Below are 56,576 nucleotides of genomic sequence, written 5' to 3'. Positions count from 1 at the left end.
GGCCCACGATGGCCCGGTGTTGGTGGATGTGGTGACCGCGACTCAGGAACTGGTGATGCCGCCGAGCATCAAGCTGGAACAGGCCAAGGGGTTCAGCCTGTACATGCTCAAGGCGGTGATGAGCGGGCGTGGCGATGAGGTTATCGAACTGGCACGCACCAACTGGTTGCGATAACCCCATTGTGGGAGCGGGCTTGCTCGCGAAGGCGGTGTATCAGCCGATGATGTCTCTGCTGAACCACCGCCTTCGCGAGCAAGCCCGCTCCCACATTTGAGCGCATTGCCAAATCAATCCTTCTGTTTTTCTACCCACTTACCGTAGGCATCGATGAATGCCTGCAGGAACGGCTTGGTCTTTTCCGACACCTTCCCCGCCTCATCGAACACACTGCCTGCCCCGCCCAGATAGGCTTCCGGCTGTTGCATGCACCACACATCCAGGAACACCAGGGACTGGCGCAAATGGTGGTTGGCGCCAAAACCGCCAATGGCACCCGGCGACACGCTGATGATCGCCCCGGGCTTGCCACTCCAGGCGCTTTGCCCGTATGGGCGCGAGCCCACGTCAATGGCATTTTTCAAGGCCGCCGGCACGGAGCGGTTGTATTCGGGGGTGACGAACAGCACCGCGTCGGATGAACTCACTTGTTTGCGGAAAGTACTGTAGGCTGCGGGCGGTGTTGCACCGTCGATGTCCTCGTTGTAGAGCGGCAAGTCGCCGATTTCAACAATGTTCAACTTGAGATTGGCAGGGGCCAGTTCGGCCAGGGCCAGGGCGACCTTGCGGTTGATCGACTCTTTTCTCAAGCTGCCCACCAGGACGGCAATCGTGTAGACCTTGCTCATTGAGGTTTCCCGACTTCTGAATAAAGGAGCTTGTAGTTATAGAGGCTTCGCGGCGCGTTCACCAGAGGGTTGTGCGGATTCCCTCGACGTTTTCCTTGCAAGCACTTGCGTAGGAAGCGTCTGAAAATATCAGCGAATAGTATTTTTTTCTTATAGGTAAACTACCCCGCTCCCTGACGGTCTACAGAACCGCAAATCGAGTGTTTATCTCCAGAGGTTCTAAACAGATGGCTGCAGTACTTGTTGGACAGTTTCATGCCAGAGACGCGGAAGGCCGCGTGTATTCGGTGCATGAGTTTCAGGAATCCAACCCGGCGCAAGGCGACCTGGCCGGATCGACGCCCACCACGACCTACAAGCTGGCCATTGGCGACCGTGTAGAAAAGCTGGAAGGTGATGAATTCAAACTGATCCAGTCGGGCACCATTCTCGTGCGCGAGTCCGAAACCACTCTGGCATCGTAAGCGCTTGCCTTGTTCACCTGCTCAGTCCTGGGGGCTGGGCTGGGGACGTTCATGGGCGGCGGATCTGCGTCACCTCTATGCCCTGCTCGTCTTGCTTGAGCGTCACCAGCACTTGGCCGTGCTCCCCTTGCACGGTAAACATCGAGCGCTTGTAACCTGCTGCGTTGTACGCGGGGTAAGCCTCCACCTCCCTGATCAGGCTGATCCCCACGACTGCGCCCACCTGCTCGCCCACCTGTTGCTGGGAGCGAATAAAGGCTTCCAGTGCGAGATTGTCCGGCGTCGGTTCATCCTGATGATTGAAGAAGTAAGCCGCCAGGCCTCCCACGGTCACCAGGACCACGAGTTGCTTGGCCGTTACCCCGAAGAAAGTCGAGGGTAGAGGCATATGAGACCAGACCTGTTTTTTATTTTAAGTACCGGCAAACCGGCAGGGGTCGTTGCTGATCAGACCCGCCATTCTAATGGGGTCCTGGCTGAGCGCCATAGGCCGGGACGACCCCGGCAGTCTTTTTTGCGCACGAAGGCCTGCGCCATTGAATCCCCTGCGCACTGCACATAGACTCCGGCCATGCGTTTACGTCATATCGAAGTGATTCAGGCCATCTTGCAGACCGGCCACCTCGGCACCGCCGCCGAGTGGTTGCAACTCCCCGTGGGCGATGTAGACGCCACCCTCAAGGATGCCGAGCAGCAACTGGGCTTCATGCTGTTCGCCAGCGTGCGCGGGCGCTTGCAGGCCACGCGGGAAACCCTGGAGTTGCAGGCACAAATCACAACTCTGTATGAAGCCCTGGAGCCGTTGCAACGCCTTGCCAGCCGCTTGAAACACCATCATGCTCCGCCCCTGCGCGCCCTCTGCACGCCGCCGTTGGCCAACCAACTGTTGCCGCAGAGCATTGCCGCGCTGCGTCGACGCTTCCAGGACATGCCGTGCAACCTGTCGAGCCGGCCAGTTGGCGAGATCATCAACAGCCTGCTGCTACATGAAGCCGATGTCGGCCTGAGCCTGCATGACCCAGAACACCCCCATATCCAGAGCACGGTGCTGGCCCAAGGCAAATTGCAGTTGCTGGCCCCCCATGGCTGGCTCAAGCCCAAGCAAAAGTACATTGCGCTGCAGGAGTTGGCCGGCCAATCGTTGATCGGCCTTGAAGGCCATGATCCGCTCAGCCGTTTGCTGGACGCCAAGCTGCATGCCCTGCGGCCGGTGCCCGTGGTGCAGACGCGCGTACAAACCTACCCGATGATGCGCGGCCTGGTGGAAGCCGGAGAGGGCCTGGCGATTGTCGACCCGTTCACCGCCTTGGGTGCACGCGAGTCCGGGCTTGATGCGTGCCCGGTGTCACCACCGATAGTGGTCAGCCTGTATGCGCTGACCTTGAAAGACGCTGCGGCCTCCCCTGCATTGAATGCGCTGCTGGAGATCGTCATCCAGAAAGCCGAAAGCCTGCTTGGTAACGACACCAAGCCCCTGTAGGAGGTCAGACCGCCTCCACTTGCGCCTTGAACAACCGATACCAGAAAATCGCGACCTCGCGGGTTTGCGGGTCAATCCCGCGATAACGCAGTTGATCGATGCCGCCCATTACATAGCCACAACGCTCATACAGGCGACAGGCGCCGAGGTTGTTGTTCTGGGTCTCAAGCATCATGCCCGGAAGGTTCTTCTTGCGAGCCCAGAACTGCGCCACGTCCAACAACGACTTGGCCACGCCATGTCGACGCGCCGGTAACGCCACAGCCAACTCGTCAACATGGGCGAAACCGTTCCAGTTGGTGCTGACCACGATATGCCCCACTGCGCGGTCATCCAGGTACGCCATGAAGATCGAGCTGTCGGCGGCATCACGAAAACTGGCGAATTCTTCCGGGTCGATGCCATAGCACTTGCGGTACGGCAGCACTTTTTCCACCGGCCATTGGTCGACGCGCTGGCCCATTTGCGGCACCCCATAGGCGCTGACTTCAAAGCTGAAATCGTTGCCCCACACATAGGCGTCAAAACCTTCGTCGGCGACTCGCACACTGAGCCCTGGATACTTCGGGTTCATCACAGCTTGCATAAACTTCCTTAACCCTTGATGCAATCGACGGTGTAACGACGGCCACTGCCGTCATCTTCGTGTTGCAGCCCATGCACATCCGCGACAAAACCGGGGAAACTGCTATCGAACGTGCGGGCAAATGCCAGGTAATCGATGATTGAACGGGTTGACTCGGTGAAGCGTTCGCCGGGCATGATCAGCGGTATGCCCGGCGGGTATGGCACCAGCATCACGGCGGCGATGCGTCCGGCCAAGGCATCGATGCAGACCGCCTCCACCTCGCCCCTGACCAGTTGGTCGTAGGCATCGGCGGGTTTCATCGCGATTTGCGGCAATACCGTATACATACGTTTGAGGTGCCTGGCCGTGGCATTACTACGGTAACAGCTGTGCAACTGGTCGCAAAGGTCGCGCAGCCCCAGGCCTTGATAACGCGCCGGGCCTTGGGCATACACCGACGGCAAGCAACTGGCCAGGCTGACATTGGCATCGTAGCTACGCTTGAACTCCAGCAACTCAGTGAGCAAGGTGCTCCATTTGCCTTTGGTAATGCCCATGGAAAACAGCACGAGGAACGAATACAGCCCAGTCTTCTCCACTACCAGACCGCGCTCCCAGAGGAACTTGCTGACCACTGCGGCGGGAATCCCGCAATCGCTCAAGGCCCCTCCGGCGTTGAGGCCAGGCATCACCAGCGTGACTTTGATCGGGTCCAGCAATACGTAGTCTTCGACCACGTCGCCAAAGCCATGCCATTCATCCCCAGGGTGCAACAGCCAATCCGCCGTGGCGACCCGGTCGATGCCCGCGACCGAGGGTGGCTGCCAGATGGAGAACCACCAGTCTTGGGCCGCGATATGCTGGCGCAAGTTGGCCAGGGCACGGCGAAAACTCAAGGCCTCGTCGAACATTTCCTGAAGCAGCGAGCGTCCGGCCGGGCCCTCCATCATTGCCGAGGCCACATCCAGCGACGCGATGATGCTGTATTGCGGCGAGGTGGAGATATGCATCATGAAGGCTTCATTGAAGCGGTCACGGTCCAGTTGCCGTGCGCCGCCGTCCTGCACGTGGATCATCGACGCCTGGCTGAATGCCGCCAGCAACTTATGCGTACTGTGGGTGGTGAACACCAAGGGGCTGTCCGGCGTGCGCGAGGTGCCCATGCCATAGCGCCCGGCGAAGAACTCGTGAAAGGCAGCATAGGCATACCAGGCCTCATCAAAGTGCAGCACCTCGACACTGTTGCCCAGTTGCTGCTTGATCAGTTCGGCGTTGTAACACAGGCCGTCATAGGTGGAGTTGGTCACCACCGCCAATTTCACTTTCGGTGGTCGCCCACGGGTCAAGGGGCTGGCGTCGATCTTGGCGCGGATCGACTCAGGGCTGAATTCGCTCAGGGGGATCGGGCCGATGATCCCCAGCTCGTTGCGCTCCGGGCACAGGTACAGCGGGATCGCGCCGGTCATGATGATCGAATGCAACACCGACTTGTGGCAATTGCGGTCCACCAGCACCAGGTCATCGCGCCCCACCATGGAATGCCAGACGATCTTGTTGGCGGTGGACGTGCCGTTGATCACAAAGAACGTATGGTCGGCGCCAAAGTTGCGCGCGGCGCGGGCCTCGGCTTCGGCCAAAGGCCCGGTGTGATCGAGCAGCGAGCCCAGTTCGGGCACCGACACCGACAAGTCAGAGCGCAGGGTGTTTTCCCCAAAGAACTGATGAAAGGCCTGCCCCACCGGGCTTTTGCGATAGGCCACGCCACCGCCATGACCGGGGGTGTGCCAGGAATAATTGGAGTCGGCGGTGTGTTGCACCAGCGCCTTGAAGAACGGCGGCAACAGGCCATCCAGGTAAGTGCGTGCGGCGCGGGCGACCTGGCGCGCCAGAAACGGCACGGTGTCTTCGAACAGATATAGGATGCCGCGCAGTTGGTTGAGCTCGCTCATGGCATCGGCGGGTGCGTTTTCTAGCGTGACTTGCTCGCCCAGCGCAAAGATCGGCAGGTTGGGTGCGCGCAGGCGCGCCAAGCGAATCAACTCCACCATGTTCTGCAACAGATGGGTGTTTTCCCCAGCGCCTTCGGCGGCGATCAGCATGCAGGCCAGGCCGTGATGGGTAGCGGCCACTAGCCGCCCCTCGGCGTAGTCCACCGCAGAAAAAATACTGAAGCCCTCCTGTTCCAACTCCCTGGCGATGCCTCGAACCCGGTCACCGGCAACGGTGTCGGCCTTGATGTCACGGTGCACGATCAGAACGGGGAACTTCAGGTCCTTGTACATGAGCACTCTTACTCCGGAGGCTTTGCACAAAGGGTAGAAGCTGGAAGCAGATGTGGCGAATGAAGATTTCACAGGTGGTCGAGAGGTATCTACATAAGTCGCGAGGGAGCTTGCTCCCGTGACGGCCCGCCTGCCGGGCCATACCTGCCTCACACCCGCGATCAAACTGTGGGAGCTGGCTTGCCTGCGAATGCGGCCTGCCAGCCGACACTTATCTACCTGAGGCTCCGCAATCCAAATGTGGGTGGGCTGGGCCGGCATTCCGGCTTTTCCAAAGTGACCCGCTGTCAGAGCGCAACGCTAAGTGGCCGTTACCGCAGGAATGGAGATGTACCCAATCCAACCGTGTTGACTGTCAGGCCGCATTCGCGAGCAAGCCCGCTCCCACAATTTGATCGCGGGGCGTCAGGTCGATAGGCGTTGGCTGGCAGGCCGCTATCGCAGGCAAGCCAGCTCCCCCAGTTTGATCGCGCAGCGTCAGGTAGATAGGCGTTGGCTGGCAGGCCGTCACGGGAGCAAGCTCCCTCGCCACAGATGCAACTGTGTAAGTACCCATGGCTGAAAGCCTGCTCCTACATGAGCGGTTATTGCTGAGTGAGTTGAGTCCACAACGCCGGCGCACCGGCTGCCTTGGCAATCGCCTCCAGCCTTGCCGCATGCTCGGCCAGGTCCTGCTCGCTGGCACGGATGATCGGCGTCGGCTTGCGATCAGCTGGCAAGCGGCGGATTTCCGAAGGGCGGTTGCCCGAGCCTTCCGCCGAACCGCTGCCATCGGACGCATTACCGGCCAGGGACAGGCTGGTCTGCCCGCCGGTCATGGTCAGGTAAACGTCGGCCAGGATCTCGGAGTCGAGCAAGGCGCCGTGGAGTTCACGGCCGGAGTTGTCGACGCCATAGCGCTTGCACAAGGCATCGAGGCTGTTGCGTTGTCCCGGGTGGCGCTCGCGGGCCATCATCAAGGTATCGAGGATCGTGCAGTGTTGGGAGATGTCCGCACGGTCGGTCTGCCCCATCAGGGCAAATTCGTTATTGATGAAGCCGATGTCGAACGCCGCGTTATGGATGATCAACTGGGCGCCATTGATGAATTCGAAGAACTCATCGGCCACTTCGGCGAAGCGCGGCTTGCCCTTGAGGAATTCGTCGGTGATGCCGTGGACGCCAATCGCGCCCTCATCACTGTCGCGGTCCGGTTGCAGGTAGACGTGGAAGTGGCGGCCGGTCAGGCGGCGCCCCATCAGTTCGACACAGCCGATTTCGATGATCCGGTGACCATCGGTCACCGGCATGCCGGTGGTTTCGGTATCGAGTACAACAGATCGGATGGCCATCAGGGTTCAGCTCTCAACGGTTCGGTACAGTTCAAGGGGCGGGATATTAGCACGCTCTGTAAACGAAGCGCCCATGGCACCCAACCACCGGTGGACACCCAACAGTTATTTACAAGATTTCGCAAACTTGCTGCGGATTGCTACGCCCCTCATCGCTAACCTGCGCGCCTCCTCCAGATACGGAATTCCCTGACTCATGTTCAACCTGAAATGGCTGTTCATCCCCTGCCTGCTCAGCGCTGCCGGTGCGCAAGCCACCAGTTTCGTGATGACCACTGACGCCTTGGTGAGCCTGTCGATGAGTGCCACGGGCGGCACCAGCAGCAGCTTCAAGGACGACAAGATTGTGCTGGCAGCCAAGGCCGATGCCGCCTCGTTTGTCGCAAGCGAAGGTGCAATACGCGGTGCCCAACTAGAGTCAGCCTTGCGGCATATTCGCCAGACGAGAGTGGACCTGCGATACACGGACGAACAACTCGCCCGTGCGATCCTGGCTCTGTAAGCGACAACAATCACGGGATGTTTGTGATCAGGCCAACGTCTGCCTGCCTGAAGCTCAATGCCGTGCGGGTAGATTCGCCACACGCGATGGCGGCGGTGAAGCAGCGGCTCGAGCGGCCGCTGCGGTGTCGCTGACTCAGCTCTGCTTGTAGCCGCGCACTTCATCCACGCCACGGTTGGCCAACTGGTCGGCGCGCTCGTTGCCAGGGTGGCCAATGTGCCCGCGCACCCATTTCCAGGTGATGTCGTGACGGTTGCACTGTTCATCGAGCAATTGCCACAGGTCGGCGTTCTTGACCGGCTCCTTGGCCGCTGTCTTCCAGCCACGTTTTTTCCAGTTGACCATCCACTCGTTGATGCCCTTCATCACGTACTGCGAGTCGGTCACCAGGAGTACGTTGCAGCGTCGCTTGAGTTCTTCGAGGCCGCGAATCGCGCCCATCAGTTCCATGCGGTTATTGGTGGTATTGGCTTCGCCGCCCCACAGTTCCTTCTCCACGCCCTTGCACACCAGCAAGGCGCCCCAGCCGCCCGGGCCGGGGTTGCCCTTGCAGGCGCCATCGGTGAAGAGTTCTACGCTATCGGTCATCGGTTATTCGGCCTGAAATCAAAAAGAGGTTTTACGGTTCGCGTTGTTCGCGGTTGACCTTGGCCAACGGCATTGGCACGAGCTTGCCGATCGGCTCGCGGCGCACTTGTTGCACCGGTCGCAGCCCGACCACGATCTTGCGTGCAACCAGCAAATAAAAGCCGCCACCCGACAGCTGCCAGGCCCCTGCGCGGCGTTCCCAACCGGCCAGGCGGCCCTGCCACTTGGCCGTCGCAAGCGGCGGACGATAGCACCCGAAGCGGCGTTTCTCCAGCGCGAAGCCCAGCAGGTTGAGCCAGTCGCCCACCCGTGATGGCGCGATGCAACGCGCCTGACGCAGTCCGTCATGGGCGAACACACGGCGCAGGCCCCAACTGCTCCAGGGGTTGATGCCGACAATCAGTAAATGGCCACCAGGGCGCACGCTGCTCGCCGCTTCGCGCAACAAACCGTGGGGCGACAGGCAGAAATCCAGGCCATGCTGCAACACCACCACATCGGCGGCGTGTTCGCTCAACGGCCAGGCCTGTTCCTCGCAGACGATTTCCACACCTGGCAATGGCGCGCCCAGGCGTACATTGCGTTGCACCTGCGGTGCCGAGGGCGGCGTGTCGGCCGACGGCCCGTAATGCACCAGGTAGCCCCCAAAGAACCGGCCCAGCTCGTCTTCGAGCATGCGCCGCTCTTCTTCCAGCAAAAACTGCCCAATCGGCCCGGACAACCATTCGCGGGCGGCGCTGATCAGGGCCAGCCACTCAGGATCGGCCTGGGCGAACGCTTTATCAGTCATTGCATTCTCCAACTCGCCTAGACGTTCTAAGATGCACCAATGTGTTCAGCTTGGCGAATCGAAGAATGATACAGATCAGTGCCCTACCCGCCTTCACCGACAACTACATCTGGTTGTTACAAGACCCCACGACCCGGCGCTGCGCCGTGGTCGACCCCGGCGATGCCGCGCCAGTACTGGCCTGGCTCAAGCAGAATGCCGAGTGGCGCCTCAGCGACATTCTGGTCACCCATCATCACCATGATCATGTGGGCGGTGTGGAGCAACTGAAAACTGTCACCGGCGCCACGGTCTACGGCCCGGCCAACGAAAAGATCCCGGCGCGGGATGTGGCCTTGCAGGATAACGACCGTATCAGCGTGCTGGGCTGGGACTTCGACGTGTACGCCGTGCCTGGCCACACCCTCGGCCACATCGCCTTTTACCACCAGGGCGTATTGCTGTGTGGCGATACCTTGTTCGCCGCGGGTTGCGGTCGCCTGTTCGAAGGCACACCCGAACAGATGTACAACTCTCTGGAACGCCTGGCCGCCCTGCCCGCCGATACGCAGGTGTACTGCACCCACGAATACACGCAAAGTAACTTGAAATTTGCCCAGGCCGTGGAACCGCACAACGCCGACATCGCCGAACGGGTGGAAAATGTCGCCCAACTTCGCGCCCGTGGCCAGATGACGCTGCCATCCAACCTGGCCCTGGAAAAACGTACTAACCCTTTTCTGCGCACCGCTGAAACATCCGTTAAACAAAAAGCGGACGAACGGAACGGCCGCGACAACCGCTCTGGGGCCGAGGTGTTTGCTAGCTTGAGGGCTTGGAAAGATAAGTTCTAACCAGATGCAATCTGATACGTAATTTCTGAATGGTTGACCGGAACCAAAGCGCTTTCTAGAATCGCCCGACATTTTTGCCCGGAACTTACTTCCAGCCAATGTCGTCATCTATTCGTAAATCCATTTCTTCAGACGCATTGACCCGCCTGGCTCAAGCCGTGGCGGTGGCCGTTTCCGCGACTCTGGCGGGCTGCCAATCGACCAATTACGCTGCACAATCCACCGTGCAACCCAAACCGAATCTTGCTGCCAAGATCAAGCAAAAACCTATTTGGCTATCAGAGAAGCCCAGCCCCGAAGTACCCCAGGACGTCTGGGAACGCATGCGTCGGGGCTTTCAATTGCAGGACGGTGTCGGCGTCAACCCGCGCATCGAGCAACAGCGCCTGTGGTTCGCCAGTAACCCCTCCTTTCTGGAGAATGCCGGCGAACGCGGCAGCCTCTACATTCATTACATCGTCGAACGCCTTGAAGAACGCAACATGCCCCTGGAGCTGGCGCTGCTGCCAGTGATTGAAAGTGCCTACAACCCAATGGCCTATTCGCGCAGCGATGCGGTGGGCTTGTGGCAGTTCATTCCCTCCACCGGGCGCTACTTCAACCTGCGCCAGACCCGCGCCTACGATGGCCGCCGCGACATCACCGCCTCCACCACCGCCGCCCTGGACTATCTGACGCGTCTGCATGACATGTTCAACGGCGACTGGCTGCTGGCCCTGGCGGCCTATAACGCCGGCGAAGGCACGGTCAGCCGGGCAATCGAGCGCAACGAAAAGCTCGGCCTGCCCACTGACTACTGGAACCTGCCCCTGCCTCAGGAAACCAAGGACTATGTGCCCAAATTCCTGGCCTTGTCCCAGGTGGTACTGGCGCCCGAGGCCTATGGCGTCAACCTGAACCCGATTGCCAACACACCGTACTTCGAAGTAGTTGAAGTCAAGCAAAGCATGGACCTGTCACGGGTTGCCGCGCTGGCCGAGATCGACGAAGACGAACTGTTCCAGCTCAACCCGGCCTTGAAACAACGCACCACTCTGGATGGCCCCCAGCATCTGCTGGTACCAACCTCCAAGGCCCAACTGCTGACCAGCACCCTTTCGACGATGAAGCCGGAAGAATTGCTGAGCATGCGCCCCAAGAAGCCGGTGTTCGACGAAGTCGAGACCAAGGCGGTTGCCGGGCGTACCCGCAGCTACAAGGTACGCAGTGGCGATAACCTCACGCTGATCGCCAAGGCCAACAAGGTTGACGTGCATGACCTGCAGCGCTGGAACAAGCTCAACGGCCAGGCGCTCAAGGTCGGCCAGACCCTGGTGATGCAGGACACGCGTAAAGTCGCGGCGAAAAAACCGGTGCAGTACAAGGTCAAGAAAGGTGACTCGCTGTACATGGTGGCCAAGCGTTTCAATGTCGAGATGCAACATCTCAAGCGTTGGAACCCGCGCACCGGCCAGGCATTGAAGCCAGGGCAGATGCTGGTGGTTTCCGGGCCGCGCTAAGGCCTCAGGCATTCTGGGGAACCCCTGTGGGAGCGGGCTTGCTCGCGAATGCAGTGTGTCAGTCAACAGAGATGTTGATGTGCCACCCTATTCGCGAGCAAGCCCGCTCCCACATGGGCCTACAGCCAATTTCAAGATGCTTTTTCCAACCGGAACAAGCTGTTACTGTACCGATCATAAAGCCCAAGCCGCCTGGATCGGATCTCTGACTTGAAGCGTCCCCTCCTTCTACTAATAAGCCTGGCCTTGAGCTTTGCGGCGAACGCGACGATCACCGAGAGCCACGGTTATGCGCAGTTCGGCACACTCAAGTACCCGGCCAAATTCACCCATTACGATTGGGTAAACCCTGCAGCGCCCAAAGGCGGGACGCTGCGGGTGATGGCATTTGGCACCTTCGATACGCTCAACCCCTACACCTTCAAGGGTTCAAGCCCGGTTTCCACCGCCAACTTCCTGCAGTACGGCGTCAACGAGCTCAATGAACCCTTGATGGTGGGCACCGGGCAATACGCGCCGTCGGGCGATGAACCCACCTCCAGTTATGGCCTGATTGCCCAGTCGGTGGAATACAGCGAGGACCGCAGTTGGGTGGTGTTCAACCTGCGCCCCGAAGCACGCTTTCACGACGGCAAGCCGATCACCGCCGATGACGTGGCGTTCTCCTATCGCACCCTACTGACCGAAGGTCACCCGCAGTACCGCACCAATCTGCAAGAAGTGGCACGGGTCGATATCCTCAACCCTCACCGTATCCGCTTTGTGTTCAAGCGCGCCGGCAACCCCTTGCTGATCCTGCGCCTGGGCGAGTTGCCGGTGCTGCCCCAGCACTATTGGAAAAACCGTGATTTCAAGGCCACCACCTTCGAGCCGCCCCTGGGCAGTGGGCCTTATCGCATCACCAAGGTTGCGCCTGGGCGGCAACTGGTGTTTGAACGGGTCAAGGATTACTGGGGCAAAGACCTGCCGGTCAACCAGGGTTTCTATAACTACGACAAGGTTGAAGTGGAATTCTATCGCGACAGCGACGTGGCCTTTGAAGCCTTCAAGGCCGGTGAATTCGATATTTATATCGAGCATCAGGCCAAGAACTGGGCCACCGGTTACAACTTCCCGGCGGTCAACCGCGGCGATGTGATCAAGGCGCAGATCGCCCATCAGATCCCCACCCAGAGCCAGGGCCTGTTCATGAATACCCGGCGACCGGCGTTCAGCCAGGCCAAGGTGCGTGAAGCCCTGGGGTTGATGTTCGATTTTGAATGGACCAACCGCACGCTGTTCAGCAGCGCCTACAAGCGTTCAGTGAGCTATTACCCCAACAGTGAATTCTCGGCCACCGGTCTGCCCGTGGGCCATGAGTGGTTGATGCTCTCGCCCTACCGCGACCAACTGCCGGCCGCGCTGTTTACCCAACCGTTCAGCCTGCCGCACACCGATGGCCGTGGCATTCCCCGCGAAACCCTGCGCCAGGCCCTGGCCCTGCTCAGCGAGGCCGGCTGGAAACTGTCGGGGCAGCGCCTGCTGGACAAGGGCGGGCAACCGCTGCGCCTGGAAATCCTGTTGGTCAACCCGAACCTTGAGCGCATCCTGCAACCTTATGTCGAAAATCTGACCCGCATCGGCATCGACGCCCGCTTGCGCACCGTTGACCGCGCACAGTACAAACAGCGCCTCGATCAATTCGATTTCGACATGATTCTGATGACTCTCAACCAGACCTTGAGCCCCGGTCTTGAGCAGTGGCAGTACTTCCACTCCAGCCAGGCCGCAATCAAGGGCAGCAAGAATTACGCCGGTATCGCCAACCCGGTGGTCGACCACCTGCTGGACCAACTGCTGGCGGCGCAGACCCGCGACGAACAACTGGCTGCCGGCCGCGCCCTGGACCGGGTGCTGCTGTGGCAGCACTACAGCATTCCCAACTGGTACCTCAACTATCATCGCCTGGCGTACCGCAACCGGTTCGCCTTCGTCACCACGCCGCCCTACAGCCTGGGCCTGAGCGCGTGGTGGCTGAAAGCTTCGGAGAAAGCCCAATGATGTCCTTGCGTACTACCCTGCTCGCCAGCCTGTTGCTGTGCACCGCGGCGCACGCCGCGCCGCAACATGCGCTGACCCTCTACAACGAGCCCCCCAAGTACCCCGCCGACTTCAAGCATTTTGACTACGTAAACCCCGACGCACCCAAGGGCGGGACCTTCCGCGAATCGGCCATGGGCGGCTTCGACAGCCTCAACCCCTATATCAGCAAGGGCGTGCCGGCAGACAACCTGCCGCTGATCTACGACACCTTGGCCATGCAAAGCCTGGACGAACCCATCACCGAATACGGCCTGGTGGCTGGCAAAATCGAAAAAGCCCCGGACAACAGCTGGGTGCGCTTCTACCTGCGCCCCGAAGCGCGCTTCCATGATGGCCACCCGATCCGCGCTGAAGACGTGGTGTTCACCTTCCAGACCCTGATCAAGGAAGGCAACCCGCTGTACCGCAACTACTACGCCGACGTCGATGAAGTCGTGGCTGAAGACCCGTTGCGCGTGCTGTTCAAGTTCAAGCGCACCAACAACCGCGAATTGCCGCTGATCCTGGGGCAGTTGCCAGTGCTGCCTAAACACTGGTGGGCGACCCGGGATTTTTCCAAGGGCAATCTGGAAGTCCCCTTGGGCAGCGGGCCTTACCAAGTGGCGGAGGTCAAGCCAGGCCGTATGATTCGCTACGAGCGGGTCAAGGATTATTGGGCCAAGGACCTGCCGGTCAATAAGGGCTTCTACAACTTCGATACCCGCATCACCGATTACTACCGCGACAGCACCGTCTCCCTGGAAGCCTTGAAGGCCGGGCAGTTCGACTACTGGCTGGAGTTCAGCGCCAAGAACTGGGCCAATGCCTACAACATTCCGGCGGTGAAAGAGGGCCGCTTGATCAAGGAAGAAATCCCCAACGGCAACCCCACCGGCATGCAGGGCTTCGTGTTCAACATGCGCAAGCCGATGTTCCAGGACGTGCGGGTGCGCAAGGCCATCAGCCTGTTGCTGGATTTCGAATGGAGCAACAAACAGCTGTTCAACGGTGCCTACACCCGTACCCGCAGCTATTTCGAAAACTCGGAAATGGCCGCCACCGGCCTACCCGGTCCGGACGAGCTGGCGATTCTCGAGCCGCTGCGCGACAAGATCCCTGGCGAAGTCTTCACCCAGGCATTCGAACCGTCCCACACCGACGGCAGCGGCATGATTCGCACCCAACAGCGCGAGGCCTACCAACTGCTGCAAGAAGCGGGCTGGAAGATCGTTGACGACAAAATGGTCGACAATACCGGCAAACCGGTGACCATCGAGTTCCTGCTGGCCCAGACCGAGTTCGAGCGCATCCTGCTGCCGTTCAAGCGCAACCTGGCGGACCTGGGCATCGACCTGGTGATTCGTCGGGTGGACGTCTCGCAGTTCGTCAACCGCCTGCGCTCCCGCGACTTCGACATGCTGGTGGGCAGCTTCCCGCAATCCACCTCGCCGGGTAACGAGCAGCGCGAGTTCTGGAAATCCTCCAGCGCCGACAAGCCCGGCAGCCGCAACTACATGGGCCTCAAGGACCCCGCCGTCGACCAGTTGGTGGAAGAGTTGATTGACGCCGGTTCGCGGCAAAGCCTGATCGCCCACGCCAGGGCGCTGGATCGCGTGCTGCAGTTCGGCTACTACGTGATTCCCAACTGGCACATCAAGACCTTCCGCGTGGCGTACTGGGACCACCTGGGCCACCCCAAGATCTCGCCACGCTACGACGTCGGCACCGCGACCTGGTGGAGCAAACCAGACGTCACCCCTGCCGTCCCCCTGGACACACGCGCCGATGCGGCGAGCGGAGGCGATTGAATGCTGGCCTATATTGTTCGCCGCCTGTTGCTGATCATCCCCACGCTGTTCGGGATCTTGCTGATCAACTTTGTCATCATCCAGGCCGCTCCCGGCGGCCCGGTGGAGCAAATGATCGCCAAACTCGAAGGCTTCGACGGCGCCACCAGCCGCATTGCTGGCGGCGGCGCCGAAGTCGCGGTGGCCGGTTCCAGCTACCGTGGCGCCCAGGGCCTGGACCCGGCGCTGATCAAGGAAATCGAAAAGATGTACGGCTTCGACAAGTCGGCGCCGGAACGCTTGTGGATCATGGTCAAGAACTATGCCCAGCTGGACTTCGGTGACAGCTTTTTCCGGGACGCCAAGGTCATCGACCTGATCAAGGAAAAGATGCCGGTGTCCATTTCCCTGGGGTTATGGAGCACCCTGATCATGTACCTGGTGTCCATCCCCCTGGGGATCGCCAAGGCCACGCGCCACGGCAGCCATTTCGATGTGTGGACCAGCTCGGCGATCATCGTCGGCTACGCGATACCGGCGTTCCTGTTTGCGATTCTGCTGATCGTGGTGTTTGCCGGTGGCAGTTATTTCGACTGGTTCCCCTTGCGCGGGCTCACCTCCAACAACTTCGAGGAGTTGAGCTGGGGCGCCAAGATCCTCGATTACTTCTGGCACCTGGCGCTGCCCGTCACTGCCCTGGTGATCGGCAACTTCGCGACCATGACCCTGCTGACCAAGAACAGCTTTCTCGACGAAATCAACAAGCAGTACGTGGTCACCGCCAAAGCCAAGGGCCTGACCAATCGCCGGGTGCTGTATGGCCACGTGTTCCGCAACGCCATGCTGCTGGTGATCGCCGGTTTCCCTTCGGCCTTCATTGGCATCTTCTTTACCGGCTCGTTGTTGGTGGAGGTGATCTTCTCCCTCGACGGCCTGGGCCTGATGAGCTTTGAAGCGGCGATCAACCGTGACTACCCAGTGGTGTTCGGCACGCTGTTTATCTTCACCCTGCTGGGGCTGATCGTGAAACTGATCGGCGACCTCACCTACACCCTGGTCGATCCGCGAATCGACTTTGCCAGCCGGGAGCATTGAGATGAACCTGTCCCCCCTCAATCGCCGCCGGTTCGAGCGGTTCAAGGCCAACAAGCGTGGCTGGTGGTCGCTGTGGCTGTTTCTGGTGCTGTTCGTGCTGAGCCTGGGCGCCGAGTTGATCGCCAACGACAAGCCCCTGGCGGTGCACTTCGACGGCGGCTGGTACTTCCCGGCGCTCAAGCGCTACCCGGAGACTACCTTCGGCGGTGAATTCCCGCTGGAAGCCAACTACAAGAGCCCGTATATCCAGGAACTGCTCAAGGCCAAGGACGCCTGGACCTTGTGGGCGCCGATTCCGTTCAGCTACCAGAGCATCAATTACGACCTGAAAGTCCCGGCCCCGGCGCCGCCGTCCTCGGTCAACCTGCTGGGCACCGATGACCAGGGGCGCGATGTGCTCGCGCGGGTGATCTACGGCTTTCGCGTGTCGGTGCTCTTCGCCCTGACCCTGACCATACTCAGCTCGATCATCGGCGTGATTGCCGGCGCCTTGCAGGGCTTTTATGGCGGTTGGGTCGACCTGGCCGGGCAACGTTTCCTGGAGATCTGGTCCGGCTTGCCGGTGCTCTACCTGCTGATCATCCTGGCCAGCTTCGTGCAACCCAACTTCTGGTGGCTGCTGGGGATCATGCTGCTGTTTTCCTGGATGAGCCTGGTGGATGTGGTGCGCGCCGAGTTCCTGCGCGGGCGCAACCTGGAGTACGTGCGCGCGGCGCGGGCGCTGGGCATGCAGAACGGCGCGATCATGTTTCGTCACATCCTGCCCAATGCGATGGTCTCGACCATGACCTTCCTGCCCTTCATCCTCACCGGCGCCATTGGCACCCTCACCGCCCTGGACTTTCTCGGCTTCGGGCTGCCGGCAGGTTCGCCGTCGCTGGGTGAGCTGGTGGCCCAAGGCAAGTCCAACCTGCAAGCGCCGTGGCTGGGCATGAGTGCCTTTGCGGTGCTGGCGATCATGTTGAGCCTGCTGGTGTTTATCGGCGAGTCCGCTCGCGATGCGTTCGACCCGAGGAAATGAGATGAATCCGGACAATCTGATCGAAATCCGCGACCTCAGTGTCGAATTCGTCACCGGCGAGCATCACCACCGGGTGGTCAACCACGTCAGCTTCGACATCAAGCGCGGCGAAACCCTGGCGCTGGTGGGTGAAAGCGGTTCGGGCAAATCGGTCACCGCCCATTCGATCCTGCGCCTGCTGCCCTACCCGTTGGCCAGGCATCCGTCGGGCACTATCGAGTATTCAGGGCAAGACCTGCTGACGCTTAAAGAGAAGACCCTGCGGCATATACGCGGCAATCGGATTGCGATGATCTTCCAGGAGCCGATGACCTCGTTGAACCCGCTGCACTCCATCGAAAAACAGATCAACGAGGTGCTCGGCCTGCACAAGGGCCTGACCGGCAAGGTCGCCACCCAGCGCACGTTGGAATTGCTGGAGCTGGTGGGTATCCCCGAACCGCACAAACGCCTCAAGGCCCTGCCCCATGAGCTGTCCGGCGGCCAGCGCCAGCGGGTGATGATCGCCATGGCCCTGGCCAACGAGCCGGAGTTGTTGATTGCCGACGAGCCGACCACGGCGCTGGATGTCACCGTGCAGTTGAAGATCCTGGAATTGCTCAAGGAGCTGCAGGCGCGGCTGGGCATGGCGCTGCTGCTGATCAGCCACGACCTCAACCTGGTACGGCGCATCGCCCATCGTGTGTGTGTGATGCAGCAAGGTTGCATCGTTGAACAGGCCGATTGCGAGACACTGTTCCAGTCGCCCCAGCATCCCTACACCCAGGAATTGCTCGCGGCGGAGCCCAGTGGTGGGCCAGCCAACAATGATGTCGGCCCTCCGCTGCTGGAAGTGGACGACCTGAAAGTCTGGTTTCCGATCAAGAAAGGCTTTTTGCGCAATACCGTCGATTACGTCAAGGCTGTGGACGGCATCAACTTCAGCCTGCCCCAGGGCCAAACCCTGGGCATCGTTGGCGAAAGTGGCTCGGGCAAGTCCACCTTGGGCCTGGCAATTTTGCGCCTGATCGGCAGCCAGGGCGGGATTCGCTTCGAAGGCCAGCAACTGGACCGCCTCAGCCAACAGCAGGTGCGCCCGTTGCGCCGGGAAATGCAGGTGGTGTTCCAGGACCCGTTCGGCAGCCTGAGCCCGCGCATGTGCGTCAGCGAGATCGTTGGCGAAGGCCTGCGTATCCACAAGATGGGCACGCCCGCCGAACAGGAAGCGGCAATTATCGCAGCGCTCAAGGAAGTGGGCCTGGACCCCGAATCCCGGCATCGCTACCCCCATGAATTTTCCGGCGGCCAGCGCCAACGCATCGCTATCGCCCGAGCGCTGGTGCTCAAGCCGCGCCTGATCCTGCTGGACGAACCCACCTCGGCCCTGGACCGCACGGTACAGCGCCAGGTGGTAGAGTTGCTGCGCGGTTTGCAGGCCAAGTACAACCTGACCTACCTGTTTATCAGCCATGACCTGGCAGTGGTGAAGGCGCTGAGTCACCAGTTGATGGTGGTCAAGCAAGGCCAGGTGGTGGAGCAAGGCGATGCCCAGGCTATTTTTGCTGACCCGCAACATGCCTATACCCGGCAGTTGCTCAAGGCGGCTTTCTTGGTGCCGGCCTGACGGCACGCGGGTGCAAATGCAGGAGAAATAACGCCATGTCGCTCAGCCCAATCGCCCGTCCCGCAGACACGCCGCGCTTCTGGCGCGACGAACGCCTGCCGTTCATCGAAGCGCGCACCATCGCCGACGGGCGCAAGGTCACCTACACCCGGCACGCCCATGAGCATTTTTCCATCGGTGCGATCACCACCGGCTGCAGCTATTACCACTACGGCGCGCGCACCTTCGAAATCAGCGCCGGCACCGTGGTGCTGATGAACCCAGGCGATGTGCATGCGTGCAACCCCATCCATGACCAGCCCTGGTCCTACCACATGCTGTACCTGGACACGCCCTGGCTGACCGACCTGCAATACCAGCTGGGGTTCAGTACCGACCAGGGCTACCGGCCATTCGACACGCCCCATACCCGCGACACCACGCTGTACCACGGCTTGCTCGACCTGTACCGCACGCTAGTGGATGAACAGGCCGAACTGCTACAAAAACAGAGCACGCTGGTGAGTTACTTCACCGAGGTGCAACAGCGTCTGAACCCTTCGTTGGCACCGGTACGCGAGGTCAACCACAAACTCGAACGCGCCGCCGACTACATCCGCGCTTACTGCACTCAGGCCTTGAAACTCGAAGACATCTGCCAGGCGGCCGATCTGTCGCCGTCTTACCTGATCCGCGCGTTCAAGCAGTATTACGGCTTGACGCCCCACGCCTTCATGGTCAACCGACGCATCCAGTTTGCCCGCAGCCAACTGCGCAATGGCGCACTGATTGCCGACGTCGCCCTGGCCGCGGGCTTTGCCGACCAGGCGCACTTCCAGCGCACCTTCAAACAACACTTCGCGGCCACACCGGGGCAATACCGCGAGAACCTCAAGCCATCAGCAAATAACCCACACTGGCCACCAGCAACGCGGCCATTGAGCGGTTGAACAGCCGTACACCTTTGGGGTTGTTCAAGTAGCGGCGTAAAAACGTCCCCGCATACACCCAGCACGCCACCGACAGGTAGCAGATCACCAGGTAAAGCGCGGCAAACAACCACACCTGCGCCGCATCGCCATCAGCCACAAACAACCCCATGCCTGCCACACACGCCAGCCAGGCTTTCGGGTTGAGCCACTGCATGATCGCGCCATACAGCATCGACGGCGCGGTGTCGGTACCGTCAGCGTCCAGCCGACCATCGTCCACGGCGAGTTTCCACGCCATGTACAACAGGAACGCAACTGCGCCCCAGCGGATCAATTGGATCAGTATCGGCCAGCGCACCAGCACTTCATGCAGCCCCAGGCCGATCAGTATCAACAACAAGGTGAAACCTACGGCGGCGCCCAACACATGTTTCTGGCTGGCGACAAAACCGAAACGCGCGCCGGCACTTAAAGCAACCACATTGACGGGGCCGGGCGTGATGGACGTGGCCAGGGCAAAAGCGGCCATGGAGAGGATCAAGCTCATTACAGTTCCTTGTGTGATGCCAACGATGTTGAGATCACGGTAACGCGCCGGGCGATGAGCGTATTGAACAAAATGCCCCTGGGCGCTTCAGAAACGAACGCTGATCTGATGGATGCCCCCACGATCAAACTATGGGAGCTGGCTTCCACATTGGTCATGCATCGCCCAAAGGATCTACGCCTGGCACCGGTCCCCAGTGGGAGCGGGCTTGCCCGCGAAGGCGGCGTGTCAGCCACTGCATCTTTAACTGAACCACCGCTTTCGCAGGCAAGCCAGCTCCCACATTTGGATCGTGGGGCGTCACGGGAGCAAGCGCCCTCGCCACAGGTACAGCGCGTGGCCACTTGGAGGGGATGACACCGCCTCACCCTTGGTATCCTGCCACTCCAACCCACAGGGACCCGTGCGCATGCAAATCAACCCAGCCTTTATCCTTCACCAGACCGAGCACTGGCAGCTCAACCACCACCTGACCTCGAAGCTGCCCGGTTACTTGATGCTGGGCGCCAGGGCGCCGATTGACGCCCTCCCCGACATGCCTGAAGCCGCACTGGCCGAACTGGGCGGCCTGCTCGCCAATATCCAGCGGGTGATGCAAACCCAGCTCCAGCCAAAATGGCTGTATATCAGCCGTTACGGCCATATGCCGGGCTTACCGCTGCATTTTCATTGCATCCCCGTCTATGACTGGGTAGAGCAAGCGTTCTGGCGGGACGAACGCTATCGCTCGCTGAACGCTTTCGGGACGCCCCCCCTCGAACCCATGACCGATGGCGCTGAACTGACCCTGTTCGTATGGCGCGAGTTTGGCGAGAGTCTCACCCCGCCGCCGATTCAAGGGCCAGGGATAGAGCCTGTGATCGAGCAATTGCGCGCTGCATTCAAACGGGACTCATAACCCGCAACCGCTTCACCATCGGTACACACGCCAGCACCAACCCGGACGGCGAGCGGTACACCGCCTGCTCATCGCCCACATACCCGCACGCTCTATAAAAACTCACCGCGTTCAGTGTCGCATCCAGCACAACCTGTTCAATCGCCCGCTGCTGCGCCATACGCTCCAAGTGAGCAAGCATCACTTTGCCAAACCCTCGCCCGCTGAATAGGGGCAATACAAACAAGGCTCCGATTTCATGGCTGGCAAGATCCAGCATGCCAGTGACGACTGGTTTGCCATTGAACCATCCCATGTAGAACTGTTTTTCCATCAGCGCGCCGTAGCCATCACTGGCGCGACCTCGGGTCCAGAGCGCCATTTGTTCAGCGCTATAGGCGCCAATGCATTGGCCGCGAATGGCCTCGCGACGAATCTCAAACGCACGCTCGGCGTCGTCCGGCGTGGCACGTTTCATCTCCAGCATCGCAAGCTCCTTCCGTGACCTCAAACTGCCATTAGCCCATTTGTGCTAATCGACCCTACCTCACGGCAGCGCTATATTCCGCGGCACTTCCAACGTTCTCACCCACACCGCGCATTCCGTGCGCGCGGGTTCGTTGCGCGTTGGAAAAACCAAAACAACCCCAAGGAAGAAGCACCATGAAACTCTACTCCCCTGTCACTCGCTTTGCCCTGCTGGGCGCCTTGATCATCGGCGTCGCCGGTTGCAGCAATATCAAGCCCACCGAAGATCATCTCAAGAAGCTGTCGGAAACCAATCTGGGCGAGCCGGTAAAACGTATCTCCAATGTGCGCAGCGACTCCATGACCACCTACTACGTCGCTAACACAGCCTCCGGCGAGTACAACTGCTCCGTACCCAGTGGTGCCAGCGGCGGCGCGTTCGCGATTGCCAGCTTCGGCCTGATGAAGCCCGCGGCCTACTGCATGCCCAAGGGCGCCAAAGGCAATGGGTTGACGCCGTTCATGCAGTAATATTTTCCTGGCTGAGCGCTCGCAGAGTGCCGCGCAGTTCCGCAGGGCGTACCGGTTTGGACAAAATAGCGATCTGACGATCATGCAACGCGGCCTGGATTTTCTCCACGTCGTGCCCGGTAAGGATCAGCGCTGGCACCGCCCAGCCGCGTTGCTGGCGTAACTGGTCGATGCATTCGATGCCGGTGGCGTGGTTGCCCAGGTCATAGTCGGCAACGATGATGTCGCAGTCACTGACCAAACCCTGCCCCGTGGACTCGGCCTGCACTTGGCACCCCCAGCGCTCCAGCAGAGCCTGGGTGGCGAGCAGCACGTTGTAGTCATCTTCCACCAGGCACACCTTAAGGCCGGTGAGCAGCCCGGCTTGGCGTGCATCGTCGCGCAAGGCCGGTTGACGCGGCGCGGTGGCCAAGGCTAGGCCATGCAGGCTTACTGAGGTGCCATGGCCGACCCGCGAACGCAGGCTCACCTGCAACCCCATCAATTGCCCCAGGCGCTTGACGATGGACAGCCCAAGGCCCACACCTTCGACGTCCTTGTCACGCAGTTGGCGCACGCGATAAAACTCTTCGAAGACCTTTGACAGATGCTCCTTGGCAATCCCCCGCCCCTGGTCGTGCACCTGCACCACCACGCCGTCATCACGCATGCGCACGCCAATCAGCACCGGTCGTTGCGCCCCGTACTTGAAGCAATTGGAGAGCAGGTTCTGCACCATGGTCGCCAGCATGGCCGGATCAACCAGCACCCAGTGGGCACAGGGGCGCAGGCGCAGCTCCACGCCCGCCCAGCGAGCAGCCTCGGCGTTCTGGCGCACGAGGTCGGCAAGGAAGTCGCCCAGGTGGATCACTTGGTATTTGGGCAACAGGCGCCCGTTGTCGAGGGTGTAGAGGTCGAGAATCGAGCGGAACAATTGCGAGACGTTAAGCAGCGAGCGGTCGATATTGTCCACCAAGCGCTGCTCGTCCTCGCCCAAACGGGCTTCGCGCAGGCAGGCGGTAAACAGGCCAATGGAGTGGATCGGCTGGCGCAGGTCATGGCTGGCCTGGGCGAGAAAACGGGATTTTTCCAGGTTGGCGGCGATCGCCTGCTCGGAGGCCTTGCGCGTGCGCTCCAACAGGATATGGGCATACACCGGGATCACCGTGCTGGTGATCATCAGCATCAGCACCATGAATGGTTGTGCCTGCCACAGCGGCGTGAGTTGGTACACGATCAACAGCGCCAGCAACGCCAGCCCCGTCGCAATTGCCAGGTAGCGCGAACCGTAGCGCATGCCGTTGCCCAGGTTCACCCAGACCATCACCGCATACAGCGGCAATGCCGCCTCACCGCCTACCACCAGGCCGAACGAAGTGCCCGTGTAGTCGTGGATCATGCCAAAGATCCGCCGCGCCGGATAATGCCCGGGCCAGCGTGCGATCACTTGGCGAAGCACGATGGACGCCAGCAGGAACAGCAAGATATACAGGATCACCGGCAGATAGGTGTCCAGCGACTGCCCAGGCAAAAAGCCCAGCACGCCGATGTAAACGATAGCGATGCTGGCCACCACGATGCGCAGGTTAGCCTGATCGAGTTCGGAGTTAGTCTCGGGGCTCATCGTCATATCCTTGACCTATCATCTGAAGGAGCGAGCTTGCTCGCGAAAAACGTCAACGATAACGCGTTTGACCTGGGAGTACGCGGTGCCTGTGCGTGCTTCACGAGCAAGCTCGCTCCTATACCGGCGGTAAATAAATTAGCATGCCTCGACACAACCTTGCCCCAGGAAGGAGCTCGCCATGACCGGCCGAATCATCATCGCCGACGACCACCCCATGTTTCGCGAAGGCATGACGCGCACCGTGCAGCGCCTGCTGCCGGGCGCGGTGGTGCAGGAGGCCGGCGACCTGGCCACGGTGAATGCGTTGCTGTGCGAAGCGGGCGAGGTCGATACCTTGATCCTCGATTTGCGCTTTCCCGGCCTGACCTGCATCAGCCAACTGGCCGAACTGCGCCAGCAACTGAAACGCACCACCTTGGTCCTGGTGTCGATGGTCGATGACCCCGCGCTGATCGAACAGGTCATGGCCTTGGGCGCCGACGGTTTTATCGGCAAGAACATCGCCCCGGACGAGATCGGCCAGGCCCTGCTGGCGATCCGCGAAGGCGAAGTGCTGGTCAAATTCGCCCCTTCAGGCCTGCTGCCCCTCGACACCCACACCCTCACCACCCGCCAGCAGGAAGTGCTGCGCCTGATTGCCCAGGGCAAGACCAACAAGGAAATTGCCAAGGCCCTGAATATCTCGCCGTTTACCGTACGTATCCATGTGTCGTCATTGTTGCGCAGCCTGAATGTCCCCTCGCGCGCTGCAGCTGCGGTGAAGTATTCCGGCGAGTTCTAGGCGATTGCACGGCTCAACGCTGCGCGGGAATACGAATACCGCCCCCACGGCATTGGCTTTTCACACTGCGCGGGCAACCGGCAAAGGCCAGGTCCTTGGTCAGGCACACCCGTACCTCCGACAACACCTTTCCCTTGCAGATCACCGCCATCCCGTGGTTACCCATACGCGGGTTGCTCGCGCGAAACAGCGCCTCGATCTCACTGGCCGGCAATGACGGCGGCGTATTAAACGGTTGCAACTGCTGCGGGATGGCGACCGCACCGAGCGCTACATCAGTCTTCTCCAGATATTCCAACGGTTCGAGCCCACTGCAGGTGCCATGCGTGGTCCACTCATGCTTGAGCAGCGCGCGGGTGGGAAACAGCGCAGCGCCCTTGTCCATTTCTACCTCGCTCAAGCGCGTCTGCGGCGTACAGGACGCCGGCCACCCTCCCCGCGCGTATTGCGGCCACAAACCGTGCAGCACAAAGCCGTAGCCCTTACCCGAGCATTGCTCGTTGCCTGGGTGCGTCAGGCAAAACGTGGGTGACCACGATAACGACAGCACATAGAAATCAAACTCGCCCGACTGCCCTTGGCTGCGTGGCGCCGCCGTTGTCGCGGTGGCGATCAGCAGCCACACCACCATCCAGTATTTCATCCCGGTATTCCTTTAAAAGAGTGAAGCCTTACGCTATTGCCACGACTAGGGATGCTGGGAATAACGGTGTAACACCTTGTCCAGGATGATATCGGTCTTCAGCGCTTCGATGGCCAGCGACGGATGCTCGGCCTCGCCACGAATATGCGCGTTCATGTTCAGGACATGGTGCCATTGAATATGGGTGTGACACGGCACCTCTAACACCTCGGTGGTCTCGCCTTCAAGACGCAGCGGCTGGTCGTCGAACACCGAAAATTGAATACGGCCGCGACTGCCGATCAGTTCGACCCGGTCTTCGCGGCGGTCCGCCACAAAATTCCAGCAGCCCATGCCCAATGCACCGCTGGCAAATGTCCAGCAGGCCGTCACTGCGTCTTCTGCCGCGTAGCGTCCTGCCTGTCGTGCGGAAAAGCCTGAGACCTCGACGATGTCCCCGGCCAGGTACTGGAACAGGTCGAACCCATGGCTGGCCAGGTCGGCAAAGTAGCCGCCACCGGCAATGGCCGGGTCGGTGCGCCAATTGCTGGCGTCGGTGTCTGTAACGGCAGCGGGTTTGCACAAGGTCCAGGTCAGGTGACGCAACTCACCGATACGGCCTTCCTGCAGCCAGGTGCGCACTTGCTGAAAGCGTGGCAATGAACGCCGGTAGTAGGAGACAAACAGATGCAGCCCGGCGCGCTCGAATGTGCGCTGCATCAACGCGCTCTGTTCAGCATTCAGCGACATCGGCTTTTCGACGCAGCAATGCTTGCCCGCCGCCGCCACCCTCAAGGCGTATTCAAGATGGCTGTCGGGTGGCGTTGCGATGTAGACCGCATCCACCTCGGGGTCGTCGATCAAGGCCTGGGCTTCGGTATAACAACGGGCAATACCATGGCGCGCCGCGTAATCGCGCACCGCCTCGGCACGCCGCCCCATCACGGCGACCAAGGCCGAACCTGGCGCTTTATAGAAAGCCGGTCCACTCTTCAATTCAGTGACACTGCCACAGCCGATCATGCCCCAGCGTATGGTCTTCATCTAATGTCCTCGGTCGTATTCGTCAATCGGGCAGTATCCACATACCGGTCCTGGCGCGCCATAACCACTTAGCATGACAATTGCATTACACTTTTATGACACTCATTCGGCGCGGGGGCACATACGATGAAAATTAGGGCAACCGTCATTTGCGAACATGAGGGGCATATCCTCTTCGTGCGCAAGGCCAGATCAAAATGGGCATTGCCCGGCGGGAAAGTCGAAGCGCACGAGCGCCCTGTCGGCGCGGCGGAACGCGAACTGGAAGAAGAAACCGGGTTAAACGTGGACGGCTTGCTGTACCTGCAAGAGCTCAAGGCCCGCGACACCGTCCACCATGTGTTTGAGGCCTCGGTGGTCAATATCGACGAGGCACGGCCGTGCAATGAGATTGTCGATTGCCAGTGGTATGCCTACAGCGCCTTGGACGAGCTGGACACCACAGACGCCACCCGCCACATCGTCAAATCCTTCCTGCGGCGCCTCTGACGCCCTGGACAGCCGCTAACCCACCGCCGCGAACCCGCGGCGCCCGGCCTTTATCTCGGCACGCAACTCACCAATCAGGTTGGCGATGGCACGGATGCTGTCCAGGCCCTCGGGCGATACGCGGGTCAGCAGCAAGTCGACACGACCGGACGCAGGCTCGAACACGCTGATGCGCAGTGAGCCGTCGCTGTTAAGGCAGCACTCACACGCAAGCGGCAGGAAGCCTGAAGCCATGATGCGGTTGAATTCGGTGATGGAAATCATGATCAGCCCCCCGTCCCTGGGTTCTACCCGATTGAGGCGATGCAAGCAGCATAGATAAGGTTTTGCCGGCCACCGGACATTTAATGCAACAGTGTTAACCAGCCCTCACTTTGTCGGGCGTAACCGGCCATGAACGACAGGCCGAGATTAAATCGCGGGCAAAAAAAATCCCAAGTAGCTGATGGAAACTTGGGATTTAAAAATGCATAAACCGTGGGAGGTGAACGCCCGGCTATAGTAGCGATTGTAAAAACATGTAACAAGATTATTTTAATCCTTTCGTCGGATTGAAAGCGTCGTAAGTCATTCAATAACCACATATTTTTTAAGGTGGAAGGCGGCAGTCGTGCTACTTTTTGGTGCAAGTAACGGGCATAAACCCACGTATAAAAAAGGGTTATTAATCCGGTGCCGTACTTTTAAGTAATTGTTCACTTAATTGCTTGCACGTTTCTTGAAGGGCCTCACGACTCGAAGCGGTGGCGCCCACCACAGCCTCCAAGTGACGACACAGCGCCAAACGTTCAGCGGCTTCTTCACGTTGGCGGTCGACCTTGGCGTTGAGCTGAACAAAATAGAACCCCAGTAACACGGCGACAACCAGCACGCCCGCCGCGAAGTAGCGCAAGCTGTTGGACGATGAAGGCGCTGGGGCATTCATGGCCTTATGGCGCCCTGCTCTTTTCATAACGCACATCATCTCCATCGACCGGGCCCACGACAGACCAGCCCAGGCGCTGATAGAACCCATTGGCCCGGATCTCATCACGCCCATCAGTCACCAGGTACGCCGTGTCGTGGCGCTCAAACAGGGCCGCCTCGGCCACCGCCATCAGTTGACGGCCCAGGCCAAGCTTCTCGTGGGATGGCAGCACGAACATCGCGAACACTTCACCTTCATCCAGGTCGACCATGGAAAACCCCGCCGCCTGGCCGTCCACTTCCGCGATCCAGCCACAAGGTGCTGCGCGCAACGTGTCGCTCAATACCTGCAGGGTAATCCCCAGGCCAGCCATCTGTTCAAGGCTCAGGTGGTTTTGCACCACCGAGGTGCGAATCGCGGCCAGCGTGTCGACGTCATCAGGCGTCGCCGTTCGAATCAGCACTTGCATACCGGCCTCCATAGAAGAAGTGCGCAATTGTATGCAAATACTCACACGGGGTTTGTCGTGGATTTGTAAAGGCCCTACGGCTGGTGCGGGGCTACGAATTACTTGCGCGCCACCTTGTAGCGCAGGCAATCCTGGTAAAAGCTTTGACGAATTGCCTCGGGCTTGAGCCGTGAGCGACTGTCATAGGTCTGCTCGGTGATGCCCATGGCCATCATGCGCATCCACGATTTGCTGAACTTGAGGGTCTGGATCTTCTGCCGGGCCGCGTACAGCGAAACGCCGGATAACTTGAGTTCCTGGGCCCTGGCGGCCGTGCCTGCGCCCCAACTGCACATGTACTTGTCACCCTCGCGCAATTCCCTGGCCTGCGCGACAGTCGCGCCGCCGGCCAGGGAGCAGGCAATCAGCATCATTCCCACAGCGCGCATTTGCATCCTCACCTAACCACCTGAAAATAAAAGTGATTTTGGCGAGGATTTTGTTACAAAGGGGCCATTAAATTGCCTTACTGCGCAAAGCGACTCGCGGATGCTTTCTATCAAGGCTTGAGTTCGAACAGCGCCGGCATCGGTGGCCACTGCGAAGGCACTTTACGAAAGCGGCTGAACCCGGCTGCTTCAGCCATCTGGCGGGCACGCTTCTCGCCCATGAACGCGCCCAGCCCGGCGCCGCCATGGGACAGCGAACAGGTCATGCAATAGAGGGTGCTCTGCGGGTACATGACGCGTCCGAACAGGTTCATGTTCTCGTGCAGTTCTTCGGACAGGTTGAGCTCCACCATCAGGTAGGTGCCGTCCTCGGCCGTGGCGGCGCGCAAATCCTTGAGCATCTGCTGAGGGTCGGTGGCATCGTGGATCACCACAAAGGTGGTCACGAAGTCGAATTGCTGGCCGCGCAAGGCATCGGAGTCGTTCACCTCGAATTGCACCCGGTCACCCACGCCGGCCGCCTCGGCGTTGGCCCGCGCCAACTCGATGGAAGGCAGGTGGAAATCGCAGCCGACAATGCGCGCCTCGGGGTAGGCCTTGGCCATGGTGATCGCCGCCAGGCCCGCACCGCAGCCAAAATCCAGGACACTGCCGCCGGTCTTGAGCTTCTCTTCGACGCCATCCAGGGATGGAATCCAGTGCTGGACCAAGTAATGCTTGTACCAGGGCATGGTCATGCGCTCCATGCCTTTCCAGGTTTCCAGCGGGAACGCCTCTTCAGCGCAACCACCACCATGGCGGAAGGCCTCGATGACCTTGGGCGCCATGCTCACGAACGGCACGCTCAGCTGAATGATGCCGCCGGCGAAATACGGCGAGTCTTCATCGGCCAGCACCGGCACAAATTCAGCCGGCATCTGGTAGCGGCGGGTTTGCGCGTCGTAGGTCACATAATTGCCGGTGGCCATGCTGCCCAGCCATTCGCGCAAGTAACGCGCGTTGTAGCCAGTCTTGTGCGCCAACTCTTCCAGGGTCACCGCCTGGCCGTCGGCCAATGCCTTGAACAAGCCGAGTTGGTCGCCGATGTAGAGCATGGCACCGCGCAGCGTGTTGCCGTAATCCTCCATGATCCGCGCCGAGAACTGTTGGACCTTGGCTTTATCAACTTCCATAACGTTAGACATCTGTCGCTCCTTGATGAATTTGCAAGTCTGTTAAGGGATCAATGGCCGGCGAGTTTGGCCAGCACGTTGTCAACGATGCGCTCGGACATGCCCAGGTGGGTCCTGGGCTCGAACAGCCGTGCCAGGGCGCCGTCACTCATGACAGCAAGCACCCGCGCATCGGCCTCGATTGCCTCGCGGATCGACACGTGATTGCGCTGGCTGGCCTGGGATACTTCGAAGATGATCTGGTAGGCGCTGCTCTTGCCCAGCTTGCGCGCCATTTCGAACACCACCGCTTCGGTGCAGATGGCATCGCCATACGCCTGGGCGGTGCCTTCCATCTTCTGCACATTCACGGTGAGCCCGTCGATGGTCTCGGTCAGAATCGAGAGCGCCATCAATGCATAGTGGGAAACGTCCGCGACCGCGCACCACTCCAGCCGCGTACCGCGGTAATCGCGCTCATGCTCAAGAATCATCGCGTCCAGCGCGAGCATGACCTGGGCCTTGGCCAGCCGCGCCAACACCACCACCTGCTCGCAGCCTTCGGGGTTGCGTTTGTGCGGCATGGTGCTGCTGCCGATCTGCTGGTCGCTCCAGCCCACTTCCACTTCAGCGATTTCCCAGCGATTGAGCGTACGGATTTCATCGGCTACGCGGGCCAACGAGGCGGTAACCATGGCCAGGGTGCTGACGAACTCCGCAACGCGGTCACGGGACACATGCCAGCCCGTCAGGGGCACTTGCAGCGACAAGCGCTGGGCAAAACGCTCCAGCATCGGCATGGCGTCCGGGCCGAACGCCGCCATGGTGCCGACCCCGCCGAACAGTTGCACCACCAGTACACGCTGGCGGGCTTCGGCCAAGCGCTGCTGGTGGCGCAACAGCTCATCGATCCAGCCAGCGACCTTCAGCCCGAAGGTGGTCGGCAAGGCGGGAATCGAGTGGGTCCTGGCGACCATCAGCGAGTCACGGTGCGCATCGGCCAGGGTCGACAACTTACCCAGCAAAGTCTCCAGGGCCTGGTCCATCGCATCAAGCACATCGCGCATCTCCAGGGACTGGGCGGTGTCCTGTATGTCTTGGGTGGTAGCGCCGTAATGCACGTATTCACGGGCACTGGGGCTGCAATTTTTTTGCAGGGCGCTCAGCAATGGCATCAGCGAATGCCCAGTGGCAACCACACCCTCGGCCAGTTGGCGCACATTGATGCCCGATAGCAACGCGGCCTTTTCGATCTCCAGGGCCGCCTCGCGCGGGATGATGTTGACATCGGCCTGCGCCATGGCCAGCGCGGCTTCCACGTCCAGCCAGCGTTGCAGGCGACAATGACTGCAAAAAATCTTGCGGCTCTGCGGGCCGGCATAACCCGAACCGTGGGTTTTCGAATCGAGGATGTGGCTGTGTTCGTGGCGGCATTGCTCGCCGTCATGATCAAAACCTGGGTGGTCCGAACGTGCGGTGCAAGACGCACGAGCTGTCGTTTCCAAAGTTTGCGCATCCATCACATACCCTCCGTAGCGTACAGGGACTGATTGGTATTGCCTTGGGTTGCCATCAGTGCTTCAGCGCCATCGCCTGAAGCGCGAGGTCGTGCTTTAGTTGCCACCAGATCGACCATTTCGGCCGCCAGCCCTGTGTAGGCCGTCGGGTCAAGCAAGTCATCGAGCATTTGTGGGCTGAAACAACCGCGCAGCCGAGGGTCGCCAAGCAGCGCGTCGCGAAAGCAAACGCCCGCGTCTTGGGCCTGCAGGGCGATGTCGTGCACCAGGTGATGGGCCGTCTGCTTGCCACACCGAGGCGCCAGCGCAAGCATCACGCGCTCCGACAGGATCAGCCCGCCCAACAAGTCCAGGTTGCTGCGCATGCGCGCTTCACGCACCTCCAACCCCGCCAGCAGCAAGCCTTCCATACGAGCGAGCAACGCACCGGCGTAAATGAACAGCTCGGGTAAGGCCGCCCATTCGATGCGCCAGGTGGTGCCGTCACGCTCGTGCATCTGGAAAGCCGCATCGGTCAGCGCAACCATCTGCGCACGCACCAGCCGTGACAGCGCGCTGATCAGGTCCACCGTCGACGGGTTTTGCTTGTGGGGCATGGTGCTACTCCCCACTTGCCCGGCTCGCCGCCCCTCGCGCACTTCGTCGATCTCGGTGCGCTGCAGGTGGTAGATCTCATTGGCGACACGCCCCAACGTCGCCGACGCCTGCACCAGCAGCCACGCCGCTTCCAGGATGCGGTCGCGGGCGCTGTGCCAACTGGTCAACGGCGCCGCCAGGCCGAGGCTTTCCAGGGTGCGGCGCTGCACGTCCAAACCCTGCGGGCCAAGCCCGGCCAGGGTGCCCACGGCGCCGGTCAGGTTGCCGACCATCACCCGGGCGTAGGCTTCGTCAAAGCGTTCAAGGTGTCGATCAATCTCATCGACCCACACCGCCACCTTGTAGCCGAACGTGGTGGGCAATGCGTGTTGGCCATGGGTTCTGGCGACCATCGCCGTGTGCTTATGGCGCAGGGCGAGCGTGAGCAGATGCCCGCGGATCCCGCGCAAACGCTGCACTACCAGGCCCCAGGCATCGCGGATTTGCAGGATGAGGCCGGTGTCGAGGATGTCCTGGGTGGTCACGCCGTAATGCACGTATTCGCCCAGCCCATCGGCGCATAACCCCTGCAAGGCGCGCAGGGTCGGCACCAGGATGTGCCCGGTTTCCAGGCCCTCGCGCCCCAACGCATCGAGGTCCAGCAGTTCCACGCTGGCTACCCGGGCAATCTCCCGGGCGGCCTCGTGGGGGATGAGGCCCATCTGCGCCTGGGTCGCCGCCAGCGCTGTTTCAACATCGAGCCACTTCTGCACCTGATTGGCATCAGAGAAGATTGCAGCAAATTCCGGGGACGAGTAAGCGCCCCCGTGGATACGGGATTCAGTGATATGACTTGGCATGTCGGGTTACTCGGGTTGTCCAGGGAGGGCTACTTCACGCGTTGTACTTCTTCCCAGACTGCATCGTAATAAGCCCGCTCCAGCCGGAAGTGCTCGGCCAGAGACGTCAGGAACGCATTCTGGAACCCCAGGTCCGGAATACGCCGTGAGATCAGTGCCCATTCACGCTTGGCCCGCGGCGGCACCAGGCTGATGTGCACTTCGTAGTACTCCGCGTCATCCTGGCTCAAGCCCGCGTTGCGCAGGGCGTTGTACAGCTTGCCGTGGTTACCGGGCACCACCAGTTCGGTGATGTAGAACACCGCCAGGCCCCAGCCGACATCGGGGTTGCGGAAACAGCGTGCGCGGTTGTTGAGGTAGGCGATTTCCTCGGGCATCGTCGAGAGGGCCTCGAAATCGGCATTCAGGCCCACGGCGGCGAGCAGCTTGGCCAACAGCTTCGGGTGGGAACGCTGCTCATCCTCTTCGCCCAACTCGCCGTAGAGATAACGCGCCAGGGCAGCCGCCTCGTCCACGTCAGTCAGGTTGACCAGCAGGTCGGCGGCGTCCCGGTAAAGGCGATAAGTACGGAACCATTGGTGGCGCAAAAACACCTGCAGTTGCTCGTGAGAGGCTTTGCCTTCAAACACATACTGCGACATCGGATGGTTTTCCCGCGACTGCGCGGCAATCTGCTCTTCCAGGCGCTGCTGGAAGCCGGCCTCGGACAAGGGCGATGCCAAGTCGGCTGACGGCATGAAACGCTCTTGCACGCTATAGACGGCATTGGCCAGCCAGCGCCGGGTCGAGGCGGTGGCCACGTCATCGCTCAACGAGAGGATGTACAGCAATTGCTGGCACTGCGCTGCATTCGCGGCGTCGCCACGTTGGCCGGTCTCGCACAGGGCGCGCAGCATATTGGCGGCAATTTCGATGCGATTGAACGTCGCGTCCGGTTTCAAGGCTTCCGCCAGCAGACGGGCTTCGGCCGTGTGAATATTCTGCAATTGCGCCAGGGAAAAATTACGTGGGCTCATCATGTGCTCCATTATTTTTGTTTTTGGGTCGCAGGTCGTTCAGGCAGACAGGCGTTGGGCCTGCATCTGCTGCCACAGGCTGTCGAAGTAGGCCTTGTTGATTTCGAAGTGGTGCTTGAGTGCGCGCATGAACGTGCGTTGAAAGCCTTCCTCGCTGGCGAACTTGGCAATCAGTGCCCACATTTCTTCGGTGTCGATCTCATCCTGGGTGCCATGCAAGCGGTGGAATTCGCTGGGCTGCGCCGGTACATCCAGGCGCTGCAACAACTCGTAGATGCGCCGATGGTTGACGCAGCTGACAGACTCCACCGCATAGAGCAGCGCAAGGCCCCAGGCGACATCGGTGTGGCGCACACAGCGAATGCGATTATTCAGGTAGGCCTTTTCCAGCGGATGCAGCGCGGGGAAATCGATGGCCAGCGGAATATCGAAATACTCCATCAGATGGGCGAGCATCGCAGGGTGCGAACGCTCCGGTGTCTCAGCGCCTGCTTCGCCGTACAAGTTGCGGTAAAACACCGAGGCGTCTTCGATGGCTTCGAAACGGAAGGCCAACTCGGCCAGCAGGCTGTAGAAGTTGTAGGAACGGGTCCAGTGATGCTCCAGGAAAAAGCGCACATCCTGCACCGGCGGCGTACCTTGGAACAGGTGCACCGACATCGGGTGGTTGACCCGGCTGCGTGCGGCGATTTCAGCGTCGACCTGTTGACGGAACTCGTCCGCCGGCAACGCTTTAAAGCCCGGCACGTCGGCGGCGAACTCATCTTCGACGCGGTAGACCTCGCTGGCCATCCAGCGCCGGGTCGGCTCGGTGCGCGGGTCACCGGGGAGATGCAGTTGCAGCAGGGCTGACTGATAGTGCGCATAAGCTTGGGCGTCTCCCGCCAGGCCTTGCCGGGTCAGTGCGAGCAGCGCTTCCAGCGCGCGGGTGACTTGGGCGTAGTTGGCGCTGGGTTCCAAGGCATTCACCATCAGCCGCGAGGCGTTGGTGAAGAGATCGGAATCCGAGCGTTGTTGCAGGGCAGCAGTATCCATTGATAACCCCTGAATCTTGTTTTTGTGGTTGGGCGTACTCGGAAAAAAGCCTAAAGGTTCCCGTAGTGGCAAGGTCAACACCTGTAGGAAAATTCTTTCAAAGGCTTGGAGATGGGGGGTTGGCGCCACCAAACAATAGGTATTACACAACTCCGTAGCAGCCAGCGGTAACCACGATGCGAAGCGAGTCGCTCTTGATCTTGCTCTTGATCTGAAGCGCCCCCCCAAATCACTGGCGGATTACGGGCACACCGAGCCCAAGCGAGGTGCCGAGGGCCGGCATTCCGGCTCTTTTCCAAAGTGCCCCGCTGTCAGAGCGGAACCCTAAGTGGTCGTGACCGCAGGAATGGATATGTACACGGTATAACAGCGTCGGCTGTCAGGGCGTCATCGCAGGCAAGCCAGCTCCCACAGTTGGACTGCGGGGTGTCAGGTAGATAGGCGTCGACTGGCAGGCCGTCATCGCAGGCAAGCCAGCTCCCACAGTTGGACCGCAGGGCGTCAGTTAGATAAGCGTCGGCCATCAGACCAACGCCCTGCGCTCACGCACAAAGCGCGGCAACTGATCCCCAGGCAGTGCCTTGCTGAAATACCAGCCCTGGATAAACAACTCAGGCCCGTTACTCAAAAAGGCCAATTGCTCAGCCGTCTCAACCCCTTCCACTACCACGCCCAGGTCCAAGGCCTCGCAGAACCGCAACATACCTGTGAGCACCTGGGCGCCTTTAGGGTCATGCTGGGCAACCACAAAACTGCGGTCGATCTTGATGAAATCCACAGGAAACTGGTGCAGATAGCTCAACGCAGAAAACCCAGTGCCAAAATCATCCAGATAGACCTTGGCGCCCATGGCCTGCAACTTCTGGATGGTCTGGCGGGTGGCCGGGATGTCGCTGACCAGCGCGTCTTCGGTAATTTCCACTGAAACTTGCCCACGGGCCTGGCGAAGAATTTCCACCAGGCGGTCGCCATAGGCGGCGTCCTTGAGCGTGGTGCTGGAAATATTGATGGTCATCGGCAGTTCAAAACCCGCCTTCTGCCATTTCTGATACTGGCGCACAGCCTGGGATGCCACCCACACGTCTACGTCCGGCATCAGCCTGGCGTGCGCCAGCCATTGCAGGAACTCCCAGGGCGAATGCACCGTGCCCTGGCTGTCCCGGGCGCGCATCAGCGCCTCGCACCCGGTGCACAAACCGGTGCGGGTGGAGATTTGGGGTTGAAACTCAAGGTAGAACTCGTAATCGCTGATCTGTTGAATACGGTTCAACTCAGCGGCCTGACGGGCCAATGTCTGGTGAGTGGCCAGCACCGGATCGAACTCCAGCAGACGGCCTTTCTCCTCGAGACCGCGAAAGGTCATGTCAAGGGATTTGAGGTACACCGTGCCGCCATCGCTGGACTGGCGATGAATCGCCCTGACGTAGGGCGCATACACCAGGGTACCGGCGCCCAACAGAACGATCTGCAACACCACCGCCGCCACATCGCCATGGGTGCTGAGGTACGCGTTGAGCAGCACCGGGGCGGTAAAGGGCACGCTGGCCACCGCCGGTGAGACCCAGCCCAGTTGCACCACCATCAACGCCACCATCGCGTTGAACGCCGGCACCAATAGAAATGGTATGAACAGGCGCGGGTTGAGGATGATCGGCAAACCGAACAACAGCACTTCGCTGACATTGAATAATGACAGCGGCAAACTGGCCACCGCCAGCAAGCGCATGGACTGGCTCTTGGAAAATAGCAGGATCGCCAATAACAGGCATAAGGTTGCGCCCGAGCCACCGATAAACGCAAAACTGCCCAGCAAGCCGTTGTTGAGCAGGTACAGCACCGGCTCCCCCGCCGCCAACGCTGCGCCATTGAGCGCCACCGCCTGATCCAATGCATCGAATAACGGCTGCATGGCATACACGCCGTGAATCCCGAAGAACCACAGCAGCGAATTCATCAGGGTGACAAACAACCCGCTGCCGTAAGGCGTCTGCAACGCATCAAGCACCTGCGGCCCCTGGATTTGCGCCACATGGGGGATCAACAGCAGCAACGACAACACCGCCACCAACGACAAGGCCGTGAGTGCGCCGGGTATCACCATGTTGATGGTGCCCTTGAGGTTATGGCCGACCAGGTCCTGGTTGACCAGGCGCGTCCAGCGAAAGCGGTGCAGCCAGGCGATGGCCGGCACATTGATCAAGGGCGAAGCAATGGCAATAAAGAGTAGGAACGTGGCCGAAGCACGCGGGTACTCACGCAGCACGAAGGTTGCGACCACTACATGGGCCAGGCACAGGAAGGCGACCGGCAGTTGTGGCAGACGGTGTTGAATCGCCAACATGTAACCGATGGAGGCCGCCACCAGCAACGGGATCACCGAGCTGATCTGTTTATGCAACCCGGCCAGGAAACTCACCACCTGCGCATCGAACCCCAGCGCCAGGGCGCATTCGGACAGGATCAGGAAACCAGCGGACACCAACAGGCACGGCAGTATCCACAGCAGCCCCTCCCGAATCGCACGCAGCGACTCCGTGCTGGCCAGGACCGCCAGGCGCTGTGTCAGGAAAAGTTTGAACAGGGTGTGCGCCATGGGCCGTCCTCTGCCTGTCACCGACTGCCGCTGAAGATCAGGGCCGGAAACACCCGCTAACGCTACACGGCCTGATAGCCGAAGCGAAAGCCTTTATCCCCGTCCCTGCCCGGCTTTTTTACCAGTGAATGCCGGATTGCTAGACTAAATCCCTACAGATTTATCGAACTTTCTGACTTGAATCATCCCCTAAGGCTGTCTGAGTCGGTATCATCCGCACGGTTTGTGCGTGTTAAAGGATGTTACAACCTGTCTGATAATGGGTACGCACTCAGGGAATCTTGCCTGGAACGACAACAGGCCAAAGGAGAGAACCTCACTATGCAAGACAAACGCTCAAGTCACATGCGTCCTCTGTTTGTCACCATCCTGCTGTGGTTGTGCAGCGTGGTGTTGCTGTTTGTAATCAAGAACCTCATTGAGTTGTTCACTGGGCCTGTGGCTGAAACCTGGGTAGACCTGACCCTGGTGCTGGTCGCTTACCTGATGTTTTTCTTGCTGGCGCCGTTGCAAAACTGGATGCAGCGCAGGTCGCGCAAGCGTGCCCGCCATCACCTCAACGCACGCGCGTCCGATAGCAACTCTCACCCTTCTCATTAAGGTGTCTACCTGTGTCGGCACCCAACGATACGCACCAACTTGCGCTGGACAGATTCCTGCGCGAACAACCGCAGGTCGCTGCCGAGCTGGACAGCCTAAACCCGCTGGTAGCCCAGGCCAGGGGCGAAACCCTGGCGCAGTATCGCGCCGAACGCCTGCATGAGGCTTTCGAAGCACACGCTGAACAGCAAAAATTATTCGCCTGGGAATTGACCCTCAAGCTGACGGCCGATTCGACCGAAGCCTTCGAGGCCCAGCGGCGCGAAGTGCATAAAGAAGTCGCACAGATGGCAGGCATGGACTGGGCGCAGTACTGCCAGTTGCACGGCTTGGCCGTTTGACCTTTGCCCTACAAGCACCAGCGTGCTCGGTTGCGCCCCATGACGTGACGCAACTCGGCGACCGTTATGCTTCGGTGCTGCGGGTCTATCGCCAACGCTGCCTGTAACGCCACCCAGCAATGCCTGGGCAACTGCGCGGGCCGGGGCAGACAGACCGTGGAGGCGCGCTCCCCAACGCGCTTGCCGTGGGCCAGTTCGTACAGGACGCAGGCCACGCCGTACAGGTCGGCAGCGGCGGTCAGCGCACCGCCGGCCAACAGTTCCGGGGCGGCGTAGGCAGGTGTCCAGGCATTGAAACGACTGCGGCTGACACTCGGCAAACCCATTGCGGCGCCTGCTTGAGCCTGGCCCAGGCCGAAATCGAACAAGCGCACGCCCTCCTCGCCCACCATGACATTGGCTGGTTTGACATCACCGTGCAGAACGTCTTGCTGGTGGGTGTAGACCAGCGCATCCAGCAACTGCACGGCGATGGGTCGCAACTCCCGCCAAGGCAAGCCATAGGGGCACTCCAGCAGCAGGCGGTCCAGCGTCACTCCTTGCAGCAACTCCATGGTGAAAAACGCGACTTGACTGTGTGTATCGACCTCAAACGAAAACGCCCGTACCACATGCGCGTGCCTCAGGCTGCGGGTCAACGCAAACTCGCTGTACAACAACACATGCGCGTCGGGGCACTGGGAAATGGGTTCGTCGAGTAGCTTGATCGCGACCTTGGAACAGGGTTCGCCCAATTGCTCGTGCAACAGGTCGCGCGCGCGGTACACCCTGCCCATGCCACCTCTGCCCAAGACACGTTCAAGGTGATAGCGCCCAGACAGTAAACGGCAGGCTTGAGCTGCCGAGTTCATGGCTGCACCACAACCGCAGTCAGGTCATCGCGTATCGGCCGGCGCAACGCCGCTGCAAATAGCCGTTCTACTGCCCGTTGAGGCGTGCCCATGCTCAACGCCCGCCCCAGGTCAACGTGGCTGAGGGCCTGATACAAGCCATCACTGCACAACAAAAATACATCCCCAGGGCGGGTACGCAGTTCCAGTACCTCCAGATGCAACCGCGAACGCGCGCCAACGGCCCGGGTCAAGGCCCTGGCACCCGGGTAAGCCTGGGCTTGCGCCACACTCAACTGACGCTCGTCCATGAGGCGCTGCAGCAGCGAGTGGTCCTTCGACAATTGGTAGAGGCTCTGGTCGCGCCATAAATAGCAGCGACTGTCTCCCGCCCATAGGCAGGCCGCCCGGCCCTTCTCCAACAACAGGGCGACCACGGTACTGCCCATCGTCACTTCACTGGTTGCGCCAGGTTCTGTCCATGCGCGTCGTACTCCTTGGTTGACGTCCTGCAATTTGTTGCGAACCGCCTGAATACGCTGGTCAAGGTTGCCGTCAGCCGACACTGAAGCCAAGTGGCTGACTATCCACTGGCTGGCGACATCCCCGTGCCGATACCCGCCCATGCCGTCCGCCACCGCCCAGCAACCCGTGCTCGGGTTGTCCAGGAATGCATCCTCATTGCGCAACCGCGCCAGGCCTCGCTGCGTGCGCCCGGCGCTGCGCCACGGGGCTTCCATCGGGGTCACAGCTGCTCCGGCAGGCGAAAGGTGCGCCATGTGTCCATGTCAAACGGACCGGGCGTACGCTGGCTGGTGAGCCGGTAATTGGCGCGCAGGCCGGCGAGGTCTGCCTTGAGGATCTGTATATTACGGCCGCTGGCGGGCTCTTTCTGCAGCAGGTCCAGAAACCGGAACAACGACCACGCTCCAGTGTCTTTTTCGATGCCCAAGGGGCGCTGCTCCGCGCCTCTCTCCAAGACGAGGCTGCTGCGCCCATTGTCTGCGTCGGTGGGCCAATGGAACGTCATGGGTACGATCGGACCGTGGCGATACTCCAATTGCTGGTCGCCAAACCGCAGGATCGCTCGGCTGACCGATGGGTCCAGGCTGTAGGGTGCCAAGGTGAATCGCACGGACAACTCCCCCGCGTCTTCGGTAAAAAAGCCGCGGCGGATGACCTGGGTCTTCATCAATTGCTCCAGCAGCGCACGGGAAACCGGCAAACTCTGGCCATCCAGCCCACGCAATCGGTAGCGGCTGCCGTCGGCACTGATAAAAGGCCGCAGGTAGCCCTCATAAAAGCGCGCCATCACCCCGCGTGGCTTGAAGAACTCCTGAAAATCGTGAAGGGCGACCTCACTGCTGGCGTGCGCATTGAATGGGTAACGTCGGCCAATGGCCTTGGCATAAAGGCTATGCACCTCGCTCTGATAACGTTGGTTGACGTGCACATAGGCCTGTTCCAGCAAATGCCGCCAACTGTCATCCGCCATACTTTCGAGCCAGCCGGCAACGGGCAGCGGCAGGCGAGCGGCGGCGTCTCGCAGATGGCCCAATGCATCCTGCTGGCCCTCCATGCGCTGCCTGGCACGCAGGAAGGCGGCCTGCTCGGGTGCGCTGTCCCGGTTCAAGGCCGTCAAATGCAGGTGCACTTCATCCAGCAGACGCAAGGCCTGAGTCAGCTCTACGCCGGGGTTCTGCTGCTCATCCAGCAATTGATGCAAAGGCTCAAAGCGGCGCTGCAAGGCGCGCCGCGGAGCCTCGACAATACCCGCCTGCCCCGCCGTCAACCTCGACTTGGCCATCTCGCCCAGGTCTGCCGACTGCTGGGCCACTTTGTCCAGCAGTCCATGGCTTGGCAACAAACGCGTATTTTCACGCACCTGTTGCAAGAGACGAATCAAAGGCGATTGCGCCGACGTCAGGTTCATCAGTTGCTCGGCATCCTGGCGCAGGTTGTCAGTCTCTTGCAGCCTGACTCGGCCAAGCGCATCGCTCCAGGCATCGGCATACTCGCTGAAATAACGTTGCTGCAGTTCAGCCATCAGGCGCCGCAAGTCCTCGGTCCCCAGGTCGGTACCCTCGCCGAGCACCCAGTTGTCCTGGGTGATGGCGTTTACCAACCGCGGGCCCTGCGCCTCAAAGTACTGCACATAGCGTTTGGTATAGAACCCCGGCACAGGCGGATCGATAGCGGCGAACACCTTACCCTCGGCCAGCCGCAACGGCTCCAGGCTGCGCGCTTGTTCGCGCAATACCCGATAGACCCCATCGGCCAACGATTCGCCCCTCAGCGCTTCACGGGCCTGGGCCACCCGCTCCGCGTTGAGTGACACCACAAAAGGTTGCTCCAGCAGCCGCGCAAGGTGCACATTGAGGCGCTTCTGTGTTGGCATATCCCCGGCAAACCGCACCGACCAAAGGCTTGCAATATGTTCTGCCAGCCAGGTCGTGTCACGGCGTTCGCGCAGATTGAGCATCAGGTAGGCACGCAGGTCGTCGAGCAGCCGCTCCCGGTCCCCGAGGCTGGCAATTACCTGTTCTTCCAACTGGGCGGCTGTCCAGGCCAGAAATGGCTTTTGCAGCGCGTGATCATAGGCTTGATCGACGCTGGGACGGCTCAGTTCGCCCTGATACAGCCCGGTGCGCTCCACCAGGCGTACATCTGCCGGCCCAGGAAAAACCTGCGTCGCCGCCAGTCGCGCGTCCAACAGCGCCAACAGCGCCGTACTTTCATCGTCGGCCGCAAGGGCGAGCGGCGGGTGTGAGGTCAGCGCCGACAATTGCGCCAAGCGTTGGTGGTTGACTGAGTAACTGTGCCCCCATAGCCCGCCGACACCGCCAATAACCAGCGCTGCAGCCACCGCCTGCGCGCCCTGGCGCCAACGCAGACGTTGTTGTTCCTGAGCCTGCAAACCCGCAAGGTCGGCCTCGGCGAAGATCACCTGGCTGAACAGGCCCTGCACAAAGCGCGGGTGCCTGCCATCGGCGCAGGTCAAGAAGAACCCTCGCAAACCGTTGATGGGTTGGTAGCGATGTGCGCAAAACGCCATGTCAACGAACAGGCTGACGCGCTCCCCCATTCGTGCTGCCTGCTGGGGAAACTCCAGCATCTGCCCACGTCGCTCGACATTGCGCTCCTGATGCAGTCGCCCAATCAGCTCACTGTTCAAGCGCTGCAATAATTGCTCGACCGCCTGACGGACCTGTGTTGTGTCAGTACCGTCGGCGCAACCTTGCAGGTGCTGACCCAACACGCTGTCGGCACTCTCTCCAATGGGTGAGTCGAAGAATTCAGCGAATCCCGGCAATCGGTCGGCGTGGGTCAACACCAGGTAAATCGGCACATCCACATGCAACGTCTGTTGGATCTCTTGCAGGCGCGAGTGTACATGGCGTGCGTGATGATCCAGGTCGTATTCGTTGGTGCTCGACAGCATGTCGACCGATAGCGTCACCACCACACCGCTGAGCGGCCGCACTCGACGGCGCCACCGGAGCAGATGCAGCAAGGTGATCCAGCCTGCGGCGTCCACTGAAGAGTCGGGCTGGGTAAGGTAGCGTCCCGGGGTGTCGATCAGCACGCCTTCGTCGCCGAAATACCAGTCACAATGGGCACTGCTACCGATCGGCCGTGTTTGCGCGTGGTCCAGCGCCAGCGGCAAGCCCGCTGCCGCCAGCAGCTGTGTCTTGCCACTGCCCGGCTCACCGATCAACAGGTACCAGGGCAACTCATGACGCCAACGCGCGTTACGCTCTCCATAATGGCGGGATATCTTGAGCAGGTGCACGGCTTTCTTGAACCGACTGCGCAGGTGCCGGCGTTCGTCCTCCACCCCCGTCATCGGCTGTCGGCGCACCTCGCGTTCTGGTCTTTGGCGCCAGGCGGCAAAACCTGGGCCCACAAACGCCATCGCCAGTCCCCATAGCAAGAACACACCGCTGATGGTGACCAACCGAGCAGTCGCCCCGGCCCAGATACGGTGATCATCCACTGCCAGCAGCGGCCCCAAGAACCACACCATTGCCGCGCAGGAAAGCACCAGCAACAGGCTCCACACCCAAACCCTGCCCAGCACGGTGCCCACCCCCTTGAAGAATGCGATCATTCATTGCTCCCAGCGTTTACAAGGGCGTGCGGACCAGATCCGACGCCGAAAGTTGAAGGGGGTGCAGCGCGTTTGTACGCTCGTTGCTCAGCACCCAGGCAAACCCTGTGTACATCGCCAACACACACACCAAGGTGAGGCCGACCCACCAAGTGGCAGGGATGACCCGCACCTGCTTGCGCCGGTCGGCCCGCTGCTGGGCAGGCAGTAGCGCTTGCGCCGCCGGCTCCCCACGTACGTGCCTGATCTGGCGATACAAGGCATCGCGGACAGCCTCAAGTTGCGTCACGCCCCGCTCCATCACCCGGTATTTGCCTTCGAACCCCAGGGACAGGCACAGATACAGCAACTCCAGCATCGCCAGGTGCTTCACCGGGTCGCGCGTGAGGCGCTCCAGCAACTGGAATACTTTTTCGCCGCCAAAGGTTTCGTTATGGAAGCGGCTCAACAGGCTCATCTTCGACCATTCGCTTTGCGCCCCCCACGGTGTCGTCACCACCGCCTCGTCGATCACGCTGCACAACACATAGCGCGCCGACATGACCTGGCTGTTCTCCACGCCGCCCTGCAAGGCGCGGGTTTCGAACTGAGTCACCGCCAACACTAATCGGTCGTTGAGCGTGCCCAGGTTTTCACGGCCGGAGCAGACCCTGATCCCAATAACCTCGAACAATACCGCCAAGGCTGCGGCTACCAGCGGGTTGAACCCTGTCTGAAAGCTATGCGTATCGAGCCTGTGGCCGGCGTAGATCATGCGGTCTTCCAACTGTTCGTAGCGCGGCGGCGATGGGAAATCCGTCAACGGCCCCTGGGCAGGCTCATGAGTCTCCCGGTCGAGCAGGACGGTTTTTTCATCCTGGGTGTATTCACTGTCCATGGCATTCAGTTCCTGATGGCCCAGAAGTCGAGTTCAAGCCCGGTGAATTCACCCCCGACGTGGAAAGCGAAACCACCCGACTGTTCCAGCTGTGCGATATCACGGGGGCTCATATCGAGCACGAAATAGGTCTTGCTGGCATGGAAAGGAATCTGTCGCGGCGCCACTGGCAAAGGCTTGACCTTGATACCGGCCAAGTGCAGGTTGACCAACTCGCGTATGCGCTCAACCGGCGCGACTTTCAGGTGGGCTGGCAGGCGCTGGCGCAATTCCTGCGCCTCACACTGCGCGGTGGCCGCCAGGATGAAGGTGGCGGTGCCAAGCAGTTTCAACTCGCTGACCGGGCATACCAGCACCCCGTACTGGCGAGGCTGCAATGCCAACTTGATCGCCTGTTGCTCCAGCACCACCGACAGTGCCGTACGTACCTGCGCCATCAGCCCGCGAAAACTGGCGCCCTGATCGCCGTGTTGATAGTGAACATCCAACTGCGCGCGTTTACTTTCAGTGGTGAAGGTTGATAGCTCCCCGAGCAGCGACACCAGCGCACGAAACACCGCTTCAGGCCGCACCCGCGTCTGGCTCAGGCAGTGGCGCAGCTCCAGCTCACTACGATTGATCACTTGCAGCATCAGGAAATCGGCGATTTGTGTGCCTTGGGTCGTGCTCTCGCCACGAATGCGCGCCGCGATGGCATCGCCCCGACTGGCAAGCAGGCCAATCACCTCCTTGAGACACGACGCCACGTACCCATGCTCCTGCACGAAGATAAACGTCGGGATGAACGCCGTATCCAGGTTCACACCGCCTTCACCGCTGGCGTCGAGTACCTGGGCCACCTTGAGCTTGATGAAGAGCTGGTCACCCGGCTGTTCACCCAACAGAAGACGTAAGTCCGGGCGCGCGCAGTGGATTCGGCAACGCGTATCCGCCCCCACGTTGGAATCCCCCACTTCCACTTCACAGCTGAGGTAGCGCGCCAACACGTCACTTTGCTCAGGCCGGCGGGCTTCAAGGTGACTGCCGCTGACCAGCGGCAGTGCCAGGTAAACCCCTTGCGCGCCCGAACCCTCTGGCACCTGCACCACCAGCGGCTCCATGGCAGCATTCAAGTCAAACAGGCTGCCGTCCGGCAACACGCCGCTGGCCTGGTTGACCACCAGCTTGCCCAACTTGAGGTACTGCGTATTGAGCTCGAACGTGAGCAAACCCCAGGTGTCACTGCCCAGCAGGCGGGTCTGATTGAGCTGCTGGTGGTAATAACGGTCGTTGTGTTGCAAGTGCTGTGGCCGCAACAGCATGCCTTCCTGCCAGATAACTTTATGAACCTGCATGTTATTGCGCCTCCACACCGGCGAGAGGGTCAGCAACACGTATACCGCCCTGGTCCAGCACCAGCTCGACACGGTTGCGTTGCTGTACCGTCAAGGGCACCAGCAGCCGCCACTGGACATGGGGCAAGTCTCGAAAAGCGGCCAGTACTCCCACAAAACGACTGTCGGGAGCGATGCGCAGTTTGAGCGCCAGCCGGTCACCCGGGCGCAGCTCAACCTCCTCGCTGCCGACCCAGTCCTTTGGCAGCGTGTGCTGCGCATTGCCATACAGGCTGAAGAAGTCGGCATGTTCAAAGGCAACGCCATGGCGCAGTTCGATCAACTGCACCACCACGGGAGAAGGACGACCGTGCAAGTCCGGGTTGACGTGCTCGCTGGCAGTCAGCACCACGTCCAGCTTGGTCAGCGTGGAAAATGGCGAGACGGCGCTGCAACCCGCCAACAGCCCGCACAAGAGCAACAACGAAACAAGGGTGGCTCGATACATGATTATCATCCTGGAAAATCAATGTGCAGGCTGGAGATCAGGCGCACCTGCTCCTCATAAGCCTTGGCGAAGTCGCCGGCCAACGGGCGATCATTCAACTGTTCTTGCGCCACCACACGCTGGTAGTAACGCTGGTAGGCACGCCACCGCCCGCCATCGGAGAAAAACCCGGCAGGCTTGCCCTGGGACGCAAAACACCCCAACAGATGGCTGGGTTCAAAGACAGCACGGGCATTACGCATGGCGCTTCGACAAGCGGCCAGCAACGCAACCTGATGCACCTGCAGTTCCAGGTGCACCTGGGCAATGGCGCGCACCGCGGGCAGTTGACCCAACTCCCGGGTATCGAGCATCGCGGATAAAGCAGCATCGGTGTCGCTATACACTTTCAAGGGATTCTGGCCGGAGCCCTGACTGGCGAACGGCGCCATACCCAGTTCGTTATTCAGTTCTTCACGGGTGCGCAAACCTTGTTGCAGCCCTTCGATCGTCACCCGAAACAAGCGTGCCACCTTGATCGCCAATGCCTCCCGGGCCGGTGTGTCGAGGGCCGTCAGGTCCATACCCAGGACCGCTGCAAATTGCGACCAGAACACCTCGTCGGTCGACAGCGTCGACGCGACAGCGGGTACCGCGGTAACCTCCATCGAAGGGTCTTGCCGCCGCGGCAATACCACGTGCTCGCAATCGGCCCCATAGTGATCTGCCCATACCGCTTGCTCATCGGCGCTCTTGTTCAAGGCCTCCAGATCATCCGACGTGGCCCGCATCTGCCGATCAAGATCCAAACCATGCAACGGGTCCAGCGACAGGAAAGCGTCATCGGGGATCGGCACCGCCGCTGGCGCCAGCAGCTCGTCGGAAGGTCGCGGCGATTCCAGCAATCGCGCACGTATCGTCAACACCCCCAACTCGAATACGTCGCCGTCACTGATCAATCGTGCCTGCCCCTTGCGCAGGCGCTCAGGACTCTTGGCCATCCCGATACCGTTGCGGCTGATATCCGTGAGGAAATAACGTCCTTCACGGTAACCGATCAATCCATGATGGCTGGAGAGTACGCGGCTGGCGTCAGGGATCACCCAGTCACATCCAGGACCACGCCCGATCACGCCGCCTGCACCGTCAAATACTTTGCGGGCCAAAAGTAGGCTCTGGTCGCTTTCGCACGCGCAGACCTCAAACACAAGCTGCAGCTTCATGCCCCCTCCTTTCAGCGGCCACGAATGATCGCCTGCGGGTCACCCAAGGGGTGGTACTCGGCATCATCGAACACATAGTTAGCGTTACAGCCTCCCAGCAAACACATCACCAGCACGACGACGTGCCATGGACGATCAGGCATCAGGTTTCTCCCACAGTAAAAATCAAGTGCACCATTCAGCGTTCCTCCCGGGCATCGCCAAAGGGAATGTTCAAACGGGCAAGACGGTAAAGCAGGGTGCGCCGGGCGACCCCCAGCTCCCGCGCGGTGCGCGTGCGATTGCCATGGTTCTTGTGCAGGCAGTCGAGCAGGAACGTACGCTCCACTCGCTCCATCCGCTGGCGCAGCGTCACGTCATCGGGAGTGGCCGGCTCTGGTGCCGGCGGCAGTGCCAGGTGCTCGGGCCGAATCACGCTGTCGTCACACAACAACACGGCGCGTTCCACCAGGCATTTGAGCTCGCGTACGTTGCCGGGAAAACCATGGCTGGAGAGTTGATCGAGGGCGGTATTCGCCCATTCGACAGGTGGCCTCCCCAGCGCCGCGCACACCTTGCCTGTGAAATGGCGCGCCAGTTGCAGCACATCGCCGTCCCGCTCGCGCAGGGCCGGTAAGGTGATGGGGAACTGAGCCAGTCGGTAATAGAGGTCTTCGCGAAAGCGCCCTTCGGCGACCATCGCCGCGAGGTCGCGGTGGGTCGCGGCAATGATGCGTACGTCGACCTTATGTGCCGCACTGGCACCCAGCGGGCGAACCTCACCCTCCTGTAATACCCGCAGCAACTTGGCTTGCAAGGGCAGCGGCATATCGCCGATCTCATCCAACAGCAACGTACCGCCATGTGCGGCGTCGAACAGCCCCCCGTGATTGCGATCGGCGCCAGTGAACGCACCTTTGCGGTAGCCGAACAGCTCACTTTCAAGCAATCCTTCCGGGAACGCCGCGCAGTTCTGCACGACAAAGGCCTTGGCCTTGCGCGGCCCGGCCGTGTGTATGGCCCGGGCCACCACTTCCTTGCCTGTGCCGGTCTCACCCTGCAACAGCACGGTGTAAGGGGTGTGCAGGACTTTACTGATCAAACGACAGGCCTGCTCCATTGCCGCGCTGGTGCCAATCAGGCCGTATGCGCCAACCAAGGGGTTGTGGCCTGCGGGCTTTGGGCCGACGTTGGGCTGCCTACCGCGCAGTACGCGTAACCGGTTCACGGCGTAGCTGCCCAAATGCCCCAACGAGGGGGCGTAGCCTTGCAGCTGGGCCGGCTGTTGGCGGGCGCACACCAGCACCCCAGTTATCCGCTCACATTGATTGAACAGCGGCACGATTAATAGCGCACGCCATGGTGTCGCCAATGCGGGCAGAAAACCTGTGTCATGGCCGCTGCCTTGCACATCCTCCAGGCTCAACCCAGTGCCTTGGGTCAAGGCGTCGTGCAGCAACTGTTGGGAATGCTGACCAGGCCGTGGAGGCATGACGATGAGCGACGACACTTGGGCTAGATGTTGGGCGATCAGTTCAAGCCGGCCGGTCACTTCATCGAGCAGATACAATTGGCTGACGTCAGATTGGCTCAGCCGGGCCGCCGTGCTGACACATCCGTCAGGTAAAGCGTGTTCATCACGCTCGAACCCCAAGCGTGCGAAACAGGCAGCCAACGCGTCGGCATACCTCAGCGCGTCGGCCCCGCCACCGGGCAGGTTATCGGTCATTGGTTGCACCCGCAGAAATCCACCAGGGCCGATGCTGTTTCCAGCCGTGCTGACAGTGCGCCGATCATGCGTTGCAAATCCCTGTTCATCATGTCCATTCATCCCTAATGAAAATTACGGGTTAGCGTGACTACGCCATCGGCCCGCTCGTGCCCCAGCCAGGTGGTCCAACCCAGGCGGCAAACCGTGTTTTCGCCAATGTGCAGAGCCCTGATCTGACCCTGCGCCAGTACCAGACGCAGGTCGTATTCCAATGGGTCGCGCAGGGTCAGGCGCACCAGCGAACGCAGCGGCTGATAGGCCTTTCCCGTGGGCAGGAAGTCGTGAAAACGCTGCCACCCCAACGCGCGGACATGCACCCTGAACTTGCCACTGCGGTCAGCGACGCGGCGCCCCAGCACCAGGTCCTCGCCAAGCACACTGTTGGCCCGCCCCAGGTCATTGCGCTGGACCGGGCTGATCTCGACCTGGCGTTCAACCCACTGCTCGATAAACAACGCGTCGTGCTTGAAGTAGTAGCGCAGGACCGACTCGATCAACGCCGCCGAGTGCACACGCACACTCAGCAGGCCCAGGTAGGGCAGCAGGCGTTTGCAATCGAGCTGGGAAGCGCCACGGATTGCGGTGCCGCCCAGACCCGTCAAGGCAAACATCTGCTCGGAAAAACCATCATTGGCGCCTGCCCGGAAACACGCCCGATAGCGGTACTTGCGCCAGATCGGGAGCATCAGCCGGTGCAAGCGATGATGGAACATATCCAGGAAATCTCGAGTCGGGTTGCCGCCTGGCTGCTCGGCAAATGCCTGCTCACCATAAAACGCAGGCAGTGGGGACCCGGCGCCAAATAACCCCAGTACATTGAGGCGCAGGCGTGCGCGCAAATGTCCATGCTCCATAAAGAACTCCACTCGGTCGATATCGTGCGCGGCAAAGCCCAAGCCAGGGTTGGCCTGGAACTCCAACTGGTCGTACAACGCGTCCTCATCCAGCAGCGGATGAGCCTCACGCAATCGCTCGATCACCTGCAAAACCGCCTGGAACAACGTGTATTCACGGATACCACGGCAAAGTTGATTCAGAGCAGGGGCTGCTGTCCCATCAGGGATGGCCATAAATACACGTCTCCTTGTGTGCTGATGACACGCAACTCGTGATGGGAATTGAGGCTGGCGTAAAGCGCAAAGAACTGATTGAGGACCGAAGCGAATACAAATAAGTCGCCCTGGCCGACAAAGCCTTGGGAATCGACCGTCAGATCGACCCGCACCCCTCGCACGGGCAACCCACGATGCAGGCGATCCATCGCCTCATGATGGATGGCGCGCAAAGCCGCCAGTCTTTTCTGGCTGACCTTCAGCGCCTGGCGGTCGTAATAACGCGGCAGGTCGTAGGTTGCGAGAATCGCCTTCAAGGCGTTGATGTCGATCAACGACAAGTAGTTGAGCGACATATTGCTGATGAGATTCCACAGGAAATCCTGGTCCAGGGGCGGTGCGTAGCTCGCCGTTGGCGCGGTGATATTGCGAAACGTCAACGACTCCGGTGTGTGTTCGCCGGGCTGGTTGATATCGCCTGCACGTAATTGCCGTGGCAGGTTGCAATTGGTACAGGTCAGTTCGACCGACAGGGTTTCCTGGCCCTGTTTGCGGCGATTACCGAACCCCATCCAGGTGTCGAGTCCGCCATGTTGAACCGACGAACGTTGGCGAATGCTGTAGCTGGGCGGTGCCGCCACAGGCTCGCTGTGGCAATCATGTTCAAACGACTCGAACGGCACGTAGGTTTGATAGCCCAAGCCACCGGGGCGCCAGCCGGTGACCCGGTCCACTGAATACACGCTGGCATTGCCCAGCGTGTATTCCCCAGGCACCAGGAGGTACTCGTCCTGTTTACCGTCCAGGCGAATGGGGATTGCATCCTGAGTAAACAGGTTGACGATGGGCGTGCAATACAGCTTCACGTTATCCAGGGTAGGACGCAGGGGCTCGCGGCCCTGACTGCGGAGCTCGAAACGCATCACCAGGCCGTGCGCCTGCCGGAGCAATTCGTGAGACAACGTGTGCAACACCTCCAAGCCTTCGACATCGACAAACAGGTACTTCTCGGGAAACGCGAAGTACTCCTGCAGGTGCCGATAGCCCTCCAGCGTGTTCTGCGGATAAGGAATCAGCGCCTGTTCCTGGGAAAACCCCACTGGCCGGACCTGGTTGGCATTGAGCCGCAGCGTCAGGGGTTGGCCATCGCCTGCGCTGATCGGCAGGCCATCTTGATCCACGAGCTGCAGGCTGATTCCCGCCAGATGGCGCAATAGGCTCAGGTACAGGCCCTGACTGATGTAGTGGTCACCGGCCAGGTGCAGTCGCAGCGAATCGAATACCAACTCACTGAAGCTGCCGTCGACACTCATGCACAGGCGCAAATCCAACCAGGCCCCTTCGCCCTGGCATTTGTATTCCAGGTCGATGAGTTGCAATGGCATGACGTCGGTGGGATAGCATGTACGGAACTGGCAACGCTCACCGTGGATGGGAGCGCTTTGCACGGCGGTATCCCGCGCCACCCGAACGCTTGGGCCGGCGCGTTTCAACGGGTCGAATTGCAAAATGCTGAAGGCCGGTATCGGGCGCATGTAATGGGGCCAGAGCAAGTGCATCAACGAGTGCGTCAACTCCGGCAGTTCGTCATCCAGCTTCTGACGCAAGCGCCCGGTCAGGAATGCAAAGCCCTCCAGCAAGCGCTCGACATCCGGGTCCTGGCCCGCTTCGCCGAGAAACGGCGCCAGGGCGGGATTACGTTCGGAAAAACGTCGCCCCAGTTGGCGCAACGCACTGAGTTCGCTTTGAAAATAACGGTTAAGCGTCATTGGCACAGACCTCAACCCGCCCGGTATCCGTGAGGCGCGCGTGGAACACTACAGGATGCAGTACGCCCTCAATCATCCGCTCAGCCTCAATGGCGAATGCCAGGGACAAGGAGTCACGCACAACCGGCAACAGCCTGACACGTACATTCGTCAGCCGCGGCTCATAGGCCTGGATAAAACGTTCGATATGCAGCCGCGACTGGCTCAAGGACTCATGCAAGCTGAGCCGCATGTCATTGAGGTCAGGCAAGCCATAATCAGGCAGCGTCTGGACACTGCCCGCACGAGTGCTGAGCATTTTCCCCAAATGTGCGGCGATGGACGCCACGGTGGCACCCGGGTTAGACGCCCCCTGCTCGAGGCGTTCGAAAAGGCTGTTGTGCTCAAGCATGCCCTGGCTTCTGCTCATTCTTTATCGAGCTTCCCGACCAGGGACAACGTGAAGTCTGCCCCCATGTATTTGAAATGCGGGCGTACCGTAACGTTGACCCGGTACCAGCCAGGCTCGCCCTCGACATCGCTGACGACAATGCGCGCAGCGCGCAAGGGGCGCCGCCCGCGCACCTCGGCACTGGGATTTTCCTGGTCCGCCACGTATTGGCGAACCCATTTGTTGAGTTCCAACTCCAGGTCCGTCCGCTCTTTCCACGCGCCCAACTGCTCCCGTTGCAGCACTTTGAGGTAATGAGCCAGGCGGTTGACCACCATCATGTAGGGCAATTGGGTGCCCAAGCGGTAATTCAGCTCTGCCGCCTTGCCCTCCTCACTGATGCCGAACGATTTGGGCTTCTGCACGGAGCTGGCGGAAAAAAACGCTGCGTTATCGCTGCCCTTGCGCATGGTCAAGGCGATGAAACCTTCTTGTGCCAGCTCGTACTCACGTCGGTCCGAAATCAGCACCTCCGTAGGAATCTTGGTTTCAATCTCGCCCATGCTCTGGAAGTGATGTAGCGGCAGGTCTTCGACCGCCCCGCCGCTTTGCGGGCCAATAATGTTGGGGCACCAGCGAAAGCGCGCGAAGCTGTCGGTCAGGCGAGTGGCAAAGGCATAGGCGGTATTGCCCCACAAGTAATGCTCGTGGCTGTTAACCACGTTCTCCTGGTAGGCGAAGGTCTTGACCGGGCACTCAAGGGGGTCATACGGGGTGCGCAGCAAAAAGCGCGGCACGGTGAGGCCAATATATCGTGCGTCTTCGCTCTGCCGGAAACTTTGCCATTTGGCAAACTGCGGGCCTTCGAAATGGTCCCGCAGATCCTTCAGGTCGGGCAACCCGGTGAAGCTTTCCAAGCCGAAGAAACTTGGCCCCGCTGCAGCGATAAAGGGCGCGTGAGCCATGCCGGCGACGCTGGATGCGTATTGCATCAGTTTCACATCGGGCGCACTGGGCGAAAGAAAGTAATTGGCAATGATCGCGCCCACTGGCTGACCGCCGAACTGACCGTATTCGGCGCTATAGACGTGCTTGTATAACCCGGACTGGGTAATTTCCGATGAATCTTCGAAATCATCCAACAGGTCCTCGCGCGAAACATTCAGCAGTTCGATCTTGATGTTCTCGCGAAAATTGGTGCGATCGACCAGCAACTGCAAGCCTCGCCACGAAGCCTCCAACGCCTGAAAGTCCGGATGGTGAAGGATCTCATCCATTTGTTCGCTGAGCTTGGTGTCGATCTCGGCGATCATCCGGTCGACCAGGCGTTTCTTTACGGGTTCGTCACAATTATGTGGCTTGACCAGCTCTGCGATAAACGCCGACACGCCGCGCTTGGCGATGCCATAAGCCTCGTCGTCGGCGCTGAGCAATGTCTGGGAAATGATGTTATCGAGGATGCTACCGCTTTCGATAACCTGTACGGGTTGCGTGCCGTGTTGAATGGTGGTCATGGTGTCAGTGTCCTTTTACTGAAAACGTCAGGCTTGAGGCCTATCCAGGCCCAGTTCGGCGAGCACTCGTGCGCGAGAGTCACCATTGGCCAACGCCCGCTCGATAGCGTTGCGAAAGCTGGGCGTATTGCCCAGCGGTCCCTTGAGCGCCACTAATGCCTCACGCAATGCCATCAACTTTTGCAATTGCGGGATCTGCTCCACCAGGTTCGCGGGGTTGAAGTCCTTCATGGTGTTAATTCGCACCTGAACCGGCAGTTCTTCCACGTCGGCTGCATCCTGGAGGCGGTTGGGAACGCTCAGCGTCAGGCTCAATGCTTGCTTGGCCAACACCTCGTCAAAGGTGTGCTTGTCGATACCGATGGGCTTGCGATCTTCGAGTTTGCGTGGGTCCGCGCGCTGGGAAAAATCCCCCAGCACCAGCAGCTTCAACGGCAGTTCGACATCTTCCTGAGCGCTACCGACCGCGGGTTTGAAGGTAATATTGATACGTTCCTTGGGGGCTACCGAACCGTCTTTGGCCATGGTGCTTCTCCTTTTGATGAGGCGCTATTCAAGTACTGCTTCCAGGTCGAAATGGCATAACCGGCGATGCAGGGTGTCTTTTCCGTCTTGTACGGCTTGGTTTTGTGGCAACAGGTCGTAGCAGCGATACAGCAGTTGGCCCACTTGCATGGCCAGCTCCGGCTCCCAACTTTCCAGGCCCGTGCGCTGTAATTGCAGGTCGAGTTGTTCCAGCTGGATCCTGGCCAGGTCATGCTTGCCGGCCGCCACACACAACCTGGCCAGCGCCAGGTGCCAGTGAAAACGCGCTCGATCACCGCTCGCCGCCCGCAGCCCTTGCTTGAGCACACTCACCGCGGCCTTGAGCCCGTCTTTGCGCAGGCAGGGCATCACCGCCTGCAACGCGGCTTCCCAGGGCTGAGCAGCGCTGTCGACGACGACATTGGAGGGCTCAGGCTTGTGCAGGTGACGCATGACGTGAAATGCGATCCACTCACCTGTCGCGGAGTCGGCAAAGGGCGTGCCGTCCTCGAACCGATACTCAGGCAGGTTCGGCAGGCGATGCAGCAGCAGAGCAAATTGCATTTCCAGTTCGGTCATGGCGAGGTCTGCGTGCAAGGCCTCCAGGCACTCCCAGACCATGCGCAAACCATCGAACCAGAACATTGCACCGGCCAGGCTGACCTCGAGTTCAAGCAACAGATCGGCGTAATGGCCTTGGCTGAAGCGGTCTTGATAGCGCTTGCGCTTGTCGGTAGCCAATGGGCGCAGCGCCGTGACGCGCTCATTATTGGCGTCGGGATAATTGACGAGCATCAGCCAGGCCAAGGTTCGGCCCAGGCGCAAGGCGCGCGGGTCGGCCGCATCCTGACGCAACCACCAGGTACATAAAGGCCGAGCCTGCTCCTGCAATGCGCGCAGCCGTTTGTGCGCGTCTTTTTCGTTATTGAGCGGTTGCTCGGGGGCCGGCAGCGGGCTTGGCGCAGGTTTGACCCGGGCAATGACGCCCGCGACGTCGCCAGGTTCGGCAGCAGCCTGGGCCAAGCGCGCCGACAGCTGCCGGCGGACCGGCAACAGCAGCGGCGCCTCGCTGCCAAGCTGTTCACCCCATATCTGATCGAGACATTCGAGGTGTTCCAACAGCGCCTGGAATAAAGGCCGTTGATCACTGAGCGGCAGGTTGTGCGCGCACGCTTGCTCAAGGCGCAACACCAACCAGCCAAACGCCGCAACGCGGGTACGCAGCTTAACTGGATAGACCTGCGTCCAATGGTGCTCGCAGAGTTCGCGCAGCACACCGAGACCAGCCAGCAACCCAGCGAATGAATCACGCTGATACAGGGCCCAGGTCAACCAGGCGGCGACGCGCAGATCCTTGGAATGCTCACGCAAAATGCACTCGCTGATCTCGCTGATCTTCTGCCAATCCGGCAGCCCCGCACCATGAATGGAGTGAGCCTTGCCCAACTCGGTTTCCAGCACCTCAAACTCGTTTGAAAAACGCATGTCGCTACCAACAAAACTGCTTGGCGTACACGCTGTCCGGGCAAGTTCCTGGCAATAGTCATATAGCTGTTCTGAATAAACTATTTTGGGCTGCACACAACCATCCAAGGCAAAACAGGCAAAATTAACGTCGTTGTTAAAAACCTTTTAACTTCCGTTCAAACCACATCGAAGTGAACGAACCTTAGCCACGAAAAAAACAATCAGCAAGTAACGGAACGGAACTTAAGAAACATCCTACGCAGCTTGAAAATAAAGACATGCGCAGTTATTTGCGCAGTCTATCCAACTAGAAAACACTCTCAAGCGCCCACAGCCTTGCATTTACAAAAACACATGACATGAGCAACTAAGTGCGCATAGGCGTGCAACTAATAGCGCTAAAAACTCACCCACAGCCCTACAACAAATCCTCAATAACGGCCACTGAGTCTTCTTCGCCCTTATTTCATTGAGCCTCACACTTTCAGGCACGCTTCTTGTTAAAGGCACTTGACCGCTCAGCGCTCTCGCTGCCCGGCAATACCTACTCAATCAGGCAAGGAAACCCGTCATGCCCACACCCGCGTACCTCTCCATCACTGGTGTCAAACAAGGTTTGATTACGGCAGGCACATTTACCCAGGACTCGGTAGGCAACATTTATCAGGAAGGCCATGAGGACCAGATTCTGGTGCAGGCGTTTGCTCATCAGGTGATCATTCCCCGCGACCCGCAATCGGGCCAGCCGACCGGTCAGCGCGTGCATAAACCCCTGATGATCAGCAAGGTTCTCGATAAATCCTCACCCTTGCTGTTCAGCGCCCTGACCACCGGCGAAGAAGTGTCCTGCCGCCTGGAGTGGCTGCGCACCTCCTCGGCCGGAACCCAGGAGCACTACTTCACGATTGAACTGGAAGGCGCCACCATCGTTGACATCCAATCTCGCATGCCCAACTGCCAAGACCCAGACAACGCCCACTTTACCCACCTGGAGGATGTGCACTTCACCTATCGCAAGATTATCTGGACTCACGAAGTGGCCGGGACGTCCGGCTCGGATGACTGGCGCAGCCCAGTGACGGGTTAACGCGAGCAGTAAAGACGGTAACCACGATGCGAAGCGAGCCGCTGTTGATCTTGATCTGCTTTTGATCTTGATCTCAGGCGCC

The 56,576-nt window shown here is 60.2% G+C and carries 56 protein-coding genes (1 of these 56 running past the window's edge); 19 read left to right on the top strand and 37 right to left on the bottom strand.

Features of this window, described 5'->3' with window-relative positions; all coding sequences use genetic code 11:
* Positions 1-175, top strand: partial view of a ubiquinone-dependent pyruvate dehydrogenase gene (gene poxB, locus BMH52_RS06325; RefSeq protein ID WP_069868415.1) — the 3' portion only. It extends 1,550 nt beyond the left edge of the window; 175 of the gene's 1,725 nt are visible here — the last part of the coding sequence; its start codon lies beyond the left edge, outside the window; it ends in the stop codon at positions 173-175.
* A gap of 113 nt (positions 176-288) precedes the next feature.
* Here poxB and BMH52_RS06320 read toward each other — a convergent pair whose 3' ends face one another.
* A complete protein-coding gene (locus BMH52_RS06320; protein ID WP_020301562.1) occupies positions 289-846 on the bottom strand; it encodes an NADPH-dependent FMN reductase in 558 nt (185 codons plus the stop codon).
* A gap of 227 nt (positions 847-1,073) precedes the next feature.
* On the opposite strand from BMH52_RS06320, the gene BMH52_RS06315 reads away from it, so the two are divergent.
* Positions 1,074-1,310 carry a hypothetical protein gene (locus tag BMH52_RS06315; RefSeq protein ID WP_032874044.1) on the top strand — a complete coding sequence of 79 codons (237 nt, stop codon included), beginning with the start codon at positions 1,074-1,076 and terminating at the stop codon, positions 1,308-1,310.
* 49 nt (positions 1,311-1,359) lie between these two features.
* Here the strand turns inward: BMH52_RS06315 and BMH52_RS06310 are convergent, their stop codons facing one another.
* Positions 1,360-1,698, bottom strand: a complete 339-nt coding sequence (locus BMH52_RS06310) for a hypothetical protein (RefSeq protein WP_073843193.1) — start codon at positions 1,696-1,698, stop codon at positions 1,360-1,362.
* Positions 1,699-1,881: 183 nt separating this feature from the next.
* Between BMH52_RS06310 and BMH52_RS06305 the strand changes: the two genes are divergently transcribed.
* Positions 1,882-2,790 (top strand): LysR substrate-binding domain-containing protein, encoded by a 909-nt coding sequence (locus BMH52_RS06305; RefSeq protein WP_073843191.1) that lies wholly within the window; start codon positions 1,882-1,884, stop codon positions 2,788-2,790.
* Positions 2,791-2,794: 4 nt separating this feature from the next.
* Here BMH52_RS06305 and BMH52_RS06300 read toward each other — a convergent pair whose 3' ends face one another.
* The 3 genes from BMH52_RS06300 to dnaQ form a co-directional block, all read right to left on the bottom strand.
* Positions 2,795-3,364, bottom strand: coding sequence for a GNAT family N-acetyltransferase (locus BMH52_RS06300; protein WP_032903567.1), 570 nt, complete (start codon positions 3,362-3,364; stop codon positions 2,795-2,797).
* Between the two features lie 20 nt (positions 3,365-3,384).
* Positions 3,385-5,640, bottom strand: coding sequence for an Orn/Lys/Arg decarboxylase N-terminal domain-containing protein (locus BMH52_RS06295; protein ID WP_073843189.1), 2,256 nt, complete (start codon positions 5,638-5,640; stop codon positions 3,385-3,387).
* Positions 5,641-6,224: 584 nt separating this feature from the next.
* The gene (gene dnaQ, locus BMH52_RS06285; RefSeq protein ID WP_164692278.1) at positions 6,225-6,965 is read right to left on the bottom strand and encodes a DNA polymerase III subunit epsilon; all 741 of its coding nucleotides are present in this window, start codon (positions 6,963-6,965) and stop codon (positions 6,225-6,227) included.
* Between the two features lie 202 nt (positions 6,966-7,167).
* On the opposite strand from dnaQ, the gene BMH52_RS06280 reads away from it, so the two are divergent.
* Positions 7,168-7,473 carry a DUF2388 domain-containing protein gene (locus BMH52_RS06280; RefSeq protein ID WP_003190695.1) on the top strand — a complete coding sequence of 102 codons (306 nt, stop codon included), beginning with the start codon at positions 7,168-7,170 and terminating at the stop codon, positions 7,471-7,473.
* Between the two features lie 135 nt (positions 7,474-7,608).
* Here the strand turns inward: BMH52_RS06280 and rnhA are convergent, their stop codons facing one another.
* Both rnhA and BMH52_RS06270 read right to left on the bottom strand, forming a co-directional pair.
* Complete coding sequence (gene rnhA / locus BMH52_RS06275; RefSeq protein WP_003173571.1) at positions 7,609-8,061, bottom strand: ribonuclease HI; 453 nt, start codon at positions 8,059-8,061, stop codon at positions 7,609-7,611.
* Positions 8,062-8,092: 31 nt separating this feature from the next.
* Complete coding sequence (locus BMH52_RS06270; RefSeq protein ID WP_003190694.1) at positions 8,093-8,851, bottom strand: class I SAM-dependent methyltransferase; 759 nt, start codon at positions 8,849-8,851, stop codon at positions 8,093-8,095.
* Positions 8,852-8,916: 65 nt separating this feature from the next.
* Here BMH52_RS06270 and gloB point away from each other — a divergent pair, with 65 nt between their 5' ends.
* The 8 genes from gloB (at position 8,917) to BMH52_RS06230 (ending at position 19,679) form a co-directional block, all read left to right on the top strand.
* Positions 8,917-9,684, top strand: coding sequence for a hydroxyacylglutathione hydrolase (gloB, locus tag BMH52_RS06265; protein WP_020301566.1), 768 nt, complete (start codon positions 8,917-8,919; stop codon positions 9,682-9,684).
* Between the two features lie 98 nt (positions 9,685-9,782).
* On the top strand, positions 9,783-11,183 hold the full coding sequence (locus BMH52_RS06260; protein ID WP_020301567.1) for a transglycosylase SLT domain-containing protein: 1,401 nt from the start codon (positions 9,783-9,785) through the stop codon (positions 11,181-11,183).
* Positions 11,184-11,393: 210 nt separating this feature from the next.
* Entirely contained in the window at positions 11,394-13,223 is a 1,830-nt protein-coding gene (locus BMH52_RS06255; RefSeq protein ID WP_014718255.1) for an extracellular solute-binding protein, read from the top strand.
* Complete coding sequence (locus BMH52_RS06250; protein ID WP_072434484.1) at positions 13,220-15,052, top strand: extracellular solute-binding protein; 1,833 nt, start codon at positions 13,220-13,222, stop codon at positions 15,050-15,052. Before BMH52_RS06255 ends, BMH52_RS06250 begins: the two co-directional genes overlap by 4 nt.
* Entirely contained in the window at positions 15,053-16,126 is a 1,074-nt protein-coding gene (locus tag BMH52_RS06245; protein WP_014718253.1) for a microcin C ABC transporter permease YejB, read from the top strand. It begins immediately after the preceding gene.
* 1 nt (position 16,127) lies between these two features.
* Positions 16,128-17,147: an ABC transporter permease gene (locus tag BMH52_RS06240; RefSeq protein ID WP_003190688.1), complete on the top strand. Its 1,020-nt coding sequence runs from the start codon at positions 16,128-16,130 to the stop codon at positions 17,145-17,147.
* 1 nt (position 17,148) lies between these two features.
* Complete coding sequence (locus tag BMH52_RS06235; RefSeq protein WP_014718252.1) at positions 17,149-18,750, top strand: ABC transporter ATP-binding protein; 1,602 nt, start codon at positions 17,149-17,151, stop codon at positions 18,748-18,750.
* 35 nt (positions 18,751-18,785) lie between these two features.
* Positions 18,786-19,679 carry an AraC family transcriptional regulator gene (locus BMH52_RS06230; protein WP_032903836.1) on the top strand — a complete coding sequence of 298 codons (894 nt, stop codon included), beginning with the start codon at positions 18,786-18,788 and terminating at the stop codon, positions 19,677-19,679.
* Here BMH52_RS06230 and BMH52_RS06225 read toward each other — a convergent pair.
* On the bottom strand, positions 19,621-20,208 hold the full coding sequence (locus tag BMH52_RS06225; RefSeq protein WP_073843185.1) for a LysE family translocator: 588 nt from the start codon (positions 20,206-20,208) through the stop codon (positions 19,621-19,623). The two genes, BMH52_RS06230 and BMH52_RS06225, sit on opposite strands and share 59 nt — an antisense overlap.
* A 409-nt stretch (positions 20,209-20,617) precedes the next feature.
* Between BMH52_RS06225 and BMH52_RS06220 the strand changes: the two genes are divergently transcribed.
* Positions 20,618-21,106: a hypothetical protein gene (locus BMH52_RS06220; RefSeq protein ID WP_058410579.1), complete on the top strand. Its 489-nt coding sequence runs from the start codon at positions 20,618-20,620 to the stop codon at positions 21,104-21,106.
* On the opposite strand, the gene BMH52_RS06215 is transcribed toward BMH52_RS06220, so the two are convergent.
* Positions 21,090-21,572: a GNAT family N-acetyltransferase gene (locus BMH52_RS06215; protein ID WP_073843183.1), complete on the bottom strand. Its 483-nt coding sequence runs from the start codon at positions 21,570-21,572 to the stop codon at positions 21,090-21,092. The two genes, BMH52_RS06220 and BMH52_RS06215, sit on opposite strands and share 17 nt — an antisense overlap.
* A 176-nt stretch (positions 21,573-21,748) precedes the next feature.
* Between BMH52_RS06215 and BMH52_RS06210 the strand changes: the two genes are divergently transcribed.
* On the top strand, positions 21,749-22,084 hold the full coding sequence (locus BMH52_RS06210; RefSeq protein ID WP_014718248.1) for a hypothetical protein: 336 nt from the start codon (positions 21,749-21,751) through the stop codon (positions 22,082-22,084).
* Here the strand turns inward: BMH52_RS06210 and BMH52_RS06205 are convergent.
* Complete coding sequence (locus tag BMH52_RS06205; protein WP_032903839.1) at positions 22,074-23,687, bottom strand: hybrid sensor histidine kinase/response regulator; 1,614 nt, start codon at positions 23,685-23,687, stop codon at positions 22,074-22,076. The two genes, BMH52_RS06210 and BMH52_RS06205, sit on opposite strands and share 11 nt — an antisense overlap.
* A gap of 181 nt (positions 23,688-23,868) precedes the next feature.
* Here BMH52_RS06205 and BMH52_RS06200 point away from each other — a divergent pair, with 181 nt between their 5' ends.
* A complete protein-coding gene (locus tag BMH52_RS06200) occupies positions 23,869-24,471 on the top strand; it encodes a response regulator transcription factor (RefSeq protein WP_014718246.1) in 603 nt (200 codons plus the stop codon).
* 13 nt (positions 24,472-24,484) lie between these two features.
* Here BMH52_RS06200 and BMH52_RS06195 read toward each other — a convergent pair whose 3' ends face one another.
* Positions 24,485-25,114 (bottom strand): ribonuclease T2, encoded by a 630-nt coding sequence (locus BMH52_RS06195; protein ID WP_060767546.1) that lies wholly within the window; start codon positions 25,112-25,114, stop codon positions 24,485-24,487.
* Positions 25,115-25,159: 45 nt separating this feature from the next.
* Complete coding sequence (locus tag BMH52_RS06190; RefSeq protein WP_073843180.1) at positions 25,160-26,137, bottom strand: Gfo/Idh/MocA family protein; 978 nt, start codon at positions 26,135-26,137, stop codon at positions 25,160-25,162.
* 126 nt (positions 26,138-26,263) lie between these two features.
* Here BMH52_RS06190 and BMH52_RS06185 point away from each other — a divergent pair, with 126 nt between their 5' ends.
* Positions 26,264-26,626 (top strand): NUDIX hydrolase, encoded by a 363-nt coding sequence (locus tag BMH52_RS06185; RefSeq protein ID WP_014718243.1) that lies wholly within the window; start codon positions 26,264-26,266, stop codon positions 26,624-26,626.
* A 15-nt stretch (positions 26,627-26,641) separates the two neighbouring features.
* Here the strand turns inward: BMH52_RS06185 and BMH52_RS06180 are convergent, their stop codons facing one another.
* The 10 genes from BMH52_RS06180 to BMH52_RS06135 form a co-directional block, all read right to left on the bottom strand.
* Positions 26,642-26,890, bottom strand: coding sequence for a DUF1652 domain-containing protein (locus BMH52_RS06180; protein WP_014718242.1), 249 nt, complete (start codon positions 26,888-26,890; stop codon positions 26,642-26,644).
* A 400-nt stretch (positions 26,891-27,290) separates the two neighbouring features.
* A complete protein-coding gene (locus BMH52_RS06175) occupies positions 27,291-27,551 on the bottom strand; it encodes a hypothetical protein (RefSeq protein ID WP_019820299.1) in 261 nt (86 codons plus the stop codon).
* Between the two features lie 4 nt (positions 27,552-27,555).
* A complete protein-coding gene (locus BMH52_RS06170; RefSeq protein ID WP_073843178.1) occupies positions 27,556-28,002 on the bottom strand; it encodes a GNAT family N-acetyltransferase in 447 nt (148 codons plus the stop codon).
* A 98-nt stretch (positions 28,003-28,100) separates the two neighbouring features.
* Positions 28,101-28,430 carry a hypothetical protein gene (locus BMH52_RS06165; protein ID WP_014718238.1) on the bottom strand — a complete coding sequence of 110 codons (330 nt, stop codon included), beginning with the start codon at positions 28,428-28,430 and terminating at the stop codon, positions 28,101-28,103.
* Positions 28,431-28,540: 110 nt separating this feature from the next.
* Positions 28,541-29,614, bottom strand: a complete 1,074-nt coding sequence (locus BMH52_RS06160; RefSeq protein WP_014718237.1) for a class I SAM-dependent methyltransferase — start codon at positions 29,612-29,614, stop codon at positions 28,541-28,543.
* 38 nt (positions 29,615-29,652) lie between these two features.
* Positions 29,653-31,101, bottom strand: a complete 1,449-nt coding sequence (locus BMH52_RS06155; protein ID WP_014718236.1) for an adenylosuccinate lyase family protein — start codon at positions 31,099-31,101, stop codon at positions 29,653-29,655.
* Positions 31,101-32,534, bottom strand: coding sequence for an adenylosuccinate lyase (purB, locus tag BMH52_RS06150; RefSeq protein WP_019817591.1), 1,434 nt, complete (start codon positions 32,532-32,534; stop codon positions 31,101-31,103). Before purB ends, BMH52_RS06155 begins: the two co-directional genes overlap by 1 nt.
* Before the next feature lie 29 nt (positions 32,535-32,563).
* The gene (locus BMH52_RS06145; RefSeq protein WP_032903843.1) at positions 32,564-33,550 is read right to left on the bottom strand and encodes an HOASN domain-containing protein; all 987 of its coding nucleotides are present in this window, start codon (positions 33,548-33,550) and stop codon (positions 32,564-32,566) included.
* Between the two features lie 39 nt (positions 33,551-33,589).
* Positions 33,590-34,585 (bottom strand): HOASN domain-containing protein, encoded by a 996-nt coding sequence (locus BMH52_RS06140; RefSeq protein ID WP_032903844.1) that lies wholly within the window; start codon positions 34,583-34,585, stop codon positions 33,590-33,592.
* A 523-nt stretch (positions 34,586-35,108) separates the two neighbouring features.
* Positions 35,109-37,178 carry an EAL domain-containing protein gene (locus BMH52_RS06135; protein WP_073843176.1) on the bottom strand — a complete coding sequence of 690 codons (2,070 nt, stop codon included), beginning with the start codon at positions 37,176-37,178 and terminating at the stop codon, positions 35,109-35,111.
* A gap of 345 nt (positions 37,179-37,523) precedes the next feature.
* On the opposite strand from BMH52_RS06135, the gene BMH52_RS06130 reads away from it, so the two are divergent.
* Both BMH52_RS06130 and BMH52_RS06125 read left to right on the top strand, forming a co-directional pair.
* On the top strand, positions 37,524-37,778 hold the full coding sequence (locus BMH52_RS06130; protein WP_224797013.1) for a hypothetical protein: 255 nt from the start codon (positions 37,524-37,526) through the stop codon (positions 37,776-37,778).
* 11 nt (positions 37,779-37,789) lie between these two features.
* Positions 37,790-38,119: a DUF6388 family protein gene (locus BMH52_RS06125; RefSeq protein ID WP_014718230.1), complete on the top strand. Its 330-nt coding sequence runs from the start codon at positions 37,790-37,792 to the stop codon at positions 38,117-38,119.
* A gap of 8 nt (positions 38,120-38,127) precedes the next feature.
* Here the strand turns inward: BMH52_RS06125 and BMH52_RS06120 are convergent, their stop codons facing one another.
* The 15 genes from BMH52_RS06120 to tssA all read right to left on the bottom strand — a co-directional run bounded on the left by BMH52_RS06120 (position 38,128) and on the right by tssA (position 55,509).
* Positions 38,128-38,970: a serine/threonine-protein kinase gene (locus BMH52_RS06120; protein ID WP_072434478.1), complete on the bottom strand. Its 843-nt coding sequence runs from the start codon at positions 38,968-38,970 to the stop codon at positions 38,128-38,130.
* Positions 38,967-39,689 (bottom strand): PP2C family serine/threonine-protein phosphatase, encoded by a 723-nt coding sequence (locus BMH52_RS06115; RefSeq protein WP_069868951.1) that lies wholly within the window; start codon positions 39,687-39,689, stop codon positions 38,967-38,969. Before BMH52_RS06115 ends, BMH52_RS06120 begins: the two co-directional genes overlap by 4 nt.
* 5 nt (positions 39,690-39,694) lie before the next feature.
* Positions 39,695-43,060, bottom strand: coding sequence for a type VI secretion system membrane subunit TssM (gene tssM, locus BMH52_RS06110; protein WP_072434477.1), 3,366 nt, complete (start codon positions 43,058-43,060; stop codon positions 39,695-39,697).
* A gap of 16 nt (positions 43,061-43,076) precedes the next feature.
* A complete protein-coding gene (icmH, locus tag BMH52_RS06105; protein WP_073843174.1) occupies positions 43,077-43,937 on the bottom strand; it encodes a type IVB secretion system protein IcmH/DotU in 861 nt (286 codons plus the stop codon).
* A 5-nt stretch (positions 43,938-43,942) separates the two neighbouring features.
* Positions 43,943-45,271 carry a type VI secretion system baseplate subunit TssK gene (tssK, locus tag BMH52_RS06100; RefSeq protein ID WP_072434475.1) on the bottom strand — a complete coding sequence of 443 codons (1,329 nt, stop codon included), beginning with the start codon at positions 45,269-45,271 and terminating at the stop codon, positions 43,943-43,945.
* Position 45,272: 1 nt separating this feature from the next.
* Positions 45,273-45,758, bottom strand: coding sequence for a type VI secretion system lipoprotein TssJ (tssJ, locus tag BMH52_RS06095; protein WP_072434474.1), 486 nt, complete (start codon positions 45,756-45,758; stop codon positions 45,273-45,275).
* A gap of 5 nt (positions 45,759-45,763) precedes the next feature.
* Positions 45,764-46,960 carry a type VI secretion system-associated FHA domain protein TagH gene (gene tagH / locus BMH52_RS06090; protein WP_072434473.1) on the bottom strand — a complete coding sequence of 399 codons (1,197 nt, stop codon included), beginning with the start codon at positions 46,958-46,960 and terminating at the stop codon, positions 45,764-45,766.
* Positions 46,961-46,971: 11 nt separating this feature from the next.
* Positions 46,972-47,103 (bottom strand): hypothetical protein, encoded by a 132-nt coding sequence (locus BMH52_RS06085; protein WP_032896909.1) that lies wholly within the window; start codon positions 47,101-47,103, stop codon positions 46,972-46,974.
* A gap of 35 nt (positions 47,104-47,138) precedes the next feature.
* Entirely contained in the window at positions 47,139-48,668 is a 1,530-nt protein-coding gene (locus tag BMH52_RS06080; RefSeq protein ID WP_072434472.1) for a sigma-54-dependent Fis family transcriptional regulator, read from the bottom strand.
* Positions 48,669-48,772: 104 nt separating this feature from the next.
* Positions 48,773-49,780, bottom strand: coding sequence for a type VI secretion system baseplate subunit TssG (tssG, locus tag BMH52_RS06075; RefSeq protein WP_072434670.1), 1,008 nt, complete (start codon positions 49,778-49,780; stop codon positions 48,773-48,775).
* Positions 49,744-51,531: a type VI secretion system baseplate subunit TssF gene (gene tssF / locus BMH52_RS06070; protein ID WP_073843172.1), complete on the bottom strand. Its 1,788-nt coding sequence runs from the start codon at positions 51,529-51,531 to the stop codon at positions 49,744-49,746. The genes tssG and tssF overlap by 37 nt, the downstream gene beginning before the upstream one ends.
* Entirely contained in the window at positions 51,521-51,922 is a 402-nt protein-coding gene (gene tssE, locus BMH52_RS06065; RefSeq protein WP_014718218.1) for a type VI secretion system baseplate subunit TssE, read from the bottom strand. The genes tssF and tssE overlap by 11 nt, the downstream gene beginning before the upstream one ends.
* Positions 51,923-51,936: 14 nt before the next feature.
* On the bottom strand, positions 51,937-53,415 hold the full coding sequence (gene tssC, locus BMH52_RS06060; protein WP_014718217.1) for a type VI secretion system contractile sheath large subunit: 1,479 nt from the start codon (positions 53,413-53,415) through the stop codon (positions 51,937-51,939).
* 27 nt (positions 53,416-53,442) lie between these two features.
* Complete coding sequence (gene tssB, locus BMH52_RS06055; protein ID WP_014718216.1) at positions 53,443-53,940, bottom strand: type VI secretion system contractile sheath small subunit; 498 nt, start codon at positions 53,938-53,940, stop codon at positions 53,443-53,445.
* Positions 53,941-53,964: 24 nt separating this feature from the next.
* Positions 53,965-55,509 (bottom strand): type VI secretion system protein TssA, encoded by a 1,545-nt coding sequence (gene tssA, locus BMH52_RS06050; protein WP_177345077.1) that lies wholly within the window; start codon positions 55,507-55,509, stop codon positions 53,965-53,967.
* Positions 55,510-55,978: 469 nt separating this feature from the next.
* Here tssA and BMH52_RS06045 point away from each other — a divergent pair, with 469 nt between their 5' ends.
* The gene (locus BMH52_RS06045; protein WP_073843168.1) at positions 55,979-56,494 is read left to right on the top strand and encodes an Hcp family type VI secretion system effector; all 516 of its coding nucleotides are present in this window, start codon (positions 55,979-55,981) and stop codon (positions 56,492-56,494) included.
* The last annotated feature ends 82 nt before the right edge of the window (positions 56,495-56,576 follow it).

It is taken from the genome of Pseudomonas sp. BTN1, assembly GCF_001907715.1.
Classification (GTDB): domain Bacteria; phylum Pseudomonadota; class Gammaproteobacteria; order Pseudomonadales; family Pseudomonadaceae; genus Aquipseudomonas; species Aquipseudomonas paracarnis.
The sequence above is the reverse complement of the archived record's forward strand: the minus strand, read 5'-3'. Positions and strand labels throughout refer to the sequence as shown.

Coding starts and splice junctions, on each gene's coding strand:
- BMH52_RS06320 (WP_020301562.1), bottom strand. CDS start 846: ATGAGCAAGGTCTACACGATTGCCGTCCTGGTGGGCAGCTTGAGAAAA.
- BMH52_RS06315 (WP_032874044.1), top strand. CDS start 1,074: ATGGCTGCAGTACTTGTTGGACAGTTTCATGCCAGAGACGCGGAAGGC.
- BMH52_RS06310 (WP_073843193.1), bottom strand. CDS start 1,698: ATGCCTCTACCCTCGACTTTCTTCGGGGTAACGGCCAAGCAACTCGTG.
- BMH52_RS06305 (WP_073843191.1), top strand. CDS start 1,882: ATGCGTTTACGTCATATCGAAGTGATTCAGGCCATCTTGCAGACCGGC.
- BMH52_RS06300 (WP_032903567.1), bottom strand. CDS start 3,364: ATGAACCCGAAGTATCCAGGGCTCAGTGTGCGAGTCGCCGACGAAGGT.
- BMH52_RS06295 (WP_073843189.1), bottom strand. CDS start 5,640: ATGTACAAGGACCTGAAGTTCCCCGTTCTGATCGTGCACCGTGACATC.
- BMH52_RS06280 (WP_003190695.1), top strand. CDS start 7,168: ATGTTCAACCTGAAATGGCTGTTCATCCCCTGCCTGCTCAGCGCTGCC.
- rnhA (WP_003173571.1), bottom strand. CDS start 8,061: ATGACCGATAGCGTAGAACTCTTCACCGATGGCGCCTGCAAGGGCAAC.
- BMH52_RS06270 (WP_003190694.1), bottom strand. CDS start 8,851: ATGACTGATAAAGCGTTCGCCCAGGCCGATCCTGAGTGGCTGGCCCTG.
- gloB (WP_020301566.1), top strand. CDS start 8,917: ATGATACAGATCAGTGCCCTACCCGCCTTCACCGACAACTACATCTGG.
- BMH52_RS06260 (WP_020301567.1), top strand. CDS start 9,783: ATGTCGTCATCTATTCGTAAATCCATTTCTTCAGACGCATTGACCCGC.
- BMH52_RS06250 (WP_072434484.1), top strand. CDS start 13,220: ATGATGTCCTTGCGTACTACCCTGCTCGCCAGCCTGTTGCTGTGCACC.
- BMH52_RS06245 (WP_014718253.1), top strand. CDS start 15,053: ATGCTGGCCTATATTGTTCGCCGCCTGTTGCTGATCATCCCCACGCTG.
- BMH52_RS06240 (WP_003190688.1), top strand. CDS start 16,128: ATGAACCTGTCCCCCCTCAATCGCCGCCGGTTCGAGCGGTTCAAGGCC.
- BMH52_RS06235 (WP_014718252.1), top strand. CDS start 17,149: ATGAATCCGGACAATCTGATCGAAATCCGCGACCTCAGTGTCGAATTC.
- BMH52_RS06230 (WP_032903836.1), top strand. CDS start 18,786: ATGTCGCTCAGCCCAATCGCCCGTCCCGCAGACACGCCGCGCTTCTGG.
- BMH52_RS06225 (WP_073843185.1), bottom strand. CDS start 20,208: ATGAGCTTGATCCTCTCCATGGCCGCTTTTGCCCTGGCCACGTCCATC.
- BMH52_RS06220 (WP_058410579.1), top strand. CDS start 20,618: ATGCAAATCAACCCAGCCTTTATCCTTCACCAGACCGAGCACTGGCAG.
- BMH52_RS06215 (WP_073843183.1), bottom strand. CDS start 21,572: ATGCTGGAGATGAAACGTGCCACGCCGGACGACGCCGAGCGTGCGTTT.
- BMH52_RS06210 (WP_014718248.1), top strand. CDS start 21,749: ATGAAACTCTACTCCCCTGTCACTCGCTTTGCCCTGCTGGGCGCCTTG.
- BMH52_RS06205 (WP_032903839.1), bottom strand. CDS start 23,687: ATGAGCCCCGAGACTAACTCCGAACTCGATCAGGCTAACCTGCGCATC.
- BMH52_RS06200 (WP_014718246.1), top strand. CDS start 23,869: ATGACCGGCCGAATCATCATCGCCGACGACCACCCCATGTTTCGCGAA.
- BMH52_RS06195 (WP_060767546.1), bottom strand. CDS start 25,114: ATGAAATACTGGATGGTGGTGTGGCTGCTGATCGCCACCGCGACAACG.
- BMH52_RS06190 (WP_073843180.1), bottom strand. CDS start 26,137: ATGAAGACCATACGCTGGGGCATGATCGGCTGTGGCAGTGTCACTGAA.
- BMH52_RS06185 (WP_014718243.1), top strand. CDS start 26,264: ATGAAAATTAGGGCAACCGTCATTTGCGAACATGAGGGGCATATCCTC.
- BMH52_RS06180 (WP_014718242.1), bottom strand. CDS start 26,890: ATGATTTCCATCACCGAATTCAACCGCATCATGGCTTCAGGCTTCCTG.
- BMH52_RS06175 (WP_019820299.1), bottom strand. CDS start 27,551: ATGAATGCCCCAGCGCCTTCATCGTCCAACAGCTTGCGCTACTTCGCG.
- BMH52_RS06170 (WP_073843178.1), bottom strand. CDS start 28,002: ATGCAAGTGCTGATTCGAACGGCGACGCCTGATGACGTCGACACGCTG.
- BMH52_RS06165 (WP_014718238.1), bottom strand. CDS start 28,430: ATGCGCGCTGTGGGAATGATGCTGATTGCCTGCTCCCTGGCCGGCGGC.
- BMH52_RS06160 (WP_014718237.1), bottom strand. CDS start 29,614: ATGTCTAACGTTATGGAAGTTGATAAAGCCAAGGTCCAACAGTTCTCG.
- BMH52_RS06155 (WP_014718236.1), bottom strand. CDS start 31,101: ATGGATGCGCAAACTTTGGAAACGACAGCTCGTGCGTCTTGCACCGCA.
- purB (WP_019817591.1), bottom strand. CDS start 32,534: ATGCCAAGTCATATCACTGAATCCCGTATCCACGGGGGCGCTTACTCG.
- BMH52_RS06145 (WP_032903843.1), bottom strand. CDS start 33,550: ATGAGCCCACGTAATTTTTCCCTGGCGCAATTGCAGAATATTCACACG.
- BMH52_RS06140 (WP_032903844.1), bottom strand. CDS start 34,585: ATGGATACTGCTGCCCTGCAACAACGCTCGGATTCCGATCTCTTCACC.
- BMH52_RS06135 (WP_073843176.1), bottom strand. CDS start 37,178: ATGGCGCACACCCTGTTCAAACTTTTCCTGACACAGCGCCTGGCGGTC.
- BMH52_RS06130 (WP_224797013.1), top strand. CDS start 37,524: ATGCGTCCTCTGTTTGTCACCATCCTGCTGTGGTTGTGCAGCGTGGTG.
- BMH52_RS06120 (WP_072434478.1), bottom strand. CDS start 38,970: ATGAACTCGGCAGCTCAAGCCTGCCGTTTACTGTCTGGGCGCTATCAC.
- BMH52_RS06115 (WP_069868951.1), bottom strand. CDS start 39,689: ATGGAAGCCCCGTGGCGCAGCGCCGGGCGCACGCAGCGAGGCCTGGCG.
- tssM (WP_072434477.1), bottom strand. CDS start 43,060: ATGATCGCATTCTTCAAGGGGGTGGGCACCGTGCTGGGCAGGGTTTGG.
- icmH (WP_073843174.1), bottom strand. CDS start 43,937: ATGGACAGTGAATACACCCAGGATGAAAAAACCGTCCTGCTCGACCGG.
- tssK (WP_072434475.1), bottom strand. CDS start 45,271: ATGCAGGTTCATAAAGTTATCTGGCAGGAAGGCATGCTGTTGCGGCCA.
- tssJ (WP_072434474.1), bottom strand. CDS start 45,758: ATGTATCGAGCCACCCTTGTTTCGTTGTTGCTCTTGTGCGGGCTGTTG.
- tagH (WP_072434473.1), bottom strand. CDS start 46,960: ATGAAGCTGCAGCTTGTGTTTGAGGTCTGCGCGTGCGAAAGCGACCAG.
- BMH52_RS06085 (WP_032896909.1), bottom strand. CDS start 47,103: ATGCCTGATCGTCCATGGCACGTCGTCGTGCTGGTGATGTGTTTGCTG.
- BMH52_RS06080 (WP_072434472.1), bottom strand. CDS start 48,668: ATGACCGATAACCTGCCCGGTGGCGGGGCCGACGCGCTGAGGTATGCC.
- tssG (WP_072434670.1), bottom strand. CDS start 49,780: ATGGCCATCCCTGATGGGACAGCAGCCCCTGCTCTGAATCAACTTTGC.
- tssF (WP_073843172.1), bottom strand. CDS start 51,531: ATGACGCTTAACCGTTATTTTCAAAGCGAACTCAGTGCGTTGCGCCAA.
- tssE (WP_014718218.1), bottom strand. CDS start 51,922: ATGCTTGAGCACAACAGCCTTTTCGAACGCCTCGAGCAGGGGGCGTCT.
- tssC (WP_014718217.1), bottom strand. CDS start 53,415: ATGACCACCATTCAACACGGCACGCAACCCGTACAGGTTATCGAAAGC.
- tssB (WP_014718216.1), bottom strand. CDS start 53,940: ATGGCCAAAGACGGTTCGGTAGCCCCCAAGGAACGTATCAATATTACC.
- BMH52_RS06045 (WP_073843168.1), top strand. CDS start 55,979: ATGCCCACACCCGCGTACCTCTCCATCACTGGTGTCAAACAAGGTTTG.